Source organism: Streptomyces sp. NPDC059582, assembly GCF_042735715.1.
GTDB lineage: Bacteria > Actinomycetota > Actinomycetes > Streptomycetales > Streptomycetaceae > Streptomyces.
In genome coordinates this window covers 56,529-111,897 of record NZ_JBHWCC010000001.1, presented here as the reverse complement: position 1 = coordinate 111,897, position 55,369 = coordinate 56,529, and the positions used below count along the sequence as shown (strand labels likewise).

The 55,369-nt window shown below is 72.3% G+C and carries 54 protein-coding genes and 1 pseudogene (2 of these 55 only partly in view); 29 read left to right on the top strand and 26 right to left on the bottom strand.

The annotated features are described in order from the left end of the window. Positions 1–417 carry the 3' portion of a hypothetical protein gene (locus ACFV0T_RS00535; protein ID WP_385772838.1) on the top strand. The gene continues 168 nt to the left of window position 1, outside the view, so only the last 417 of its 585 coding nucleotides appear in the window; its start codon lies beyond the left edge, outside the window; it ends in the stop codon at positions 415–417. Between the two features lie 154 nt (positions 418–571). On the opposite strand, the gene ACFV0T_RS00530 is transcribed toward ACFV0T_RS00535, so the two are convergent. Then, positions 572–2,317, bottom strand: a complete 1,746-nt coding sequence (locus ACFV0T_RS00530) for a DNA alkylation response protein (protein WP_385772836.1) — start codon at positions 2,315–2,317, stop codon at positions 572–574. A gap of 72 nt (positions 2,318–2,389) precedes the next feature. On the opposite strand from ACFV0T_RS00530, the gene ACFV0T_RS00525 reads away from it, so the two are divergent. Beyond that, positions 2,390–3,157, top strand: coding sequence for a PaaX family transcriptional regulator C-terminal domain-containing protein (locus tag ACFV0T_RS00525; RefSeq protein WP_385772834.1), 768 nt, complete (start codon positions 2,390–2,392; stop codon positions 3,155–3,157). Between the two features lie 58 nt (positions 3,158–3,215). On the opposite strand, the pseudogene ACFV0T_RS00520 reads toward ACFV0T_RS00525, so the two are convergent. The 3 genes and pseudogenes from ACFV0T_RS00520 to ACFV0T_RS00510 form a co-directional block, all read right to left on the bottom strand. Continuing rightward, positions 3,216–3,581, bottom strand: a pseudogene (locus ACFV0T_RS00520) (pectate lyase); the annotation flags it as partial. A 20-nt stretch (positions 3,582–3,601) separates the two neighbouring features. Then, complete coding sequence (locus ACFV0T_RS00515; RefSeq protein WP_385772832.1) at positions 3,602–5,071, bottom strand: nucleobase:cation symporter-2 family protein; 1,470 nt, start codon at positions 5,069–5,071, stop codon at positions 3,602–3,604. Between the two features lie 132 nt (positions 5,072–5,203). Continuing rightward, the gene (locus ACFV0T_RS00510) at positions 5,204–6,631 is read right to left on the bottom strand and encodes an FAD-dependent oxidoreductase (protein WP_385772830.1); all 1,428 of its coding nucleotides are present in this window, start codon (positions 6,629–6,631) and stop codon (positions 5,204–5,206) included. Between the two features lie 210 nt (positions 6,632–6,841). On the opposite strand from ACFV0T_RS00510, the gene ACFV0T_RS00505 reads away from it, so the two are divergent. Next, complete coding sequence (locus ACFV0T_RS00505; RefSeq protein ID WP_385773413.1) at positions 6,842–7,360, top strand: DUF6214 family protein; 519 nt, start codon at positions 6,842–6,844, stop codon at positions 7,358–7,360. 128 nt (positions 7,361–7,488) lie between these two features. Here ACFV0T_RS00505 and ACFV0T_RS00500 read toward each other — a convergent pair whose 3' ends face one another. Then, entirely contained in the window at positions 7,489–8,148 is a 660-nt protein-coding gene (locus tag ACFV0T_RS00500) for a DUF305 domain-containing protein (protein ID WP_385772828.1), read from the bottom strand. Positions 8,149–8,359: 211 nt separating this feature from the next. Here ACFV0T_RS00500 and ACFV0T_RS00495 point away from each other — a divergent pair, with 211 nt between their 5' ends. Beyond that, positions 8,360–9,859 (top strand): LVIVD repeat-containing protein, encoded by a 1,500-nt coding sequence (locus tag ACFV0T_RS00495; protein ID WP_385772826.1) that lies wholly within the window; start codon positions 8,360–8,362, stop codon positions 9,857–9,859. Between the two features lie 10 nt (positions 9,860–9,869). On the opposite strand, the gene ACFV0T_RS00490 is transcribed toward ACFV0T_RS00495, so the two are convergent. The 5 genes from ACFV0T_RS00490 to ACFV0T_RS00470 all read right to left on the bottom strand — a co-directional run bounded on the left by ACFV0T_RS00490 (position 9,870) and on the right by ACFV0T_RS00470 (position 14,005). After that, positions 9,870–10,640 (bottom strand): TetR/AcrR family transcriptional regulator, encoded by a 771-nt coding sequence (locus tag ACFV0T_RS00490; RefSeq protein ID WP_385772824.1) that lies wholly within the window; start codon positions 10,638–10,640, stop codon positions 9,870–9,872. Between the two features lie 203 nt (positions 10,641–10,843). Further along, the gene (locus ACFV0T_RS00485; protein ID WP_385772822.1) at positions 10,844–11,533 is read right to left on the bottom strand and encodes an HAD family hydrolase; all 690 of its coding nucleotides are present in this window, start codon (positions 11,531–11,533) and stop codon (positions 10,844–10,846) included. A gap of 117 nt (positions 11,534–11,650) precedes the next feature. Next, complete coding sequence (locus ACFV0T_RS00480) at positions 11,651–12,343, bottom strand: phosphatase PAP2 family protein (protein ID WP_385772820.1); 693 nt, start codon at positions 12,341–12,343, stop codon at positions 11,651–11,653. Between the two features lie 116 nt (positions 12,344–12,459). Beyond that, entirely contained in the window at positions 12,460–13,395 is a 936-nt protein-coding gene (locus tag ACFV0T_RS00475; protein ID WP_385772818.1) for a M56 family metallopeptidase, read from the bottom strand. Between the two features lie 70 nt (positions 13,396–13,465). Further along, positions 13,466–14,005, bottom strand: coding sequence for a DUF5134 domain-containing protein (locus tag ACFV0T_RS00470; RefSeq protein WP_385772816.1), 540 nt, complete (start codon positions 14,003–14,005; stop codon positions 13,466–13,468). Positions 14,006–14,222: 217 nt separating this feature from the next. On the opposite strand from ACFV0T_RS00470, the gene ACFV0T_RS00465 reads away from it, so the two are divergent. Next, positions 14,223–15,902 carry an FUSC family protein gene (locus ACFV0T_RS00465; protein WP_385772814.1) on the top strand — a complete coding sequence of 560 codons (1,680 nt, stop codon included), beginning with the start codon at positions 14,223–14,225 and terminating at the stop codon, positions 15,900–15,902. Further along, positions 15,899–16,471: a MarR family winged helix-turn-helix transcriptional regulator gene (locus ACFV0T_RS00460; protein ID WP_385772812.1), complete on the top strand. Its 573-nt coding sequence runs from the start codon at positions 15,899–15,901 to the stop codon at positions 16,469–16,471. Before ACFV0T_RS00465 ends, ACFV0T_RS00460 begins: the two co-directional genes overlap by 4 nt. 274 nt (positions 16,472–16,745) lie before the next feature. Here the strand turns inward: ACFV0T_RS00460 and ACFV0T_RS00455 are convergent, their stop codons facing one another. Together ACFV0T_RS00455 and ACFV0T_RS00450 are read right to left on the bottom strand one after the other, a co-directional pair. Next, complete coding sequence (locus tag ACFV0T_RS00455; RefSeq protein WP_385772810.1) at positions 16,746–17,510, bottom strand: VOC family protein; 765 nt, start codon at positions 17,508–17,510, stop codon at positions 16,746–16,748. Between the two features lie 253 nt (positions 17,511–17,763). Beyond that, the gene (locus ACFV0T_RS00450) at positions 17,764–18,156 is read right to left on the bottom strand and encodes a VOC family protein (RefSeq protein WP_385772808.1); all 393 of its coding nucleotides are present in this window, start codon (positions 18,154–18,156) and stop codon (positions 17,764–17,766) included. Between the two features lie 70 nt (positions 18,157–18,226). On the opposite strand from ACFV0T_RS00450, the gene ACFV0T_RS00445 reads away from it, so the two are divergent. Beyond that, a complete protein-coding gene (locus tag ACFV0T_RS00445; RefSeq protein ID WP_385772806.1) occupies positions 18,227–18,763 on the top strand; it encodes a GNAT family N-acetyltransferase in 537 nt (178 codons plus the stop codon). Positions 18,764–18,899: 136 nt separating this feature from the next. Here the strand turns inward: ACFV0T_RS00445 and ACFV0T_RS00440 are convergent, their stop codons facing one another. After that, on the bottom strand, positions 18,900–19,583 hold the full coding sequence (locus tag ACFV0T_RS00440; RefSeq protein ID WP_385772804.1) for a glycerophosphodiester phosphodiesterase: 684 nt from the start codon (positions 19,581–19,583) through the stop codon (positions 18,900–18,902). 426 nt (positions 19,584–20,009) lie between these two features. Between ACFV0T_RS00440 and ACFV0T_RS00435 the strand changes: the two genes are divergently transcribed. The 5 genes from ACFV0T_RS00435 to ACFV0T_RS00415 all read left to right on the top strand — a co-directional run bounded on the left by ACFV0T_RS00435 (position 20,010) and on the right by ACFV0T_RS00415 (position 24,640). Beyond that, complete coding sequence (locus ACFV0T_RS00435; protein WP_385772802.1) at positions 20,010–21,407, top strand: DUF6421 family protein; 1,398 nt, start codon at positions 20,010–20,012, stop codon at positions 21,405–21,407. 41 nt (positions 21,408–21,448) lie between these two features. Then, positions 21,449–22,195 (top strand): SDR family NAD(P)-dependent oxidoreductase, encoded by a 747-nt coding sequence (locus ACFV0T_RS00430; RefSeq protein WP_385773411.1) that lies wholly within the window; start codon positions 21,449–21,451, stop codon positions 22,193–22,195. Beyond that, the gene (locus ACFV0T_RS00425; RefSeq protein WP_385772800.1) at positions 22,192–23,262 is read left to right on the top strand and encodes a threonine aldolase family protein; all 1,071 of its coding nucleotides are present in this window, start codon (positions 22,192–22,194) and stop codon (positions 23,260–23,262) included. The genes ACFV0T_RS00430 and ACFV0T_RS00425 overlap by 4 nt, the downstream gene beginning before the upstream one ends. Positions 23,263–23,345: 83 nt before the next feature. Continuing rightward, on the top strand, positions 23,346–23,936 hold the full coding sequence (locus ACFV0T_RS00420) for a transglutaminase domain-containing protein (protein WP_385772798.1): 591 nt from the start codon (positions 23,346–23,348) through the stop codon (positions 23,934–23,936). Positions 23,937–23,944: 8 nt separating this feature from the next. Then, entirely contained in the window at positions 23,945–24,640 is a 696-nt protein-coding gene (locus ACFV0T_RS00415; RefSeq protein ID WP_385772796.1) for a B3/4 domain-containing protein, read from the top strand. A 100-nt stretch (positions 24,641–24,740) separates the two neighbouring features. Here the strand turns inward: ACFV0T_RS00415 and ACFV0T_RS00410 are convergent, their stop codons facing one another. After that, positions 24,741–25,469, bottom strand: a complete 729-nt coding sequence (locus tag ACFV0T_RS00410; RefSeq protein WP_385772794.1) for a lysophospholipid acyltransferase family protein — start codon at positions 25,467–25,469, stop codon at positions 24,741–24,743. A 379-nt stretch (positions 25,470–25,848) separates the two neighbouring features. Between ACFV0T_RS00410 and ACFV0T_RS00405 the strand changes: the two genes are divergently transcribed. From ACFV0T_RS00405 to ACFV0T_RS00390, 4 genes are all read left to right on the top strand, one after another. Then, entirely contained in the window at positions 25,849–26,214 is a 366-nt protein-coding gene (locus ACFV0T_RS00405) for a thioredoxin family protein (protein ID WP_385772792.1), read from the top strand. Positions 26,215–26,416: 202 nt separating this feature from the next. After that, the gene (locus ACFV0T_RS00400) at positions 26,417–26,926 is read left to right on the top strand and encodes a flavin reductase family protein (RefSeq protein ID WP_385772790.1); all 510 of its coding nucleotides are present in this window, start codon (positions 26,417–26,419) and stop codon (positions 26,924–26,926) included. A 219-nt stretch (positions 26,927–27,145) separates the two neighbouring features. Next, complete coding sequence (locus tag ACFV0T_RS00395; protein ID WP_385772788.1) at positions 27,146–27,934, top strand: electron transfer flavoprotein subunit beta/FixA family protein; 789 nt, start codon at positions 27,146–27,148, stop codon at positions 27,932–27,934. A 52-nt stretch (positions 27,935–27,986) separates the two neighbouring features. Next, on the top strand, positions 27,987–28,949 hold the full coding sequence (locus ACFV0T_RS00390) for an electron transfer flavoprotein subunit alpha/FixB family protein (RefSeq protein WP_385772786.1): 963 nt from the start codon (positions 27,987–27,989) through the stop codon (positions 28,947–28,949). A 76-nt stretch (positions 28,950–29,025) separates the two neighbouring features. Here the strand turns inward: ACFV0T_RS00390 and ACFV0T_RS00385 are convergent, their stop codons facing one another. Next, positions 29,026–29,949: an endonuclease/exonuclease/phosphatase family protein gene (locus tag ACFV0T_RS00385; protein ID WP_385772784.1), complete on the bottom strand. Its 924-nt coding sequence runs from the start codon at positions 29,947–29,949 to the stop codon at positions 29,026–29,028. Between the two features lie 182 nt (positions 29,950–30,131). On the opposite strand from ACFV0T_RS00385, the gene ACFV0T_RS00380 reads away from it, so the two are divergent. After that, the gene (locus ACFV0T_RS00380) at positions 30,132–31,436 is read left to right on the top strand and encodes a DUF6986 family protein (RefSeq protein ID WP_385772782.1); all 1,305 of its coding nucleotides are present in this window, start codon (positions 30,132–30,134) and stop codon (positions 31,434–31,436) included. 121 nt (positions 31,437–31,557) lie between these two features. Here the strand turns inward: ACFV0T_RS00380 and ACFV0T_RS00375 are convergent, their stop codons facing one another. Both ACFV0T_RS00375 and ACFV0T_RS00370 read right to left on the bottom strand, forming a co-directional pair. After that, positions 31,558–32,349, bottom strand: coding sequence for a hypothetical protein (locus ACFV0T_RS00375; protein WP_385772780.1), 792 nt, complete (start codon positions 32,347–32,349; stop codon positions 31,558–31,560). Positions 32,350–32,356: 7 nt separating this feature from the next. Continuing rightward, the gene (locus ACFV0T_RS00370) at positions 32,357–33,421 is read right to left on the bottom strand and encodes a LacI family DNA-binding transcriptional regulator (RefSeq protein ID WP_385772778.1); all 1,065 of its coding nucleotides are present in this window, start codon (positions 33,419–33,421) and stop codon (positions 32,357–32,359) included. 170 nt (positions 33,422–33,591) lie between these two features. Here ACFV0T_RS00370 and ACFV0T_RS00365 point away from each other — a divergent pair, with 170 nt between their 5' ends. The 3 genes from ACFV0T_RS00365 to ACFV0T_RS00355 all read left to right on the top strand — a co-directional run bounded on the left by ACFV0T_RS00365 (position 33,592) and on the right by ACFV0T_RS00355 (position 36,313). After that, positions 33,592–34,548 carry an ROK family protein gene (locus ACFV0T_RS00365; RefSeq protein ID WP_385772776.1) on the top strand — a complete coding sequence of 319 codons (957 nt, stop codon included), beginning with the start codon at positions 33,592–33,594 and terminating at the stop codon, positions 34,546–34,548. A gap of 350 nt (positions 34,549–34,898) precedes the next feature. Further along, positions 34,899–35,093, top strand: a complete 195-nt coding sequence (locus ACFV0T_RS00360; protein ID WP_385772774.1) for a hypothetical protein — start codon at positions 34,899–34,901, stop codon at positions 35,091–35,093. 176 nt (positions 35,094–35,269) lie between these two features. After that, positions 35,270–36,313: an NUDIX domain-containing protein gene (locus ACFV0T_RS00355; protein WP_385772772.1), complete on the top strand. Its 1,044-nt coding sequence runs from the start codon at positions 35,270–35,272 to the stop codon at positions 36,311–36,313. A gap of 107 nt (positions 36,314–36,420) precedes the next feature. Here the strand turns inward: ACFV0T_RS00355 and ACFV0T_RS00350 are convergent, their stop codons facing one another. After that, on the bottom strand, positions 36,421–37,776 hold the full coding sequence (locus ACFV0T_RS00350) for a dipeptidase (protein WP_385772770.1): 1,356 nt from the start codon (positions 37,774–37,776) through the stop codon (positions 36,421–36,423). Positions 37,777–37,957: 181 nt separating this feature from the next. Between ACFV0T_RS00350 and ACFV0T_RS00345 the strand changes: the two genes are divergently transcribed. Further along, the gene (locus tag ACFV0T_RS00345) at positions 37,958–39,253 is read left to right on the top strand and encodes a geranylgeranyl reductase family protein (protein WP_385772768.1); all 1,296 of its coding nucleotides are present in this window, start codon (positions 37,958–37,960) and stop codon (positions 39,251–39,253) included. Between the two features lie 7 nt (positions 39,254–39,260). On the opposite strand, the gene ACFV0T_RS00340 is transcribed toward ACFV0T_RS00345, so the two are convergent. Then, positions 39,261–39,710 carry a nitroreductase family deazaflavin-dependent oxidoreductase gene (locus ACFV0T_RS00340; protein WP_385772766.1) on the bottom strand — a complete coding sequence of 150 codons (450 nt, stop codon included), beginning with the start codon at positions 39,708–39,710 and terminating at the stop codon, positions 39,261–39,263. Between the two features lie 252 nt (positions 39,711–39,962). Between ACFV0T_RS00340 and ACFV0T_RS00335 the strand changes: the two genes are divergently transcribed. From ACFV0T_RS00335 to ACFV0T_RS00325, 3 genes are all read left to right on the top strand, one after another. Further along, complete coding sequence (locus tag ACFV0T_RS00335) at positions 39,963–40,754, top strand: TetR/AcrR family transcriptional regulator (RefSeq protein ID WP_385772764.1); 792 nt, start codon at positions 39,963–39,965, stop codon at positions 40,752–40,754. A 168-nt stretch (positions 40,755–40,922) separates the two neighbouring features. Beyond that, the gene (locus tag ACFV0T_RS00330) at positions 40,923–42,149 is read left to right on the top strand and encodes a sensor histidine kinase (RefSeq protein WP_385772762.1); all 1,227 of its coding nucleotides are present in this window, start codon (positions 40,923–40,925) and stop codon (positions 42,147–42,149) included. Then, positions 42,146–42,811: a response regulator gene (locus tag ACFV0T_RS00325; RefSeq protein WP_385772760.1), complete on the top strand. Its 666-nt coding sequence runs from the start codon at positions 42,146–42,148 to the stop codon at positions 42,809–42,811. The genes ACFV0T_RS00330 and ACFV0T_RS00325 overlap by 4 nt, the downstream gene beginning before the upstream one ends. Before the next feature lie 5 nt (positions 42,812–42,816). On the opposite strand, the gene ACFV0T_RS00320 is transcribed toward ACFV0T_RS00325, so the two are convergent. Beyond that, positions 42,817–43,092 (bottom strand): DUF6332 family protein, encoded by a 276-nt coding sequence (locus ACFV0T_RS00320; protein ID WP_385772758.1) that lies wholly within the window; start codon positions 43,090–43,092, stop codon positions 42,817–42,819. 266 nt (positions 43,093–43,358) lie between these two features. Next, positions 43,359–44,846: an MFS transporter gene (locus ACFV0T_RS00315; RefSeq protein ID WP_385772756.1), complete on the bottom strand. Its 1,488-nt coding sequence runs from the start codon at positions 44,844–44,846 to the stop codon at positions 43,359–43,361. An 85-nt stretch (positions 44,847–44,931) separates the two neighbouring features. On the opposite strand from ACFV0T_RS00315, the gene ACFV0T_RS00310 reads away from it, so the two are divergent. Continuing rightward, positions 44,932–45,336: a MarR family winged helix-turn-helix transcriptional regulator gene (locus ACFV0T_RS00310; protein ID WP_385772754.1), complete on the top strand. Its 405-nt coding sequence runs from the start codon at positions 44,932–44,934 to the stop codon at positions 45,334–45,336. A gap of 256 nt (positions 45,337–45,592) precedes the next feature. Here ACFV0T_RS00310 and ACFV0T_RS00305 read toward each other — a convergent pair whose 3' ends face one another. From ACFV0T_RS00305 to ACFV0T_RS00290, 4 genes are all read right to left on the bottom strand, one after another. After that, positions 45,593–46,384 carry a maleylpyruvate isomerase family mycothiol-dependent enzyme gene (locus tag ACFV0T_RS00305; protein ID WP_385772752.1) on the bottom strand — a complete coding sequence of 264 codons (792 nt, stop codon included), beginning with the start codon at positions 46,382–46,384 and terminating at the stop codon, positions 45,593–45,595. A gap of 78 nt (positions 46,385–46,462) precedes the next feature. Beyond that, entirely contained in the window at positions 46,463–47,635 is a 1,173-nt protein-coding gene (locus tag ACFV0T_RS00300) for an MFS transporter (RefSeq protein WP_385773409.1), read from the bottom strand. Positions 47,636–47,803: 168 nt separating this feature from the next. Next, the gene (locus ACFV0T_RS00295; protein ID WP_385772750.1) at positions 47,804–49,642 is read right to left on the bottom strand and encodes a glycoside hydrolase family 15 protein; all 1,839 of its coding nucleotides are present in this window, start codon (positions 49,640–49,642) and stop codon (positions 47,804–47,806) included. A gap of 177 nt (positions 49,643–49,819) precedes the next feature. Next, positions 49,820–50,599, bottom strand: coding sequence for a DeoR/GlpR family DNA-binding transcription regulator (locus ACFV0T_RS00290; RefSeq protein ID WP_385772748.1), 780 nt, complete (start codon positions 50,597–50,599; stop codon positions 49,820–49,822). A gap of 229 nt (positions 50,600–50,828) precedes the next feature. Between ACFV0T_RS00290 and ACFV0T_RS00285 the strand changes: the two genes are divergently transcribed. Together ACFV0T_RS00285 and ACFV0T_RS00280 are read left to right on the top strand one after the other, a co-directional pair. Next, entirely contained in the window at positions 50,829–51,710 is an 882-nt protein-coding gene (locus ACFV0T_RS00285) for an SIS domain-containing protein (RefSeq protein ID WP_385772746.1), read from the top strand. A gap of 64 nt (positions 51,711–51,774) precedes the next feature. Then, positions 51,775–52,623, top strand: coding sequence for a ketose-bisphosphate aldolase (locus tag ACFV0T_RS00280; RefSeq protein ID WP_385772744.1), 849 nt, complete (start codon positions 51,775–51,777; stop codon positions 52,621–52,623). A 130-nt stretch (positions 52,624–52,753) separates the two neighbouring features. Here the strand turns inward: ACFV0T_RS00280 and ACFV0T_RS00275 are convergent, their stop codons facing one another. Then, complete coding sequence (locus ACFV0T_RS00275; RefSeq protein WP_385773407.1) at positions 52,754–53,890, bottom strand: methyltransferase; 1,137 nt, start codon at positions 53,888–53,890, stop codon at positions 52,754–52,756. Positions 53,891–53,958: 68 nt separating this feature from the next. Here ACFV0T_RS00275 and ACFV0T_RS00270 point away from each other — a divergent pair, with 68 nt between their 5' ends. Together ACFV0T_RS00270 and ACFV0T_RS00265 are read left to right on the top strand one after the other, a co-directional pair. Next, complete coding sequence (locus ACFV0T_RS00270) at positions 53,959–54,612, top strand: alpha-ketoglutarate-dependent dioxygenase AlkB family protein (protein ID WP_385772742.1); 654 nt, start codon at positions 53,959–53,961, stop codon at positions 54,610–54,612. Between the two features lie 195 nt (positions 54,613–54,807). Next, positions 54,808–55,369 carry the beginning of an ROK family protein gene (locus ACFV0T_RS00265; RefSeq protein WP_385772740.1) on the top strand. Its footprint extends 686 nt past the window's final position, so only the first 562 of its 1,248 coding nucleotides appear in the window; its start codon is at positions 54,808–54,810; the stop codon falls past the right edge of the window.

Below are 55,369 nucleotides of genomic sequence, written 5' to 3'. Positions count from 1 at the left end.
GCCCGCGAACGTGAGGAGTGGCGCCCCGCGGTGGCGCACCTCACGGAGAAGGCGCCCGGAACGGCCCGCGTGCAGACCGGCACCGCCAGCGGGGACCGGGTGTGGGGGAAGGCGGACTGGACCGCGGCGGACGGCACCGCGCACTCCGGGCTGGTCCGGGTCCGCCCCGGCAGCACGGCCGGCACACCGGTGATGATCTGGACGGACCGTCAGGGAAGCATGGTGACCAGACCCGCCACCCCCGCCGAGGCCCAGGTGCGTTCATCCCTGGTCGGCGGCCTGGCGGGGGTCAGCACCGCGGCCGTCCCCTTCATCGCCGGCCGCGCCCTGCGCGCCCGTCTGGAACGCCGTCGCATGGACCGGTGGGACGCGGACTGGGCTCGGTTCGACCCACTCTGGGGACGCCAGACGGGCTGAGGCCCGCGATCACGCGGTCACATGGGACGCGGCGATCACGCGGTCACATGGCGGCGATCACGCGGTCACATGGCACGCGGCCATCCGCGCTCACGCGCTCGCGCGGGCCTCAGCTCGGGGCAGCCGAGCGGCGGACTCCAGGCAGGCCGCCGGCTCACTCCCCGCCCGGCAGCGCCCGGTTCAGGATCCCGTCGAGGTCCGCCGTGTCGGGCAGCGTGCCGAAGGCGTACCCCCAGTCGCCGCCGAGCCGGGTCGCGCAGAAGGCGTCGGCGACCGCGGGCGGGGCGTGCCGGACCAGCAGGGAGGCCTGGAGGGTGAGGGCCATGAGCTCCACCAGCCGGCGGGCACCGGACGGCGTCGCGTCGGTCAGCCTGTCCTTGAGCCGGCTGACCGCCGCGTCCAGCCGGGCGTCCGCGCCCTGGGCCAGGGCGAGTTCGGCGAACAGGGCGTCCGCGACACCGGGCTCCCGCACGAGTGCCCGCAGCACGTCGAGGGCGTTGACGTTCCCCGAGCCCTCCCAGATCGACAGCAGGGGCGCCTCGCGGTAGTGCCGGGGCATGCCCGAGTCCTCCACGTAGCCGTTGCCGCCCAGGCATTCCAGCGCCTCCGCAGTGAAGGCGGGGCCTCGCTTGGTGACCCAGTACTTGCCGACGGCCGTGGCGATCCGGCGGAACGTCCGCTCACCGGCGTCCCCCCGCACCGCCCGGTCGGCCGCGCCCGCCAGCCGCAGGGTGAGCGTCGTCGCGGCCTCCGACTCCAGCGCGAGGTCGGCCAGTACGTTGCGCATCAACGGCTGGTCCACCAGCCGTGCGCCGAACGCGCTGCGGTGCCGCACATGGTGTCCCGCCTCGACGAGCGTCTTGCGCATCAGCGTCGCCGACATCATCACGCAGTCCAGCCGCGTGCAGTTGACCATCTCGATGATGGTCTTGACGCCCTGCCCCTCGGGCCCGACCAGCCAGGCCACCGTCCCGTCGAACTCCGGCTCCGAGGAGGCGTTGGACCGGTTGCCGAGCTTGTCCTTCAGCCGCTGGATGCGGAACGTGTTGCGGCTGCCGTCGGGCAGCACACGCGGCACCAGGAAGCAGGACAGGCCGTCCGGGGCCTGCGCCAGCACCAGGAACACATCGCACATCGGCGCCGAGGTGAACCACTTGTGCCCGCGCAGGGTGTACAGGCCGGGCTCGGCAGTGGGCGTCGCGACGGTCGTGTTCGTACGGACGTCCGAACCGCCCTGCTTCTCGGTCATCCCCATGCCGGCGAGCAGCCCGCGCTTCTGCGTCGGCACCCGGAGCCCGGGCTCGTACTCCCTGCTGGTCAGCAGGGGTTCGTAGACCTTCGCCAGCTCCGGCTGGCGGCGCAGCGCGGGAACGGCGGCGTACGTCATCGAGGTGGGACAGCCGTGCCCGGCCTCGGTGTGCCCCCACACCAGGCCGCTCGCCGTCCGGACCACGTGGGCGCCGGGCCGCTCGTCCGCCCAGGGCGTGCCCGCGAGGCCCTCGGCGACCGCCGCCCCCATCAGATGGTGCCAGCTGGGGTGGAAGTCGACCTCGTCGACGCGGTTGCCGTAGCGGTCATGGGTGCGCAGCTCGGGCTCGTGGCGGTTGGCCAGCTCGCTCCACTCCTGCGCCTCGGCGCCGCCGGCCCGCAGCCCGAGCCGCCGGACGTCGTCCTCGGCCCACCCGGCGCCCTCCCGGCGCAGCCCCTCCAGCAGGGCCGTGTCGTCGGAGGCGTCGTACGGGGCCAGGGGAGGGGCCTGATTGGTGACGTCGTGCGTGACGTTCTGCGTGACATCGTGCGTGATGCCGGACCCGGCGCCGAACTTGGCGTCGTCCGGCTGCGACTGGGGCTGCGACGGAGGCTGGGGCTGCGACTGGGCGTGCGCGAGTATCGAGGCCATGCCCCCCATGTTGCACCTCTGCTGCGACCGCAGCAATATTGCAACAAGAAGTCGCACGTACAGTACGTGTCCATGCGGATCAACGTGTCGGCGCAGCCCGGCGAGGTCGACCTGCGGCCACTGTCCGCGCGCTCGGTCGTGCTGAGCCTGCTGCTCGGCGCCCACCCGCCCGAGCTGCCGGTACGGGACCTCGTCCGCGCCGTGGAACCCTTCGGTGTCGGCGGGTCCACCCTGCGTGCCGCGCTGAGCAGGATGGTGGCCGCGGGCGATCTGCGCCGCACGGACGCCGTCTACGGTCTCAGTGACCGTCTGCTGTCCCGCCAGCGCCGTCAGGACGACGCCGTGCGTCCCCGCACGCGCGCGTGGAACGGTGACTGGGAGATGGTGGTCGTCACGGCGACCGGGCGTGGCCCCGCCGAACGCGCCGACCTGCGCGCCCGGTTGACCGCCCTGCGGCTGGCCGAGCTGCGCGAGGGTGTCTGGCTCCGGCCCGCCAATCTTCGGCGGTCCCTGCCGGGTGACCTCACGCAGGTGGCCCAGCACTACACCGCGCGCCCCGAGCTGTCCGCGACCGAACTGGCAGCGAACCTGTGGCCGTTGGAGGCCTGGGCCGCCTCGGCCCGGTCCCTGCTCTCCCACGTGGACCGGGTGACCCGCACGGGTCACCCGGCCGACCGGCTCACCGCGTTCGCCGCCCTGGTGCGACACCTGCTCGCCGATCCCGTGCTGCCCGCCGAACTCCTCCCGGGCGACTGGCCGGGCGCGGCCCTGCGGTCCGCGTACACGGGCTATCAGGGGGAGTTGGCGGACACGGTGCCTCAGCACGGCCGCCCGGAATGAGGTGCGGCGGCCGTACGACGCCCGGTGGCTCCGGTGCCTTACGGCCGCCGCTCGCCGATCACTTGTAGGTGATGTCCGAGGTCGCGTACTTGCGGTAGGTGCCGTCGGGGCCGGTGCCGTTCGTGGTGGGCTCGGCGCCCGTGGTGTTGCCGATGTACTTCTGACAGGGAATGATCTTCTTGCTGCTGTCGCCGACGATCGTGATGGCCCTGAGGGTCGCGCTGTCGCCGTAGTCGGTGTTGATGCCGACGGGCCGGCTGCCCTTGCAGGTCGCCTCGATGGTGTTGAGATTGATCGTCCGCTTGTACTGCGTCTTGCAGTTTCCGCAGGACCGTACGAAGGTGCCGAAGGTCCGCACCGCGAAGGTGGAGACGTTCAGCGTTCCGGCGCCGTTGAACTGGAACACCTTGTCGCCGGCCGGTCGCCACGCGGGGGCGGCACCGCCTAGGCGGTGCCCTCCGGCGCCTGGCCGGCTCCCCTCGGAGCCTTGTCGCCGCCCTTGCCGACGTTCTGCTCGCCGCTGCTGCTGCTGCCGCTGCCGCCGTCGATGTGGCCGTCCGCCGGGCCGGCCACGGCGACGGCGGCCGAACCGGCCTTGCTCGGTGTGTGGTTGAAGAGCAGGTTCAGCACGATCGCCGTCAGACAGCCCGCGCTGATGCCGCTGTTCATCACCGTCTGGAACCAGTCGGGGAACTTCCCGTAGACCGTCGGCACACCGACCGGCAGCACGCCCACGGCCAGCGAGACCGCCACGACCGTCAGGTTGTGGTTGTCCTTGAAGTCGACCTGGGCCAGGGTCCGCAGCCCGCTCGCGGCGACCGTCCCGAACATCACCAGGCCCGCGCCGCCCAGGACCGGCGCCGGTATCGCCGCGACCACCGCGCCCAGCTTGGGCAGCAGCCCGAGCAGGACGAGGATGCCGCCCGCCGCGGCGACGACCCAGCGGCTGCGCACCCGGGTCATGCCCACCAGGCCCACGTTCTGCGCGTACGCCGTGTAGGGGAACGTGTTGAAGACGCCGCCGAGTACGGTCGACAGGCCGTCGGCGCGCAGGCCGTCGGACAGGGAGCGCGGCTCGACCCCGCGCCCGGTCAGCTCGCCGACCGCGATCAGGTCACCGGTGGTCTCCGTCATCGTCACCAGCGCCACGACCAGCATCGAGATGATCGCCGAGGCCTCGAAGGCGGGCGCGCCGAAGTGGAACGGTGTGCTGATCCCGACCCAGTCGGCGTCCCCGACCCCGCCGAAGTCCGTGAAACCGCACGGCACCGCGACCGCGAGCCCCACGGCGATGCCGATCAGCACCGCGATCCGGCTCAGGAACACCGGTGCGAACCGCTGCACGCCCAGCACCACCGCGAGCACGAATCCGGCGAGCGCCAGGTTCTTCGGCTCCCCGAAGTCCTTCGAACCGGCGCCGCCCGCGGCCCAGTTGCCCGCCACCGGCAACAGTGAGACGCCGATGACCAGGATGACGGTGCCCGTGACGACCGGTGGGAAGAAGCGCAACAGCCTCCCGAAGACCGGTGCCAGCAGTACGATCGCGAGTCCCGCGACGATCACCGAGCCGTAGATCGCGGGCAGCCCGCCGCCCGTCGTGCCGATCAGCACCATCGGCGACACGGCGGCGAACGTACAGCCCTGCATGACCGGCAGCCGGACACCGAAGCGCCAGAAGCCCACGCACTGGATGAGCGTGGCGATCCCGCACACCAGCAGGTCGGCGGTGATCAGATACGCCAGGTCGGCCGGCGACAGCTTCATCGCGCCGCCCACGATCAGCGGAACGGCCACCGCGCCCGCGTACATCGCGAGCACGTGCTGGAGCCCGAAGGCGGTCAGTTGGCGTACGGGTGGGACCTCGTCCACGGGATGTACGGGTGGTGCGGGACGTGCCGATGTGGGCGTGGGCATGGGCAACTCCAGAGCGGCGGCGAGGGGGTGGCGACATCCGGACAGCACGAGACCGTAGGCGGCTTGAACAGTTTGTTGATTTCCGGGCTGTTGCCGCCGTGTGTCCTGCTCTCCCGACCGCACCCCGCTCCGCTAGCGAAGGTCCCGCGGAAGGGCCGGTGGGAGATCAGGTGGGAGGTCCGGCTTGAGGTTCGGTGGGAAGTCCGGCACGAGGTCCGGTGGGAGGGCCGAACCCGCCGCGGCCCGCAGCGACGCCCAGTCCGGCAGCTTGACGACACCCCGTCCCAGGGTGGCCCCGAGTTCGGCCTCGGCGCGTTCGATGGCCTGCCAGCCCGCCCATTCGACCGGTTCGATCCCCTGCGCGCGCAGCGCCGTGAGGGGGTCCTCGGGCAGCTCCCGGCCCAGGAGCGCGGGGGCGTCCTCCAGCAGAGACGTCACCGTCTCCTTCGCGCACGGCCGGTTGGTGCCGATGACTCCCGTCGGGCCGCGCTTGATCCAGCCCGCCACGTACTCGCCCGGCGCCACGGCCCCCGCCCGCAGGACGCGTCCGGCCAGATTCGGTACCGTGCCGCGTTCCGCGTCGAACGGCAGCCCCGCCAGCGGCACCCCGCGATAGCCCACCGACCGCAGCACCAGCTGCGCCTCGATGTCCTCGTACCGTCCGGTGCCCGTGACGCCGCCTTGCCCGTCGGGCTCCGTGCGCTCGAAGCGCACCGCGCCCACGTGCCCGTCGTCGTCGAGTACCTCGACCGGCCGCAGGAAGAAGCGCAGCCGGATCCGGCGCGCGGTCCGCCGGGGCGGCTGTTCCGCCCAGGCGCGCAGCACCTCCACGTTGCGGCGCTGGGCGGCCGGCAGCGCGGAGGGGTCGGTGTACGCCGGGTCCGCGGCCAGCTCTGCGGGGTCCACCACGACCTCCGTGTCCGGCAGGGACCCCAGCTCGCGCAGCTCCTTGGTGGTGAAGCGGGCCTGGGAGGGTCCGCGCCGGCCCACCAGATGGATGTCGGCCACCCTGCTGTCGGCCAGGGCGGTCAGCGCGGCCTGCGGCATGTCGGTGGGGCTGAGTTCGGCCACGCCTCTGGCGAGCATCCGCGCGACGTCGACGGCGACGTTTCCCATGCCGACGACCACGGCCGAACGGGCGTCCGCCACGAAGGCGGCGTCCGCGGCGTCCGGGTGGGCGCTGTACCAGGACACGAACTCCGTCGCCGACCAGCTGCCCGGAAGGTCCTCGCCCGGGATGCCCAGATGCCGGTCGGTGGCGGCGCCCACGCAGTACACGACCGCGTGATAGAGCTCCCGCAGCCGCTCGGCCGGGATGCCGTCGGCGCCCACCCGCACCCCGCCCAGGAAGCGCACCCGTTCGTGCTCCAGGACCGTGCGCAGATTGTTCTGGAGTGACTTGATCTTCTCGTGGTCGGGTGCCACGCCGTAGCGAACCAGGCCGTACGGGCACGGCAGCCGGTCCAGGACGTCGACGCACACCCCGGGGTCCTCCTGGACGAGGCTCTGGGCGGTGTAGCACCCGCTCGGCCCGGAGCCGACGACGGCGACACGCAGCACGGCGGTTACTCCTTCTCCGAGGGCAGTGGGGGATCGGAGGAGATCGCTGACGTCTTCAGCATCGCACCGTGAGGGCTCCGCTGACAGGGTGCTGTGGCGTTCGGGGGCGTGCGTGTCCATTCGTATGGAATGTGATCATGCGGTTACGTTGCGTGTGTGCTAGAAGCATCCTTTCTTAATCTTTCCGGTCGTTCCGCCTCGGACGGCGCGGTGTCCGTGTGGCCCGCGTGGGAGGTGCAGGAGGGGGAAAGTGCGACCACGTGGCTCAACGTCCGGTTGGCCTTCGCCGACGGGGCCCGGGTGGACACACTCGCCGTGGTGTCCGACGGCTGTGTCTCGGTCGAGGACGTCCGGGCCCAGCCCGCGCTCTCCTTCGGTGACCTGACGGTGCTCGCGGACTGGATCGAGGGACCGTTGTTCGAGGCCTGCGGGCTCGACGCCGACCCGGAGCTCGACGCCGGCCCGGTGGAGGGGCCGGCGAACGGGATCGGCGAGACCGTGTTCGGGCCCGACGACGCGGCCGGCGGACGCCGGGCCCGCCCCGCGTGGCCGCGCGGGATCGAGGGGCGGTGGCTGGTCGCGCAGGAGTACCGGGCCGCCCAGGACGAGGGTGTCGATCCCGTCCACGCGGTGATGTGCGCGACCGGGCACAGCCGCCGGCGGTCCCTCAGGCTGATCGCGCAGGCCCGGGACGCCGGTTATCTGACACCGCGCCACGCCAGGCGCTGACCACGTCGGTCGCCGCCTCTCGCGCGTTCGCGCGGCCGGTCGCCGCCTCTCGCGCGTTCGCGCCGTCGTCACGCATCGCACGCGTCCGCGTGGGGGCGGTCACCGCACCTTGTGTATCCGCGTGATCGTCACCCCATCTCACGCATCCGTGTGATCTCGCTCGTCTGCTGGGCGATCACGTCGTCCGCCATCTCCTCGATCCGGACGTTGTTGCCCTGCGCCTTCACGTCCGTGGCCATGCTGATCGCGCCCTCGTGGTGGGTGATCATCAGGGTGAGGAACAGTTCGTCGAAGGCCTTGCCCCGGGCCGCGCGCAGCTTCGCCAGTTGGGCCTCGGTCGCCATGCCGGGCATCGCGGTGTGCTCGTGTCCGGCTGTGCCGCCGTCCTTGACGTAGGGCTTCAGCCAGCTCTCCATGACACTGATCTCCGGCCCCTGCGCGGCGGAGATCCGCTCGGCGAGCCGCTTGACGTTCGTCGACTCGGCGCGTCCGGGGACGAGTTCGGTCATCTCCAGGGCCTGGGTGTGGTGCTCGATCATCCGGTGGGCGTAGGCGATGTCCGCCGCGTTCGGGGTGTCGTCGTCGGCGCGCTGCTGCGCCGCGTCCGCGGCGGACAGGGTCCGGTTCGCCTCGCCCGGCGCACCCGGCACGATGACCGACGGCCCGTCCGCCCCGGCCGACCTGGGCTCGGCGGCCGAGCCCGAGTCGCAGCCCCCGAGCGCGAGTACGGCCAGCGCGGTCAGTGCGGCCGTGGTGAGGGACGTACGGGACGCGCGGCGGAAGAGCACAAGGACCTCCAGTGGCAGGCGGGTTGACGGGAGCCCGGCGATCATCCGGGCGTCGGTGACGAATTCCGGCGGGTTCGCGCACGCCAGGGCACATGACGTGGCATGGCGAACGCATTGCCCTCTGTTGATGTGAGCATGGTAAAGACGATACTTCGGTGGAGCATGAACCGTTCCTGTGTGAACGGCGGCTACGGCGACTAGGGAGGAAGCAGTGACCCTGTTGAACCATTCCCGGACGCGGCACAGACGACTCGGAATCGCCGCGGTGGCGACCGGACTCCTGGCCGCGCTGCTGACCGCGGCCCCGGCGGCCGCCACCCCCGACCCGGGGGACGGTCCGGCGGCGCGGACGGAACTGTCCGCGAACGCGCAGGCCCGGGCGGCGCGGGCGATCGCCGACGGTGAGATACCCGGCCAGGACGAGATCGTCCACTCCGCCAACATCGAACACCTCGCCAACGTCCCCAAGGAGGCCTTCACCGGCCTCAACTCGGACCTCGCCTTCCAGGGCAGGTACGCCTTCGCCGGCAACTACGACGGCTTCCGCATCTTCGACCTCCGCAACCCGAAGGCGCCCAGGACGGTCGCCCAGGTGCTCTGCCCCGGCTCGCAGAACGACGTCTCCGTCTCCGGCGACCTGCTGTTCCTGTCCACCGACTCCTCCCGCAGCGACAGCAGTTGCAACAGCACGACGCAGCCCGCGACCGAGAAGTCGTCGTGGGAGGGCATGAAGATCTTCGACATCAGCGACAAGACGAACCCGAAGTACGTCGCCGCCGTCGAGACCGCGTGCGGCTCGCACACCCACTCGCTGGTGCCGGAGCGCAGGAACGTCTTTATCTACGTCTCCTCGTACTCGCCGAGCGCCACCTACCCCGACTGCCAGCCGCCGCACGACGGCATCTCGGTCATCAAGGTGCCGCGCAACGCCCCCGAGAAGGCCGCGGTGGTGAGCTTCCCCGTCCTCTTCCCCGGCGACGGGCCGGACGGCGGCGGCAACCCGGGCTCGCCGACGAACCCCGGTGTCTCCAAGACGACCGGCTGCCACGACATCACCGTGCTGGCCGACAAGGACCTGGCCGCGGGCGCGTGCATGGGTGACGGCATCCTGTTCTCCATCAAGGACCCCGAGCACCCGAAGGTCATCGACCGGGTCCAGGACAACGTCAACTTCGCGTTCTGGCACTCGGCGACCTTCAACCAGAAGGCGAACAAGGTCGTGTTCACCGACGAACTCGGCGGCGGCGGCGCGGCCACCTGCAACGCGACCGTCGGTCCGGACCGCGGCGCCGACGGCATCTACGACATCGTCGGCAAGGGCGACCACCGCAAGCTCGTCTTCCGCGGCTACTACAAGATCCCCCGCCACCAGGCGGACTCCGAGAACTGCGTGGCCCACAACGGCTCGCTGATCCCGGTCAAGGGCAGGGACATCATGGTCCAGGCCTGGTACCAGGGCGGCGTCTCGGTCTGGGACTTCACCGACTCCGCCCGCCCCAAGGAGATCGCCTACTTCGAGCGCGGGCCGCTGTCCACCACGCTCGCCATCGGCGGTTCGTGGTCGGCGTACTACTACAACGGCTACATCTACTCGAACGACATCGCCAAGGGCTTCGACGTGCTGAAGCTGAGCGACCGTCGCACGGATCCGGCGAAGCGCGTCCGGCTGGACGAGCTCAACGTCCAGACGCAGCCGGACTACTTCGACTGACGACCGCTCGCTACCTCGACCGATCGGCCGGTGGCTGAGGCGACTCGTCGACCGGTCGTCGACGCGGCCGGCCGGCCGGTTGCGGATGGGGCTGATCCACGGCCTGCTGATGCGGCTGGTCGACCGGTTGCTGCTCCGTCGCGAAGAAGCGTGACAGATCCGTCTCGACCGTCCCGCCGGACGCCTCGGTGTCCGGCGGGACGCCCATGTCCCAGTCCAGTCCGTAGCGCTTGAACAGCTCGGCGCGCAGCGGGGTGATGGGCAGCGGCACGTTCGGCAGGACCATCGCGTAGACGGCGCCCATGAGCAGGGAGCGCAGCAGCGGGTAGTCGGCGTCCACGTCCTGCGAGCCGTGCCGGACCATGGTGTCCCGCAGCAGCTCGGCCAGCCGCTTCTGTTCCGGGCACTGCACGAAGCCCTCGGCCTGCAACAGTCCCGCCATGTGCTGGCGCATCAACACCGGCTGGTCCCGGGCCAGTCCCAGGACGGCGTCCACGGCGCGCGCCGTCCTCTCCCGGCCGTCCTCGGAGTGCGGCTCCCGCTCCAGTGCCTCCTCCAGCGTGCGGTGCATCAGCCGGTGCACGGCCGACTGCACCAACTGGCGCTTGCCGGGGAAGTAGTACGAGACCAGGCCCCGCGCGGAACCCGCCCGGTCGGCTATGTCGCCGAGTGTCGTCGCCTCGTACCCGCGCTCCCGGACGAGTTCGACGGCCGCCTGCAGCAGACGTTCCCGGGAACGCCGCCGCAATTCTTCATTGACCGAGGCGCTGCGCGGGGACATGCTGGAACTCCTGCGTTGACTGGTTGGCAGCCAACTATACTCAGCGCGTCCTGGCCGACCCCTGTGCGGGGTCCGGCCGGGCTGTCGTCCGCCTCGGGCGACGCGGGGGATCGTCCGAGGCGGACGCTTTCTCCGCACCGGTAGTTGCCTGAGGCGATTTGCTCGGGATTCGTATGTCCCGGGTGGCCGGCCCGGGGACGAGGTCAGCCCACCAGGTCCAGTACCGGACGCAGGCCGTCCGGACGCTCGGTCACCGGCAGATGGTCCACGAAGTGGACGCCGCAGCCCAGGGCCGCCGCACCGCCGTCCGCGTGGCGGTCGTCGCCCACCATGAGCGTGTCCCGCGGATCGGCGCCGAGCAACTCGCAGGCGGCGCCGAACAGTCGTGGGTCCGGCTTCTGGACGCCGTGTTCGTACGACAGGGCGTAGGTGTCGACGTACGGGTCGAGGCCGTGCTCGCGGAACACCGGGCGAAGGTCCCAGCCGATGTTGCTCACCACCCCCACGCCGATCCCGCGCTCGCGCAGTGCCCGCAGTACCTCGGCGGCGTCCGGATACGGCGCCCACGCGGCCGGAACCATGTGCCGGTCGTACAGCGCGTCGTGCAACCCCGCCCCGGGCAGGGTGACTTGGCGGAACACGCCGGTGTACGCGGCCCGGTGCAGCGCGGCGCTGACGTCCCTCGTCGCCCATGCCTCGGCGAGGTCCGCCGGGACGCACGGCGGAAGGTCCCCGCCGGGCAGCGCTCCGACCGCTTCGAGTGCCTGGACCGTCTTGGTCAACTCCGCTTCGGAAAGGGCGAGATCCTCCTCGGCGAGCACCGCGCGCAGCCAGGACTCGGTGGACTCGGCGCGGAAGAGGGTTCCGGAGAAGTCGAACAGTACGGCGGCCATGCCCGGACCCTACCGGGGCCGCATCCTGGCGGGGGCGCCGGCGGCGGTGGCCGGTTCAGGGGCGCGGTCAGCGGTGTGCCGGAGGCCGTGCCGGCCGGTGCGGGCGCGTGCGCTCGTTCAGCGCGGGTGTGCAGGGCCGTCGTGCCACCGCTCGTACACCCACACCGCCAGCGCCACCACGAGCGCCCCGAGCAGCCAGCCGCCGACGACGTCCGACGCCCAGTGCACGCCCAGCCACACCCGGGTGAGGCCGACGCCGATCACACTGATCAGGGCCAGGGTGAGGGCCGTACGCCACAGGGCGCGCCCGGCGCCCCGCTCGTGGAGCAGCCACAGGAGGAGGCCGCAGACCACCGTGGCGGTCATGGCGTGTCCCGACGGAAAGGCCGCGTAGTGGGCGGAGACGACAGGGTCGGGCCACACGGGACGCGGCCGGTCCAGCGCCGCCTTGAGGGACTGCTGCACCGACACGCTCACCGCGCACGTGATCACCAGCCACGCGGCCGTCCACCACGCCGAGTGCCGCCACCCCAGCCACACCGCGACGGCCGCGGCCAGCAGACGCATCGTCAGCGGGTCCCACACCCAGTCACTCAGGACGCGCATCGTGTGCGTGAGACCGGGTGCGTCGATCGCCCAGCGGTGGGTGGTGCGGGCGATGTCGTCGTCGAGGGCGAGCAGCGGGGGCCATCGCGTCGCCACCAGCGTGCTCAGCAGCGCCGAGCACAGGGCCAGGACCAATGCCGTCCCGGCGGGGGTGACGCGGTGCTCCGGTGGTCGGGGCGGGGCGGGCGCGTGCGGGGTGGGCATGGAGAGATCCTCGCCGACCCGTGGGGCGCGGGGCCAACTCCGCGGCCTGGAGTGTCGGCCACGACCCGTCCGGCCGACGCGCGTACCGAGTCCGCGTGTCCGCGATCGGACCGGCCCTAGCCCAGCACTCGCAGTGCGGGTACGAACGTCACCAGGACCGGGACCACCGGTATCAGCGCGGCCGCCGCCGTCAGGCGCAGTCGGTGGATCGCGGTGAGCCGGTCCGGGGGAGTCAGGAGTCGGTCGACCCGTTGCGGGACGTGGGCCTGCGGGGTCGGTGAGGGGCCGAACACGCCCCGGTCCTCGTTGAGGTCGACCAGGGCGAGGGCGGTCGTCAGCCGGCCGAAGCGGCGCGAGGCCATGTCGTCGGCGGCAAGTTCGACCAGCCGGTGCATCTCGGCGCGGAAGGCGGCGAACACCGGCACCTGCGGAAACCCCTCGGCCAACGCGGCCGAGCAGTGCAGCAGCCAGTCGTGCCGGGCCTGCGCATGGCCCTGCTCGTGGGCCAGCAGGGCGTCCAGCCGGCGCCCCTTGAGCCGGCGCAGCGCGGCCGTGGTGACGACGAGCCGGGGTGCCGCGCCGGGCAGCCACCACGCCTCGGGCCGCTCGCCCTCCAATACCACCAGCCGCTCGCCCGTCGTCTCCTCACCGGGCAACAGCGGGGCGCGTACGAGGAGTTCGGCCTTGCGGTGGCGTCGCCGCAGGCGGGCCCGCGAGACCTCGCGGACCAGCATCGCGGCGCTCCACAGCCCGCCGCACGCCAGCACCACCGCGGTCGCGGCCGCCCAGTGGCCCGCCGCGCCGAGCGCGTACGCCTCCACCACCGCGCGGGGCGCGGACCCGAAGACATGACCCCGCACCGCCTGCCAGGCCGCCGCGGCACTGAGCGTCATCGACAGCGCGCAGCACAGCAGGACGGCCGCCACCACGCACTGCCACACCCACAGGGCGACCACCGGTTCTCGGTCCGCCCAGTCCGCGCGGGCGAGCAGCCGGGGGGCGAGGACGGCGGTCAGGGCGCCGAGCAGCAACAGTGCCGCGGGGACCATCATGGGAGCACCCTATGAGCGCCGTGCGGTCAGGGGTACGGGATGCGACGGCAAAGTGACGCAGGCAACGATCTCAGAGGGTCAGCAGCATCGCGACCATCCCGATCCCCATCGACAGCCGGCAGGCCCGGGCCAGCTCCGGCCGGTCGCCCCACCTCCCGGTCGTGGTGCCGGCCCCGGCGGGCAGCAGCCGGGCCCCCGAGAGGAGCACGTAGCCCGCGAAGTAGAGCAGCAGCGCACCCGTCACCAGCGGGAGTCCGGACCCGCCGGTTCCGTGGTGGTGCCCGGGGGAGGCCGCCATCGCGACCGCCATGTAGACCATGGCCGATGTCCCCACCAGGTGGTGGAGATGGTGTGCGTCGGCCCGTGCCGCCCACAGGGCGTGCAGGGCCGCCGCGCCGAAGACCACCGCGTAGCCGGGCCAGGCCCACGACGGCGGGGTGAACACCGTCGCGGGTACGGCCATCGCGGCCATGCCGAAGCCCATGAGCGCCTCACCGCCCGCGGCCCGGCGCTGTTCCTCGACCCTGCTGCGCATCCGCAGCAGGCAGTAGGCCCCGGTCGCCGCGCACAGCGCGACCAGCAGCCAACCGGGCGAAGCCGGTCCGTGCACACGTGCCTCCCCGCTCGTACGGCTCGGACGTCCGGACGGTCGGGCGGCTCCCGAGCCGGTTCCGACGGTCGGTCAAGGGATGCCCGGGTCACGCGGAGCTCAAGCGAGCGCAAGGTTGTACACGGGGAGCACTCGGCGGAGCACAGCAGGTCACCGGTGAGGCGGCCGGTCGTAAAAAAAATCCTTTACGAATAAAACACCTGCTAATCTTGTGGGTATGAGCAGTGCGACCCCCACCTCCGCCACCGCACGCGTCCGGCGTCTCCCGCTGGCCGGTGTGCTGCGACTCGGCCGGCCCTCGGACATCTGGTTCAAGCCCGCCCTGAGCGTGGTCGCCGCGGTCGCCCCGCCCAACCTGATCCTGCTCGCGCTCGGCCGGCTCGACCTGGCCATGTACACGATGGCCGGATCCCTGTGCGCGCTGTACGCCCACAACCGCCCCTACGCCGCCCGGGCCCGCGTCCTGGCCCGGGTGGTGCTCGGCATGACCGGCGGCCTCGCCGTCGCCCTGGTCACCGCCGCGCTGACCACGAACGCCGTCGTCCTCGTCTCCGTCGGCGCGCTCCTGGCCGCCGTACAGAAGGCCCTGTGCGACGCCACCCGGGTCGGCCCGCCGGGCAACGTGGTCCTCAGCTTCATCAGCTCCGCCTCCCTCTTCGTCCCGGGCACCCTCGGCCAGGTGCCCGGCCATCTCGCCCTGGCCCTCGCGGCGGGCGCCTGGGCCTGGCTCGTGGGCATGGCCCCCGGACTCCTCCGCCCGCACGGCCCGGAGCGCCGCGCCACCGCGCGGGCCCTCGACGCCGCCGCCGCGTACGCCGCGACCGGCGGCACCGGCACCGCTCACGTCAAGGCCCGGGCCGCGACGGCGGCGGCCGTGCACGCCGCCTGGCAGTCACTGCTCGCCGCCGGAGCCCGCTCCGAGACCCGGCGCGCGCTCGAACGGCTCGTGGTCCGCGCCGAGGTCGCGCTCGCCGCACCCGGCGACACCGACCCCGAGCCGCTGCGCGACTGGGCCCGCTCCCTGCGCGGGCGCGGCCCCGTACCGCGGGCCGACGACCCGGCCGGAGCCGTCGACGAGATCCTCGGCGTCGACGCCGAACTCGCCTCAGGGACCCAGTCGTTGTGGACCAGGCTCGGCCCGCTGACCCCGCTCGCCGTACGCACCGCCGTCGGCTGCGCCCTCGCCGGATACGCCTCCCTCGCCCTCGGTGTCGGCCGCCCGTACTGGGCCCTGGTCACCGCGGCCTCCCTCTACCAGGCCAACCTCACCCTCACCTGGTGCCGGGGTGTCCAGCGCGTCGTCGGCAACCTCGTCGGCGTCCTCGTCTTCGCCGCGCTCGTCCCGCTGGCCCACCTCCACCAGGCGGTGCTGGTGCTGTGCTGCGTCGCCCTCAACTTCGGCGCGGAGGCACTGATCGGCCGGAACTACTGGCTCGGCAGCATCTGTGTGACCCCGATGGCGCTGCTCATCACGGAGTTCGCCCGGTTCCAGGACTCCGGCGAGCTGATCACCGAGCGGGTCCTGGACACCGTGGTCGGCGCGCTGGTCGGATTCGTCGCCGCGGTCGCCGTCACCGACCGGCGCTCGGGAGACCGCCTCCAACAGGCGCTGACCGCCGCCGAACGTGCCCGCGAACACACCGCCCGGCTGCTCGCCGAGCCGCACTCCGTCCCCGGCGCCCTGGAGTCCGCCCGCCGCGCCCTGGCCGGCGCTCTGGTGGACCTGCGTGCCACCGCGGACGCCGCGGCCGGCGAGTGGCGGCAGCGCGCACTGCCCCAGGAGCGGGTCGTGTTCGCCGAGCAGGCCGGACACCGTACGCTCGCGGCGACGGTCCGGCGCCAGGGACTGCTCCTGGACGGGCGCACGAGCGGCAGAGCGGAGGACGTACGGCCATGACGCCGACGCAGGGACGACCGACGGACGGGCCCGGCACGACCGAAGGCGATGTCATGGGGGCATCGCACGGGGACACCGTCGCAGCCGTCGTGGGGCAGTGGCGGACCGTGCACCCCGAGCTCGACACCGGGCCCATGGAGATCATCGGCCGGGTCAACCGCTGCGCGGCCCTGCTCCAGCAGGCCGAGGACGCTCCGCTGCGCCGGGCCGGGCTGAGCCGCCCCGAGTTCGACCTGCTCGGCGCGCTGCGCCGCACCGGGCACGAGCTGACCCCGAGCGAGCTGGCCCGCGAGACCTTCTCCTCCGGCGCCGCCGTGACCAAACGCCTCAAGCAGCTGACCGAGCGCGGCTTGGTGGAGCGCCGCGGCGACACCCGGGACCGGCGGGTCGCCCATGTCCGCCTCACGGACAGCGGCCGCGCCCTCGTCGACGTGATCCTGCCCGAACAACTCGCCTACGAGTCCGCCGTGCTGGAGGTGCTGGATCCGCCGAGTCAGGGCGAACTCGCGACACTGCTCGCCGAGTTGCTGGGCCGGCTGGAGGGCCGGATGGGGGCGCTGCGCGCCTGACGGCCGCCTCGACCTGTCCCCGCGCGACGACCAGGTCACCGCACCCGCGTTCCACGACGCCGAGTACGCGGCCCGGGCGGTGGTGACCGCTCAGCCACGCCGAGCGCGGCGCCTCGGCCCCCGGCGCCGCCGCCCCGCCAGGGGAGGCACCGTCACCTTCCGGGTGCCCGGTGATCGAGACCGGGTGACGTTGGCACCGCTCGTCCGACGCCGGGGCCTCCGGGGTGCCCCGGGCCGCTCAGGACGGCGGGGCCGCCGGGTTCCCCAGGGCGGCTCAGCCCTCCGCGCCCGCCAGGTGGACGCCGAAGACCGCGCCCTGCGGATCCCGCAGCACCGCGATCCGCGGTCCCTCGGGCACGGAGGTGGGTTCCATGAGGACGGTGCCGCCCGCGGCCGTCGCCGTGGCCGCCGTCGCGTCCACGTCCCGCACCGCGAAGTACGGCAGCCAGTGCGGCGGCACCTCGGGCGGGAACTTGTCGTCCATCGTGATCATTCCGCCGAAGTCGGCGCCGTCGAGACCCCACTGCGTGTAGTGCTCGGAGGCGTTCACGCTCCAGCCGAACACCGTGGTGTAGAAGTTCTCGGCCCTCTCCGGGGAGCGGGTCAGCAGTTCCACCCAGCCGAGCGCGCCGGGCTCGTTGAACAGCCCCGCTCCGGGGAAGGCCCGCGCCTGCCACAGCTGGAAGGGCGCGCCGCCCGGGTCGAGGGCCACCGTGAAGCGGCCCGCGTCCAGCACGTCCATGGGCCCGACCAGGACCTTTCCGCCGGCCTCCACCACCAGCCGCGCGGCGACGTCCGCGTCCGTCACGGCGAACGACACGTTCCACGCGACGGGCTGCGACTCCTGGTAGAGGGGTGACAGGGCGGCGACCGCCCTGTCACCGAGGTGCGCCACCGTGTAGCAGCCCGCCTCCTGCCGCGGATCCGTCTCCGGCCGCCAGCCGAACACCTCGGCGTAGAACCGCTTCGCGCCCTCCAGGTCGCTGGTCCCCAGTTCGGTCCAGCAGGGCCCGCCGGGCACCGGCTTGTCGAGCTTCATGGTGTTCCTTCCGAAGGGAGACCCCTCCAGCACGCTAGCCCCGGCCCCGCACGGCGGCCATCCGGACCTGGCCTCCCCGGACAGCACACCTAGTGCCGCAGCAGGCGACGTGCGCCCCGTCGCGACGCCCGGCACGCCCTCCCGCCGCACCGGCCGAAAGCCCGCGTGCGACCAGTACGAGGACGTCCGGCCGGCCCGCCGGGAGCGCGCACCGGACGCCGCTCCTTCACGGGCGAACGTCGCCTGCCACGGACTAGATGCCCGGCCGGTACCGCAGCGGATGGTCGGCCGGCACCTCCACCAGCACGATCCGGGTACCGTCCGGATCCGCGATCCACATCTCGACCAGCCCCCACGGTTCCCGCACCGGCGGACGTACGATCCCGACGCCCCGGGCCAGCAGCTCGTCGTGCGCCGCGGCCACGTCCGCGACCTGGAGCCACAGCCGCGGCGGCGGCGACGCCGGGGTGTCCGACCGCCCGGAGAGCTCCAGGAAGCCGCCACCGAGGAAGTAGACGGTGCCGCGCTCCGGGCCCGTACCGAACTCGCGGTAGACGGCGAGGCCCAACTGCTCGCCGTAGAAGGCCCGGGAGCGTTCGGGGTCGGTGGGGCTCAGGAGGGTCCGGCTGCTGAGTACTTGCACCATGCAACCGGAGCCTAGTGGCAGCGATACCCTCGTCCCTGCGAGCCGCGCCACAGATCGGAGACACCCGCCCATGGACACCGCCGCCGGACTGACCTTCCGCGACGCCACCGAGACCGACGTGGACGCGCTGGTCGCGCTCGTCGAGTCGGCGTACCGAGGCGACGCCAGCCGGGCCGGCTGGACCACCGAGGCGGACATCCTCGAAGGCCAGCGGACCGACCCGGAGGGCGTGCTGGAGGTCGTCAAGGCGCCCGACAGCCGGCTGCTGACGGTGGAGCGCGACGGCCGGATGGTCGCCTGCTGCCAGCTCGAGCACCGCGGCGACCACGCCTACTTCGGCATGTTCGCGGTCAGCCCCACCCAGCAGGGCGGCGGCCTCGGCAAGGCGGTCATCGCGGAGGCGGAGCGGCTGGCCCGTGAGACCTGGGGCGTCACGGAGATGCACATGACCGTCATCTCCGTGCGCGACGACCTCATCGCCTGGTACGAGCGCCGCGGCTACCGCCGTACGGGAAAGACCAGCCCGTTCCCTTACGGCGACGAGCGCTTCGGCGTCCCGCAGCGCGACGACCTGGAGTTCGAACTGCTGGTGAAGGAGCTCGCCTAGGACCTGTCCGGCCGCAGGCAGCGCCGGCCCGGCGGTCGTGCGGCGCCTGTCCGGCCGTCAGGCAGCGCGTGCCCCTCCCGCGGCGCCCGTCCGGCCCTCGGGCAGTGCCGTCGGGCCGGCGGACGGTCGGCCCCCGTCAGGCCGTGAAGCGGCCCGTGCGTTTGATGTCCGGATGGTCGGTGGTGGCACCGTCCAGTTGCAGGGCGCGTACGAGCCGCAGGTGGTCCTGTGTGTTCACCACCCAGCCGATGACCTTCAGGTTCGCCTCCCGCGCCTGCTCCACGATCTCCAGAGTGAGGCGGCGGATGTTGAGGCAGACGGTCGAGGCTCCGACGTCGACGGCCCGGCGCACGATGTCGGTGCCGTAGCGGCCGCCGATGAGCGCGGTCCGTACGCCCGGGACCAGACGGGAGATCTCCGCGATCGCCTCGTCGTGGAACGAGGACACCTCCACGCGTCCCAGCAGGTCCCGTCCGGTCATCACCTCGGCCAGCGCCCGGGCCGCAGCCACGTCCTTGATCTCGGCCTGGAGGGGTGACCGCACCGCGTCCAGGACCTCCTCGAAGACCGGGATCCGCTCACCGAGACCCGCGTCCAGAGCGCGCAGTTCGGCGAGGGTCTTCTCGGCGATCGGGCCTGAGCCGTCGGTCGTGCGGTCCACGTCCGCGTCGTGCATGACGACGAGGGCACCGTCCTTGCTCAGGTGCAGATCGAGTTCGATGACGTCGAGGCCGGCCTGCTGGGCGGCGACGAAGGAACGGAGGGTGTTCTCGGGCTCGGCACCCATGACCCCGCGGTGACCGATGGTAAGGAAGTTCAAGGTTCAACTCGCTTCCGTCGACGGCGGCTCGGCGCGCGCGCGGACCTGGGCGGACCGGAGCGGACGGCATTGTCCACGCGACAGAGCCGCAGCCTAGTGGCCCGGCCCCGTGATGTACCCGCTCGTACACAGGGCATTGGTGTGGCACGCGGGTCGGAACCTGCGTGGAGCGCCGTGGGCGCTCACCCGGGCGTGGGCGAGTCCTTCGGCCGTTGACCCCGTGCGATGGCCGGATCTCGCCCTTCGGGCCCAGGTGTGCCCGGATCGGTAAGGGGTAGCGGAAGCGTGTGCCGTCCTCGTGTCCGACAGGAAAAAGTGCGGTGACCTATGGAGCGCGCAGGATAATTTCCCGAGTACCCCCTTGCTGGGAGAAACCTCGTATGTATACGGTCTTCATACGCGAGGTTCTCCCGTGGAGGATGGGACATGACGGAAATTCTTGTGCAGGTGGGTACGGAGGAGCGGGTTCCTCCCGTGAGCAGGGTGGTTGAGCACCCGGCGTGGCCCGTGCTCAAGGATGCCGTGGAGCAGATCCGGCCATGGCAGTCGAAGGACGGATCGATCGATTTCGACGCCGAGGGCGCCCCCGGCCAGACGGTCGTGGAACTCGCCGTCCGGCGTGTCGTCGACGCCGTCGAGGAGCTCTCGCCGCTGCTGCCGCACGACGTGGCGTACCACGAGGCGCTCGCCAAGGACCTGCGTCGCTGGGCGGACGGCGGCTTCCGGGTGCCGGACTTCCTCGACTCGCTGCTGGCCTTCCAGCCGGCCGCGCACCGCGAGGACGGCCTCCAGCACCTGGTCGTCTTCCCGATGTACACCCAGAACGGCAACCCCGACCGCAACCTCGAGGCCGTCGTGCTGCGCATGGTCTGGCCCGACTGGCTGGCCGAGCTGGAACGCACCCGCTACGACAACCCGCTCTTCTGCGGCATCACGTTCGAGGACTTCACGGCCGGCTACGACACCAACTCCGCCGTCCTCTTCCCCGAGACGATCGCCGTACGCGAGGCGCCCGAGCGCTTCAGCTGGGGCGGTATCTTCTGCGACCGCGAGGCCGCCCGCTTCCGCCGGGTCACCGACGCCGCCGTCGGCATACTCGGCTTGGAGCTGCCCGCGGACATCGCCGCGATGGTCCACGACCAGAAGCGCTCCGAGGAGGCCTTCGTCCTGTGGGACATGGTCCACGACCGCACCCACAGCCACGGCGACCTGCCCTTCGACCCGTTCATGATCAAGCAGCGCCAGCCGTTCTGGATGTACGGCCTGGAGGAGCTGCGCTGCGACCTCACCGCCTTCAAGGAGGCCGTGAAGCTGGAGGCCGACGGCGTCCCGCAGGCCCGTGACGTGCAGTACGCGGTGCTGTTCGACCGGATGTTCCGCTTCCCGGTCACCGGCGAGCGCGTGCGCAACTACGACGGCCTCGGCGGCCAGCTGCTCTTCGCCTACCTGCACAAGCACGACGTCGTCCGCTGGACCGACAACAAGCTGCACATCGACTGGCAGCGCGCCCCGCAGGTCACCAACCAGCTGTGCGCCGACATCGAGCAGCTGTACCGCGACGGCATCGACCGCCCGAAGCTGGTGCACTGGTTCGCCGGCTACGAGCTGGTCTCCACCTACCTCGCCCCGCACCCGGGGTCCAAGTGGGCCAAGGGTCCGGACGCCCTGGATCTGTCCCAGCCGCCGCGCCGGCTCGTGGACGACGTGCTTCCGGACGAGTTTCCGCTGAGCATGTTCTATGAGGCACTGTCCAAGAAGCTGAAGAACGTGATCGCCTCCACCAGGGGCATCACGGCGGACGGCGCCGACCGGGCCGCCGCGTGAGCGACCGCGATACCGAGAACACTGCTCAGGAGGCGCACATGGTGGGGAACGGGGTTCTCAGCGGAGCTGTGATCGCGGTGGCCGGAGCGGGCGGACCGGCCGGACGGGCCGCCATGGTCCGACTCGCCGACGCGGGTGCGACCGTCATCGGCGCGGACAACGACCCCGAGCGCCTGGCGGAGGCCGTGGACGAGGCCCGCTACGGGCACGGCGGGGCCACCGTCGTCGGTGAGACGGTCGACCTGCTCGACCTCGAGTCGACCCGTGACTGGGCCCTGCACGTCGAGAAGGACTTCGGGCGCGTCGACGGCGTGGTCCACCTCGTCGGCGGCTGGCGCGGCAGCGAGACCTTCGCCAAGACGAATCTCCACGACTGGGACCTGCTGGAGATGCTGCTCATCCGTACCGTGCAGCACACCTCCCTCGCCTTCCACGAGGCGTTGCAGCGCAGCGAGCGCGGCCGGTACGTCCTGATCAGCGCGGCGGGCGCGAGCAACCCGACCGCGGGCAACGCCGCCTACGCCGCCGCCAAGGCCGCCGCCGAGGCGTGGACACTCGCGCTGGCCGACTACTTCCACAAGGCGGGGGGCGAGAGCGGGCCGACGTCCGCTGCTGCCATCCTGGTCGTGAAGGCACTGGTGCACGACGCGATGCGCGCCGAGCGACCCAACGCGAAGTTCGCGGGCTTCACGGACGTCAAGGACCTGGCCGAGGCCATCGTCGACGTCTGGAGCAAGCCCGCCGCCGAAGTGAACGGACAACGTCTGTGGCTGACCGAGAAGCCGTGAACCCTCCGAAGACCGACGCACGCCGCCATCACGACCCGGAGATCCGCGGTTTCGCCAGTGACAACTACGCCGGAGCCCACCCGGAGGTGATGGCCGCCCTGGCCGTGGCCAACGGCGGCCACCAGGTCGCGTACGGCGAGGACGACTACACCGAGAACCTCCAGCGGATCATCCGCAGCCACTTCGGGGCCTCGGCGGAGGCGTTCCCCGTCTTCAACGGAACCGGCGCGAACGTCGTCGCGCTCCAGGCGGTCACCGACCGCTGGGGAGCGGTGATCTGCGCCGAGAGCGCGCACATCAACGTCGACGAGGGCGGCGCCCCGGAGCGGATGGGCGGCCTGAAGCTGCTCACCGTGCCGACGCCGGACGGCAAGCTCACGCCCGAGCTGATCGACCGGCAGGCGTACGGCTGGGACGACGAGCACCGGGCGATGCCGCAGGTCGTGTCGATCACCCAGAGTACCGAGCTGGGCACCCTCTACACCCCCGACGAGATCCGCGCGATCTGCGACCACGCGCACGCGCACGGCATGCGGGTCCACCTGGACGGCTCCCGGATAGCCAACGCGGCCGCGTCGCTCGACGTGCCCATGCGGACGTTCACCAACGCGGTCGGCGTCGACATCCTGTCCCTGGGCGGGACGAAGAACGGCGCCCTGTTCGGCGAGGCGGTGGTCGTCCTCGCCCCGGACGCCGTCAGCCACATGAAGCACCTGCGCAAGCTGTCCATGCAGCTCGCGTCCAAGATGCGTTTCGTGTCGGTGCAGTTGGAGGCCCTGCTCGCCAAGGACCTGTGGCTGCGCAACGCCCGCCACGCCAACGAGATGGCCCAGCGGCTGGCCGAGGGCGTCCGCGCCGTGCACGGTGTGGAGATCCTTCACCCGGTGCAGGCCAACGGCGTCTTCGCCCGGCTGCCGCACGACGTGAGCGAGCGCCTCCAGAAGCGCTTCCGCTTCTACTTCTGGGACGAGGCGGCCGGCGACGTGCGCTGGATGTGCGCGTTCGACACGACCGAGGAGGACGTGGACGCGTTCGTCGCGGCCCTGAAGGAGGAGATGGCGCGCTAGCTCAGCACGCCATCTCGCATAGATATGCGATCATCTGGAAAGTCATTGACGCCCGGGTGGTCGCATTCCTATGCTCTGCCGTCATGGAGCTGATCCAGGAAACCCCCGACCTTGCCGCGTACTTGGCCGCCGACGAGGTCATCGATCATCACCATCCGCGCGTACGGGCGACAGTCGGCCGCCTCGCCCGCGCTGTCGCGGACCCGTATGGCTATGCGCGGGCCGCGTTCGAGTTCGTCCGCGACACCGTCCCGCACTCGCAGGATTCCGGCGATCCGCGGGTCACCTGGCGTGCCTCCGACGTCCTGGAGCAGGGCACCGGCATCTGCTACGCCAAGGCCCACGCGCTGGCCGCGCTGCTGCGGGCCGAGGGCATCCCGACGGCGCTCTGCTACCAGCGGCTGGCGGACGACGACGGCGGGTACGTGGTGCACGGACTGGTCGCCGTACGGTTCGGCGGGACCTGGCACCGGCAGGACCCGCGCGGCAACAAGCCGGGTGTGGACGCCCGGTTCTCCCTCCATGGCGAGCGCCTGGCCTTCACAGCCGATCGGGAGTCCAATGAGGTGGACTATCCGGTCCTGTACGCTGAACCCCACCCGGTCGTGCTGAGCGCCCTGCGGGCCGCCCCCGACCGGCCGCATCTCTGGAAGACGCTCCCCACCGCACTCTGAGGCAGGCGATGACCCTCTCCCTGACCGTGTCCGACGAGGTGCGCGCCCTCGCGCCCGGCTTCACGCCCCTCGCCGTCGAGGCCCACGGACTTCTCAACGGGCCCAGTACGGACGGCAGTGCGGCACTCCTCGACGACGCGGCCCGTCGGCTCGCCGCCCGGCTGGAGGGACGCGCGCCGCACGAGGACCCGCACATGGTCGCCTGGCGGGAGGTCTACACGGCGTTCGGGTCGAAGCCGTCCCGCACCCGCAACTCGGCGGAGGCGCTGGCCAGAAGGGCGCTATCGGAAGCGGGGCTGCCGCGTATCAACCTGCTCGTCGACCTCTACAACGCTGTCAGCGTCGCCCACCTCATCCCCGTCGGGGGCGAGGACATCGACCACGTCCAGGGCGGGATGCGCCTCGTGCGCGCCGTCGGTGACGAGGACTTCGTGACCGTCGCCGGCGGTGCGCAGGCCGTGGAACACCCCGACGCCGGCGAGGTGGTGTGGTGTGACGAGGCGGGGGTGACCTGCCGGCGCTGGAACTGGCGCCAGGGCCCGCGCACGCGGCTCACCGGGACGACGACCTCGGGCATCTTCCTGCTGGAGGGCATGGCCCCGATGCCGTTCCCCGGCGTGGAGGCCGCCGCGGCCGAACTCGTCGAACTGCTGGAGAAGTTCAGCCCGGGGGCGCGGATCGCCGTCCGTCGGGCGGGTGAGTGAGCACGGCCGTCCCGACGACGGCCGCCCCGCCGTATGGCGTACCCGGCAAGGAACTCGACCCCGCACCGCCCGAGCCCGTGGGACCCGGGCCGGCCGGGCCTCAGCGGGCCTCGGCCGCCTTGACCTCTTCCGGTGTCGGCGCCGTGCCGCCCAGGTGCGCCGGCATCCACCAGGTGTCCTCGGGGCCCTTGGGGCGTACCGGATAGGCGCGCTGGGCGGCCTCCAGCAGCTCCTGGACCCGCTCGCGCAGCCGACGGGTGATGGCGCCCGCGTACTGGTCGCGGGGAGCCTCCACCGGCTCGCCGACGCGGATGGTGATCGGGGTGTGGCTGCGCTTGAAGTTGCGCGGCTGGCCCTTGGTCCACAGCCGCTGCGTGCCCCACACCGCCATCGGGATCAGCGGGACGCCCGCCTCCTGAGCCAGCCGGGCGGCACCCGACTTGAAGCTCTTGAGGGTGAACGACTGTGAGATCGTGGCCTCCGGGAAGACCCCCACGATCTCACCGGACTTCAGCGAGTCCAGGGCGTGCGCGTACGCCGCGTCACCCTGCTTGCGGTCCACCGGAATGTGCTTCATGCCGCGCATCAACGGACCGGAGATCTTGTGCCGGAAGACCGCCTCCTTCGCCATGAAGCGAACGAGACGTTTCTGCGGGAGCGCGGCCAGACCGTCGAAGATGAAGTCCAGATAGCTGATGTGATTGCTCACCAGCACGGCGCCGCCCGAGCGCGGGATGTTCTCCGACCCCTTGCAGTCGATCTTGAGGTCCCACGCCTTGAACAGGGTGCGCGCGAGACCGACGACGGGACGGTAGACCAGTTCAGCCATGGACGGAGTGGACCCTTCCTTCTCTGTCTGGGAAGGGATCTCCCAGCGGCAAACTTACGCAGCCGTAGGTTTACGGCATCCCGCAGATCGTGCCCGAAGAACGGCCGGGGAGCCAGTCCTGGTGCCCGGGTCCGGCGAGATCCTCGTCACGTCGGCCGCATGATCCACCTGCGCTTTTAATCTGCCTTTACTACACGTGGATCGTGACGTGTCGGACGAGAAGGTACAACTCGCAAGCCGGGCGGTACCCCAACGGCGCGCGGAAGAAGGCGGCCTGTGGGTCTCCTCGACCTGCCGTACCCGCCTGGCCGCCGGCTCCCGGGAATCTTCGCGGCCGCACGGGTGCTGTGCGAAGGAGGACCGGATATGTGGAGTACGAGTGCCGCGTCGGCGGCGGGGTGAGGGAGTGTGCGTGCGCGGGCGTGACGACGAAAGGCGGCTCGGCGCCGACCGGTTGGGCGGTGAACTCGGTGAGCGTGCCACGCTCGTGCAGTTCTCCAGCGCCTTCTGCGCGCCCTGCCGGGCCACCCGACGGGTCCTCGACGAGGTCGCCCGACTGGTCCCGGGCGTGGCCCACGTCGAGATCGACGCGGAGGCCCACCTGGACCTCGTCCGTGAACTCGACATCCTCAAGACCCCGACCGTACTGGTCCTCGACGCGGCCGGTCGGGTCGTGCGGCGGGCCGCCGGCCAACCGCGCAAAGCGGACGTCATCGCGGCGCTCGGGGCGGCGGTCGCCGGGTGAGGCGGCGTACGGTGAGGCATCTCCCATATGCCGGGACGCACTTGACTGCGCGTACCACCTATCGTCAGCCTGACCGTATGCCTACGGAACTCCTTCTCTTCGGGCGGGTCCACGTCGACCTCGCCCGCACCGCGAGCGCGCGCTGTCCGGGCGGTTGAGCAGTCACGGCCCCGCTCGTCCCCGCCCGCAGAAGGACATCCCCATGAAGGCCATGCCCGGTGTCGGTACCCCCCGGATCGCCTCGCCCGACCTGCTGCGCTCCGTCTTCCGGCGGCACGCGGCGGGTGTGGCCGTGATCACCGCCCGCGGCGACGCCGGTCCGGTCGGCTTCACCGCCACCTCCCTCACCTCGGTCTCCGCCGAACCCCCGCTGCTCTCCTTCGGCATCAACACCGGCGCCTCCAGTTGGCCGGCGATATCCGCGGCCGCCCACGTCGGCGTGCACATACTCGGGGAGCACCAGCAGGAGCTGGCCGCCACCTTCGCGCGCAGCGGCGCCGACCGGTTCGGTCCCCCGACGACCTGGCGAGACGGGCCCGAAGGCATCCCCGTCCTCGACGACGTCTCCGCGTGGCTGGTGTGCCGGGTCGTCACCCGGGTGCCCGCGGGCGACCACCGCATCGTCCTGGGCGAGGTCGTCCTCGGTGATTCCACGGGGCCCGGCCGTCCGCTCGTCTATCACCAGGGCCGGTTCAACGCACTGCGTGACTGATCACGTGGGGGTGCCCCTGCGGAGCCGTCGAATTCCGATTACGCTGCGTTGCACAGGTCACAGTTCAAAGCGCTTGCTTAGCGGGAATGAACTGGGTGTACTGACGAGTAATATTTCGCTCGGAGCGCGGGCCGCTCCGACCGGGATCGGCCGCTTGGGGCGCCTATGCTGCCTGCAAGTAGGCAGCCGAAAAAGAGACGATGCAGTAGGAGAGCCGGCGTGAGCTTGAGGATCGTTGTCACTGTGAAGTACGTGCCCGACGCCACTGGCGACCGGCACTTCGCCGATGACCTGACCGTCGACCGGGACGACGTGGACGGTCTGCTCTCCGAGCTCGACGAGTACGCGGTCGAGCAGGCGCTGCAGATCTCCGAGAACTCGGACGACGACGTGGAGATCACCGTTCTGACGGTGGGCCCGGAGGACGCCAAGGACGCGCTGCGCAAGGCGCTGTCGATGGGCGCCGACAAGGCGATCCACGTCGAGGACGACGACCTGCACGGCACGGACGTCATCGGCACCTCCCTGGTGCTGGCCAAGGCCATCGAGAAGGCCGGCTTCGACCTGGTCATCTCCGGCATGGCCTCCACCGACGGCACCGCCGGTGTGGTCCCGGCGCTGCTGGCCGAGCGTCTGGGTGTCCCGCAGGTCACCCTGCTGTCCGAGGTGTCGGTCGAGGACGGCACCGTCAAGGGCCGCCGGGACGGAGACGCCGCCTCCGAGCAGCTCGAGGCCGCCCTGCCGGCCGTCGTGTCGGTCACCGACCAGTCGGGTGAGGCGCGTTACCCGTCCTTCAAGGGCATCATGGCGGCCAAGAAGAAGCCGGTGGAGGCCTGGGACCTGTCCGACCTGGAGATCGAGGCCGACGAGGTCGGTCTCGACGGTGCCTGGACGAAGGTCGACGCCGCGGCCGCGCGCCCCGCGCGCACCGCCGGCACGATCGTCAAGGACGAGGGCGAGGGCGGCAAGCAGCTCGCCGAGTTCCTCGCGGGCCAGAAGTTCATCTGAGGCCCGCAGTCGCTGACCGCCCCTCAACTCATCCACGCAGGAGAGCAATCCCATGGCTGAAGTCCTCGTCTACGTCGACCACGTGGACGGTGCCGTCCGCAAGCCCACCCTGGAGCTGCTGACGCTCGCCCGCCGCATCGGCGAGCCCGTCGCCGTCGCCCTGGGCGCCGGTGCCGAGAACACCGCCGCCGCGCTCGCCGAGCACGGCGCGGTGAAGGTCCTCACGCACGACGCCGCCGAGTACGCCGACTACCTCGTCGTACCGAAGGTGGAGGCGCTCCAGGCCGCCTACGAGGCCGTCTCCCCGGCCGCCGTCCTGGTGCCGTCCTCCGCCGAGGGCAAGGAGATCGCCGCCCGTCTGGCGCTGCGCATCGGTTCCGGCATCATCACCGACGCCGTCGACCTGGAGGCCGGCGACGAGGGCCCGGTGGCCACGCAGTCGGTGTTCGCCGCGTCCTTCACCACCAAGACCCGGGTCGCCACGGGCACCCCGGTCATCACGGTCAAGCCGAACTCGGCCGCCGTCGAGGCCGCCCCGGCCGCCGGCACGGTCGAGGCGCTGTCCGTCTCCTTCTCCGACAAGGCCACCGGCACCAAGGTCACCGGCCGCACGCCGCGTGAGTCGACGGGCCGCCCGGAGCTGACCGAGGCCGCGATCGTGGTCTCCGGCGGCCGTGGCGTGAACGGCGCCGAGAACTTCTCGATCATCGAGGCGCTCGCCGACTCGCTCGGTGCCGCCGTCGGCGCCTCGCGTGCCGCGGTGGACGCGGGCTGGTACCCGCACACCAACCAGGTCGGCCAGACCGGCAAGTCCGTCTCGCCGCAGCTGTACATCGCCAACGGCATCTCCGGCGCGATCCAGCACCGCGCCGGTATGCAGACCTCGAAGACGATCGTGGCCATCAACAAGGACCCCGAGGCCCCGATCTTCGACCTGGTCGACTACGGCGTCGTCGGCGATCTGTTCGACGTCGTCCCGCAGCTCACCGACGAGGTCAAGACCCGCAAGGGCTGATCACCGTCCGGCTGTACGAGGCCCTCGTGACCGCACCGGTCACGGGGGCCTCCGCCCGTTCCGGGCCGGGCCGGGCTCAGCCCAGGCTCAGCGAGGCCAGCACCGGCAGGTGGTCGCTCGGGTACTGGCCGTCGACCCAGAACGTGTCGACCGACGCCTGGTGGACCGTCACATCCGGTGTCGCCAGGATCCAGTCGATGCGGTCGCCGTCCGGCGTCAGCGCGCCGTACGCGTGGAACGTCCCGTAGGCGGGGCCGTTCCACCGCGCGGTGTCCCAGGTGTCGACGAGGCCGGCGCCCAGCAGGGTGTCGTAGGCCGTGCTGTCGTGGGCGACGGCGTTGAAGTCGCCGGTGAGCAGGACCGGCAGGGAGCGGCCGAGGGCGGTGACACGCTCGGCGATGAGCGCGGCGCCACGCGCGCGTGCGTACTCGCTCCGGTGGTCGAGGTGGGTGTTGAGCACGTGGAACTGCCGCCCCGCGGCCAGCAGGTCGCGGAAGCGGACCCGCGTGACCAGGCGCGGGTAGGCGGCGCCCCAGGTGTCGGAGCCGGGCACGTCGGGGGTGTCGGACAGCCGGAAGGTGGCGTGCTCGACCGGGGCGAGCCGACGGGTGTCGTAGAAGACGGCCACCGACTCCTCGCGGCCGCCTCCGGGGGTGCCGAGCCAGGCGTAGTGCGGCCCGAGGTCCGCACCGATGTCGCTCAACTGGGGGAGCTGTCCCTCCTGGGTGCCGATGATGTGCGGGGCCGCCTTGCCCAGCAGCGCGCGCATCACCGGGCGCCGGTCCGCCCAGCTGTTGGGCTCGCCGGTGCCGGCGACGCGGAGGTTGAAGGTCATGACGTCCAGCGGGGGGACGGGCGGCGGCTGCGGCACGGGCGCGGGGCTCTCGTCCTCGTCCCGCGCCTCGGAGGCCCGTACCGTCCCGAGCAGCGGCACGGCGGCCACGGCGGCCACGATGGTTCTCAGCCCCGCCCGCCGCGTGGGCCCTTTGGTGCTCGCCATGTGATCCCCTCCCCTTGGGAGTCAGGATGAAGGGGAGATCGCCTGTGCGGAAGAGGGGCGCAGGGGCGCGGTGATTCGCGAGGGGCCAGGCCATGGACAGGGTGTTGACCCGCGGCAAGAACGACGGATAGCTTCATTCAACGGATTGTTGATTCCGTAGTGCGGAAAATGGAGGCTGTGGGATGGGTCAGGGCCGGCAGGAGCAGGTGACGACGAGCCTCGCGGGCGCGGTCAGCGAGGAGATCAGTGCCTCCCTCGCGCCGGTCGACGCCGAGCTGGAACGCAGCTACCCGGGGGACCCCGGCACCCGGCGGCCCGTGCACACGGTCTACGTCCCCGGTGACGTCTTCGCGGCCGACACGATCCGCTCCTGGGGCGACCGGGCGCTGGCCGCCCTCGACGAACACGCTCCCGACGCGGCCTCCCTCGCCGCCGTCCTCGGCCTCGGCGACGACCTCGCCGAGCCCGTGTACACGCGCGTACGAGCCAAGCTGGAGCGCGAGCCGATCGAGGACCTGCGCGTCGACTTCGAGGACGGCTACGGCCCCCGCCCGGACGCGGAGGAGGACGAGACGGCCGCCCGCGCGGCCCGGCTGGTCGCCGCGGCGTACGCCGACGGCACGGCCGCCCCGTACATGGGCATCCGCATGAAGTGCCTGGAGGCCGCCGTGCGCGACCGGGGCATCCGCACCCTCGACATCTTCCTCACCGGCCTGGCGGAGGCCGGGGGACTGCCCGACGGGCTCGTGCTGACCCTGCCCAAGGTCACGTACCCCGAGCAGGTCACCGCCATGGTGCGGCTCCTGGAGGCCTTCGAGAAGGCGCGCGGCGTCGAGCCCGGCCGGATCGGCTTCGAGATCCAGATCGAGACGAGCCAGTCCATCCTCGCCGCCGACGGCACCGCCACCGTCGCCCGCATGATCCGGGCGGCCGAGGGCCGCGCCACCGGCCTGCACTACGGCACCTTCGACTACAGCGCCTGTCTCGGCGTCTCCGCCGCGTACCAGGCGAGCGACCACCCGGCCGCCGACCACGCCAAGGCGGTCATGCAGGTCGCTGCGGCGGGCACGGGCGTCCGCGTCTCGGACGGCTCCACCAACGTGCTCCCGGTCGGGCCGACCGAGCAGGTCCACGACGCCTGGCGGCTGCATTACGGCCTCACCCGGCGTGCCCTGGCCCGCGCCTACTACCAGGGCTGGGACATGCACCCCGGGCACCTCCCCACCCGCTACGCGGCCGTCTTCGCCTTCTACCGGGAGGGTCTCGCGCAGGCGGCGGCCCGGCTCGCCCGCTACGCCAACCGGGCCGGCGGCGACGTGATGGACGAGCCCGCGACCGCCAAGGCCCTCAGCGGCTACCTGCTGCGCGGCCTCGACTGCGGCGCGCTGGACCTCGCCGAGGTGACCGGCGCGACCGGGCTCACCCGGGCCGAGCTGGACGGCTTCGCGGCACCGGGGCGGGGCGACCTGACGGCGTCCGCCAAGTAGGCAAGCGGCGGGGGACCGGTCGCGGCACCGGCGCTCGGGCCCGCAGGCGACCGCTACGACGCGGTCGTGCGGGTCCGTCGACGACGTCCGCGACAAGGTCGCGCGGGCCGGCGGACGGCCTCTACGACGAGGGCAGCGGTGACGCGCCGGTTCCCGGCCGGCCGTCCTGCCGCGCGCCTACGAACCTCTCCAGACCCGACGCGGTCACCCGCCGCTCCTTCGCGAGCAGCCAGGTGCCCCGCGCGCACAGCCCGGCGTCGGCGCGGGCCCGCGCGCAGAAGTCCTCGGCCGTGCCGCCGAACAGTTCGCGCAACCGGGCCGACTCCAGCAGGAGTTCGTTGATCAGCGCCCGCTGGCCGGGGTGCTCGCGAGGGGCGCCGGCGCCGTCGTGCAGGACGCCGTGACGGTTGACGTAGACGTGGGCGCCGGGCAGCGACTCGCCCGTCTCCAGCTCGATGCGCACCTCGGCCCGGGGCAGCCACGCGCGGTCGTAGTTGCCGCCCGGCACCGGCACCCCCTCGCTCGCGTCGACGACGGCCAGCTGCTCGGCGTCCAGCCAGATGACGAACAACTCCCGTACGGCACCCGGCGCGTCGAACGGCGACGCGGAGACGTACCCCATGCGGCTGACATGCGCGGACACGCCCACGCCGACACCCGTGACCCGCGTGCGCACCATCGGGACGGGCGAGGTGATGCCGAACTCCGCCATCTTGTGGCGGAGTTGCGCCGGGCAGGCGTTGGAGCCGACGGACAGCACCGGGGTGCGGTCGTCGTGGGTGAGCCGGTCCAGGGGCAGCAGACGGTCACCGTCAAGGAGCCCCGAGGCCGCGGGCCACGCACCGGGATAGGCCAGCGGATGGTCGCGCGGCGCCTCGGCCAGTCCCAGGGCCTCGAGCGTACGGTCGTCCACGGGCCGCTCAGTCCGACGGCGGCAGCTCGCCCGAGCCGCGGGCGATCAGCCGGGTCGGCAGCTCGATCCGGTCCGGGACGATCAGGGAGCCGTCCAGCTGGCGGAAGAGGCGCTCGGCGGCCGTACGGCCGAGCGCGGCCGCGTCCTGGGCGACCACGGTGAGGCCGGGGTGGAGCAGGTCGGCGAGCTCGATGTCGTCGAACCCGACGAGGGCCACCTGGCGCGTCTGCTCGGCGAGCACCCGGATCACGGTGACGGTCACCCGGTTGTTGCCCGTGAGGACCGCGGTGACGGCGGAGGGGCCGCGCAGCATCTCCTCGGCCGCCTTGCGCACCCGCAGCGGGTCGGTGATGCCCAGGGACATCCAGGAGTCCTCGACCGGTATGCCGGCGTCCTCCATGGCGGCCCGGTAGCCGCGCAGCCGCTCGGCGGCCGTGTGGATGCGGGGCATGTCGCCGATGAAGCCGATCCGGCGGTGTCCGTGGGCGATCAGGTGGGCGACGCCGTCGCGGGCACCGCCGAAGTTGTCGGACAGCACGACGTCGGCGTCGATCTTCCCGGCCGGGCGGTCCACGAAGACCAGGGCGACACCCGCCCGGATCTCCTGCTCCAGATAACGGTGGTCGTCGCCCGCCGGAATGACGACCAGCCCGTCCACCCGGCGCGCGCACAGCGCCAGCGCGAGTTCCTGCTCGCGGTCGGGGTCCTCCGCGCTGGAGCCGTTGATCAGCAGGGCGCCGTGCGCACGGGCCACCTCCTCCACCGCGCGGCTGAGCGGGCCGTAGAACGGGTCGGCGAGATCCTCCAGGACCAGGCCGATGCTCGCGGTGCGCCCCTTGCGCAGCACCCGCGCGCTGTCGTTGCGCCGGAAGCCCAGGGAGTCGATCGCCTCCTGGACCCGGCGTTCCGTCTCCGGGGTGACGCCCTGCTCGCCGTTGACGACACGGGAGACCGTCTTGAGCCCGACCCCCGCTCGTGCGGCCACGTCCTTCATGGTGGGACGATTGCCGTAGCGGTTCTCGGATCGGCGGGGCGTGTCGGGCACGGTGCGATGTCCTGTCCTGTCGGCCACGGGGGAATGCGTCGGTCCATGGGCATGTATGAGGATGTGGCGTCGAGCATAGGGCCTGGACAACGTTGTCAGGTGCGGGAGAGACTGTCCACCGCAATCTCCGGCCCACGTCCCCCAACCGTTGGACCGGCGAGCCCTTTTCCCATGGTTGACGGGGAGATCCCACACTGATGCACACCGACCTCGTGGCCGCGCTCGACATCGGCGGCACCAAGATCGCCGGAGCTCTGGTCGACGGCCACGGCGCGATCCTGGTGCGCGCGCAGCGCCCGACGCCCTCGCAGGAGGACGGCGACACCGTGATGCGGGCCGTCGAGGAGGTGCTCGGCGAGCTGAGGGCGGCGCCGCTGTGGGAGCGCGCGCACGCCATCGGCATCGGCAGCGCGGGCCCGGTGGACGCCTCGACCGGCACGGTCAGCCCGGTGAACGTACCCGGTTGGCGCGACTTCCCGCTCGTGGAGCGGGTCCGGGCGAAGGCCGGGGACCACCTGCCCGTCGAGCTCATCGGCGACGGCGTGGCGATCACGGCGGCCGAGCACTGGCAGGGCGCGGCCCGCGGTCACGCCAACGCGCTGTGCATGGTGGTCTCCACCGGTGTCGGCGGCGGTCTGGTCCTCAACGGCCAGCTCCACTCCGGCCCTACCGGCAACGCGGGCCACATCGGTCACATCAGCGTGGACCTCGACGGCGACGCGTGCCCGTGCGGTGCGCGCGGGTGCGTCGAGCGCATCGCCAGCGGGCCCAACATCGCCCGCCGCGCCCTGGAGAACGGCTGGTGCCCGGGGCCCGACGGTGACACCTCCGCCGCCGCGGTGGCCGCCGCGGCCCGGGCCGGGGACCCCGTCGCCATCGCCTCCTTCGCACGGGCCGCGCAGGCGCTGGCCGCCGGGATCGCGGCCACCGCCACGCTTGTCGAGATCGACATCGCCGTCGTGGGCGGGGGCGTGGGCAAGGCGGGGGACGTGCTCTTCGCACCGCTGCGCAAGGCCCTCGGCGACTACGCGACCCTCTCCTTCGTCCAGCGCCTGACCGTGGCCCCGGCCCAGATGGGCACGGACGCGGGCCTGGTCGGCGCGGCCGCGGCGGCGCTCGCGGGGATGGCGGGCACGGCGGCGGCGGGCGTCTGAAGGCCCCGGCCGACCGCAGGAACGTTCACGCGGGGACGGGCGGGTCGGTCCTCGTGGGGTGCCCGGGCGTGCCCGAGGTGCGCCCGAGGTGTCCGGGTGGCAGTCGTGAGGTGCGCTCGTGGGGTCCCCGGCGGCGTCCCTGAGCTGCGCCGCGCTCGTGGCGTCCCGGAGGGTGAGGCCGTGCGGTTGCAGTGGTGTCCCGAGGGTGAGGCCGTGCGGTTCCCGTGGCGTCCGAGGGTCAGCCCGTGCCGTTCTCGTCGTGGCCCCGGGACGCGAGCATGGCATCCCCGGAGTGCGCCCGTCCGGGGTGCGGGCGTGACCCCGTACCCCCTTGCCTAGTTGAGCCGGGCATGAAGAAGCGCAGCATGCTTGCCATCGCCTCCCTCGCCACCGGGTTCGTCGTCGCCGCGATCACCCCGTCCCACGGGGCGGGCGCCGACGACCTGGGGGACCTGAACGTGGGGGACTCCGTCAGCACCCTCGATCACACCATCGCCGGTGACAGCCTGGAGGCCGGCGAGAACGCCCTCGGCCACAACGACTGACGGCCGCGGCGGGCGGCCGGGGGGCCGCTCCTGCGGATCGGCCCCGCTGCGGCACACGGTGCCGGAGCCCCCGCACCGGGGCTCCGGGCCTCCGCACGCGCACCCTCAACTGGAGCTGGTTTCCGTGGCAGGGTGGAGCGGGCAAGCCACAGGGGGCCAACAGAAGAGGGGGAACCGTGATCGTCTGGATCAACGGTGCGTTCGGTGCGGGGAAGACCACAACCGCACGGGAACTGATCGAACTGATCCCGAACAGCACGCTCTTCGACCCCGAGGTCATCGGCGCGGCACTCACGCACCTGCTGCCGACCAAACACCTCGCCGAGGTCGGCGACTTCCAGGACCTGCCGATCTGGCGACGGCTCGTGATCGACACCGCGGCCGCAATGCTCGCCGAGCTCGGCGGCACCCTGGTGGTCCCGACGACCCTGCTGCGCCAGGAGTACCGCGACGAGATCTTCGGCGGCCTCGCCGCTCGCCGGATCGCCGTACGCCATGTCCTCCTGGCCCCGGCGGAAACGATCCTGCGCGACCGCATCGCCGCCCGGGAGGTCCCGCCTGACCTTCCCGACGGGGAGATGCGGGTACGCCAGTGGTCCTACGACCACATCGAGCCCTACCGCATCGCCCTCGCCGGCTGGCTCACCGCCGACGCCCACCTCGTCGACACCAGTGCCCTCACCCCGTACGAGACGGCCGCCCGGATCGCCGAGGCCGTCGGCAGCGGTGCCGTTGCCACCTGCGACATCGTGCAGACACCGGAACCCACGGCCGAGACGGTCGCCGCCGGGGTGCTGCTCTTCGACGAGGAGGACCGGGTGCTGCTCGTCGACCCGACCTACAAGGCCGGCTGGGAGTTCCCCGGCGGTGTCGTCGAACCCGGCGAGGCACCCGCGCGGGCGGGGGTGCGCGAGGTGGCGGAGGAGACCGGGATACGGCTCGACGACCTGCCCCGCCTCCTCGTCGTCGACTGGGAGCGGCCGGTACCGCCCGGCTTCGGCGGCCTGCGCCTCCTCTTCGACGGCGGCCGTCTCGACGCGGACCGGGCCGCGGGGCTGCTGCTGCCCGGACCCGAACTGCGCGATTGGCGTTTCGTCACCGAACAGGAGGCCGCCGACCTGCTTCCGCCCGTCCGACACGAACGGCTGCGCTGGGCCCTGCGCGCGAAGGAACGCGGGGCGGCGCTGTATCTGGAGGCGGGGACACCCGTCGGCGGCTGAGACCTCACGGGGCTCGTACGTTCGTCGCCGAGGCGAACCGTACGAGCCCCCGTGCTCAGTGCTCAGTGCGTTGTGTCCCGTGGCGCCTGCGCTGCGGGCGAAACGGTTCAGCCGGCCGCGTAGTTGCGCAGGAACAGGGCCTCCGCCACCGACAGCCGCTCCAGTTCCTCGGGGGACACGCTCTCGTTCACGGCGTGGATCTGCGCCTCCGGCTCGCTCAGGCCGATGAGGAGGATCTCCGCGCTCGGGTAGAGGGACGCCAGCGTGTTGCACAGGGGGATGGAGCCGCCCTGGCCGGCGTACTGCATCTCCTGCCCCGGGTACGCCACCGCCATCGCCTCGGCCATCGCCGCGTACGCCGGGCTCGTCGTGTCGGCGCTGAACGCCTGCCCCTGACCGATCTGTTCCGTGCGCACCCGCGCACCCCACGGCGTGTGCGCCTCCAGGTGGGCCTGGAGCAGCTTCGTCGCCTCGACCGCGTCGACGCCCGGCGGCACCCGAAGGCTCACCAGCGCCCGGGCGCCCGCCTGGACCGACGGGGTCGCGCCGACGACCGGCGGGCAGTCGATGCCCAGGACCGTGACGGCCGGGCGGGCCCAGATGCGGTCGGCCACCGTGCCGGTGCCGATGAGGCCGACGCCGTCGAGCACCTTGGCGTCCTTGCGGAACTGCTCCTCGTCGTACTGGAGCCCGTCCCACCGGGACGCGGGGGCGAGCCCGTCGACGGTCGTCGAACCGTCCTCGGCGCGCAACGAGTCCAGTACGCGGATCAGCGCGGCCAGCGCGTCGGGCGCGGCCCCGCCGAACTGGCCGGAGTGCAGGTTGCCCGCGAGCGTGTCGACCTGTACCCGGACCAGGGTCATGCCGCGCAGGGTGGAGGTGACGGTCGGCAGGCCGACGCGGAAGTTGCCCGCGTCGCCGATCACGACGGTGTCCGCCGCCAGCAGATCCGGGTGCTCCTCGGCGTACCGCTCCAGGCCGCCCGTGCCCATCTCCTCGGAGCCCTCGGCGATCACCTTGACGTGTACCGGGACGCCGCCGTTCGCCTTCAGCGCGCGCAGCGCGAGCAGGTGCATGATCACGCCGCCCTTGCAGTCGGCGGCACCGCGGCCGTACCAGCGGCCGTCGCGCTCGGTCAGCTCGAACGGCGGGGTGGTCCACGCGGCCTCGTCCAGCGGCGGCTGCACGTCGTAGTGGGCGTAGAGGAGGACGGTCTTGGCGCCCTCCGGGCCGGGCAAGTACCCGTACACCGACTGCGTCCCGTCGGGGGTGTCGAGCAGGGCCACGTCCGTGAAGCCCTCGGCGCGCAGGGCCTCGGCGACCCAGTTCGCGGCACCCTCGCTCTCGCTCCTGGGGAACTGGTCGAAGTCCGCCACCGACTTGAAGGCCACCAGCTCGGTGAGCTCCGCCTTCGCCCTGGGCATCAGCGAGGCGACGGTCTCGGCGACCGGATTCGACGACATGGGCACGCTCCTCGTGGGTGCGACGTTGTACGTGTGAGTACGGATGATCGTGTCAGCGTAGGCGCACCTGGTGAGCAGGACGCATACGCTGCTGATCCTCCCACAGCGGCCTGCGGCGACAGCCGCCGTAGGATGCGGGGGACAGGTGCGGTAGCGGCTGGATCGGGAGCAGTAGACCATCGTGAGCAGCGAGAACTCTTCGGCGGACGACGTACGGCAGGTGTGGGACGTCGTCGTGGTGGGCGCGGGACCCGCGGGGGCCTCGGCCGCCTATGCGGCGGCGGTCGCGGGGCGGCACGTCCTGTTGCTGGAGAAAGCGGAGCTGCCCCGCTACAAAACGTGCGGCGGCGGCATCATCGGCCCGTCCCGCGACTCCCTGCCGCCGGGCTTCGAACTGCCGCTGCGGGACCGTGTGCACGCGGTGACGTTCTCCAACAACGGCCGGTTCACCCGTACCCGCCGCTCCAAGCAGATGCTGTTCGGGTTGATCAACCGGCCCGAGTTCGACCAGCAGCTCGTCGAGCACGCGCAGAAGGCGGGCGCCGAGTTGCGGACGGGCGTCACCGTGCAGCGGGTCGAACAGCACGGGTCTACCGTTCCGGACCGGCGTACGGTCGCCGTCGTACTCCAGGGCGGCGAGACGGTGTTCGCGCGGGCGGTGGTGGGCGCCGACGGCAGCGCCAGCAGGATAGGAGCGCACGTCGGGGTGAAGCTGGACCAGGTGGACCTCGGCCTGGAGGCGGAGATCCCGGTTCCGGACACGGTCGCCGAGGACTGGCAGGGCCGGGTCCTCATCGACTGGGGTCCGATGCCCGGGAGCTACGGCTGGGTGTTCCCCAAGGGCGACACACTGACGGTCGGCGTGATCTCGGCCCGTGGCGAAGGCGCGGCGACCAAGCGTTACCTGGAGGACTTCGTCGCCCGGCTCGGCCTCGCGGGGTTCGAACCGAGCATCTCCTCCGGCCACTTGACCCGCTGCCGGGCCGACGACTCGCCGCTGTCGCGCGGGCGGGTGCTGGTGTGCGGGGACGCGGCGGGGCTCCTGGAGCCGTGGACGCGCGAGGGCATCTCGTTCGCCCTGCGCTCGGGACGGCTCGCGGGTGAGTGGGCGGTCCGGATCGCCGAGGCGCACGACGCCGTGGACGCGCGCCGGCAGGCCCTGAACTACGCGTTCGCGATCAAGGCCGGGCTCGGTGTGGAGATGAGCGTCGGCAAGCGGATGCTGGCGGCGTTCGAGCGGCGGCCCGGTGTGTTCCACGCCGCGCTGACGGGGTTCCGGCCCGCCTGGCGGGCGTTCACGGACATCACTCGGGGGGCGACCTCGTTGGGTGAGCTCATGCGCGGCCACCCCTTCGCCCAGCGCGCCCTGACCGCGCTGGACCGCCGGCCCGTCCCGGGTGCCGGGGCCACGAACACGGCGACTGTCGCGGACGGCGGGGTCGCCGAGGTGCGCGAGCCTGACGAGGCCGGGTCCTGATGCTGGTTCAGCTCTTGACGCTGATGCGGAAGACCGGGTGGTCCGGGGCGATCCGGCGCAGGTCGGCGTCGGGGGAGTCGGGGCCGATCCCGTTGAAGAACACGCCGACCTCGGCCTTCCAGCGCTTGAGGTAGGCGCGCAGCAGCGGGACCTTGTCGTCGTCGGCGACCTCGGTCGCGGTGAACTCGTCCACGCTCTTGCCGAGGCGCAGTTCACCGCCGCCCGCCGCGCGCATGTTGTGCGTCCACTGGACGTGACCGCGGGGGGCGACGAGGTACTGGAGGCCGTCCACGGTCAGCAGGTTCACGGGGGTGGTCCGCCACGTGCCGCTCTTGCGGCCGCGGACCGCCAGCACCCGGGAACCCCAGAAGCTGATGCCGCGGCGGGTCATCCAGGCGACGACACGGTTGAGGACGTTGACGGTGAACCAGCCGGGCTTCTTGACGTGCGTGGACATGTCGACTTCCTCCTGGAAGTTCTCGGGAGCGGCGCGGAGCGCGGAACACGCACGGTGTGAGCTTGTTGTGAGCAGTGCTCTCGCTTGAGAGCAGTCTGCTGGAGATCGGTGATCCAAGGCAAGAGCACTGCTCTCTTTTTTGTTCGGCGCTCTCTTTTGCGTACGCCGCTCTCAAAAGAGTGCGCCGCTCTGGCTTGCGTGCACCGCTCTCGATTGTGTGCACCGCTCCGAAAACGTGGGACACTCGCTCTCATGAGCAACACGGCACGCAGCACCCCGCACGGAGCAGGAACAGGAGCCGATGCCGGAACCGACGCCGACGCCGATACCGACGTCGGCGCCACCCGCGGCGCCCGAGCCCGTGCCCGGATCGAAGTGACCGCGGCCATCAAGGACGAGGCACGCAGACAGCTCGCCGCGGAGGGAGCCGCCAAGCTCTCGCTGCGGGCCGTCGCCCGGGAGCTCGGGATGGTCTCCTCCGCGCTGTACCGCTACTTCCCCAGCCGTGACGACCTGCTCACCGCGCTCATCATCGACGCCTACAACTCCCTGGGCGAGAGTGCGGAGACGGCGGCGGCCGCGGTGGCCGAGGCGGGGCCGGCACAGCGCTGGACCGTGGTCTGCGAGGCCGTACGCGAATGGGCGCTCGCGCATCCGCACGAGTACGCGCTGATCTACGGATCGCCGGTGCCCGGATACTCCGCCCCCCAGACGACCGTCCCCGCCGCCGCCCGGGTCGGCATCGTCCTCATCGACATCGTGCGGGACGCGCACCAGGGGCTCGGTCTGGCCAAGACGCCGCTGCCGGCCGAACTGCGCGTCGAGGCCCGGCGGATGGCGGCCGACCTCGCGCCCGACCTTCCCCCGGAGGCGGCCGCGGCACTCGTGGCGGCCTGGGCGCAGCTGTTCGGGCTGATCGGGTTCGAGCTGTTCGGCCAGTTCCACCGGGTCGTGGAGGACCGCGCGCCGTTCTTCCGGCACGCGGTGACCCAGCTCGCCCACGGTGTGGGGCTGGTGTACCCGCAGCGGGGGCGGGCCGAGTAGGGCTCAGCTCCCGGAGGGCTCAGAGGGCTCAGAGGGCTCAGAGGGCTCAGGGCGCTCGGGCCCTGGTGGGTTCAGGGTGCCGGACGTACGTGTACTCCCCCGGGAGTACACGTGATCGCCCCGCCCGGCGGACGCCCGCCGCGACCCGTGGCGTCTAGCGTGGCGGACATGGACGAGCAGCGTGGACCCGGCGGCGGCCCGCCGCGGTGGTGGCGGCACGGGCCGCCGTGGGGGCACCTCCGGGACGCTGCCGAGCGCGGCACCCGCCGGCCGTGGCGCTCCACGCTGCTGCTCACCGTGTTCGTCCTGGGCGGGTCGAACTTCGCGGCCCAGGCGCAGGAGGGCCAGCGGGCGTCGCTCGACGTCTTCGCGCGGGTGCTGCTGCTCGTGGGCTCCGGCCTGCTGCTGTGGCGGAAGCGGTATCCGGTGGCCGTCGCGTTCGGCACGGCCGTGGCCGCCATGGTCTATCTGGGCGCCGGATACGCGTACGGGCCGGTCTTCCTGACCGTCGCCGTCGCCTGCTTCAGCGCGATCGTCGCGGGGCACCGCCGGGCGGCCTGGTCGGCCGTGGGGATGCTCTGGGCCGGGCATGTGCTCGTCGCCCACTGGCTCTACCGGTGGCTGCCGCCGACCGGTGACACGGCCGCCTCCTGGTGGCAGGAGGTCGCCGTCGCCACCTGGGTGGTGGCGATCGTCGCGGTGGCCGAACTGGCCCGGGTACGGCGTGAGCAGTGGGCCGGGGAGCGGGCCGAACGCGCCCAGGCGGCCCGGCGAAGGGCAGACGAGGAGCGGCTGCGGATCGCCCGAGAACTGCACGACGTCCTCGCGCACAGCATCTCCGTGATCAACGTGCAGGCGGGCGTCGGCCTGGCGCTCCTGGACACCGACCCGGAGCAGGCGCGTACGGCGCTCACCACCATCAAGGAGGCGAGCAAGGAGGCGCTCGGCGAGGTGCGTCAGGTGCTCGACACGCTGCGTACGCCGGGTGACGCCCCGCGCGCTCCCGCGCCCGGCCTCGACAGGCTGCCCGAACTGGTGGAACAGGCGGCGGGCGCGGGCCTCGCCGTCGAGGTCGAGGGGGAGCCGCCCCGCCTGCCGCCCGGTGCGGACCTCGCCGCGTTCCGCATTGTCCAGGAGGCGCTCACCAACGTCGTACGGCACTCCGGTTCACGGCACGCGCGTGTGCGTGTCGAGCACGGGGGTGGCGCGCTGCGGTTGTGCGTCGACGACGACGGGCCCGCGACCGGCGCCGACGCGGGCGGCAGCGGCAACGGGCTGGCCGGGATGCGGGAGCGGGCCGCGGCGCTCGGTGGCACGATCGAGGCGGGACCGCGCGCCGACGGCGGCTTCCGGGTGCTCGCCGTACTGCCGTTGAAGGTCAAGGAGGACCGGTGATCCGTGTACTGCTCGCCGACGACCAGTCCCTGGTCCGGGCGGGGTTCCGGGCGTTGCTCGACGCGCAGTCAGACATCGAGGTCGCCGGGGAGGCCGCCGACGGCGAGGAGGCGTTGCGCGCGGTGCGCGAACTGCGCCCCGACGTCGTCCTGATGGACATCCGCATGCCCCGACTGGACGGCCTTGCCGCGACCCGCGGCATCACCGGCGACCCCGCCCTGGCGGACGTCAGGGTGGTCATGCTGACCACCTTCGAGCTCGACGAGTACGTCTTCGAGGCGATCCGCTCCGGCGCCTCGGGCTTTCTGGTCAAGGACACCGAGCCGGAGGAACTCCTGCGCGCGGTCCGGGCGGTGGTCGAGGGTGACGCCCTGCTGTCGCCGGGCGTGACACGTCGGCTGATCGCCGAGTTCGCGGCCCGCTCCAAGGAACCCGCGGCGGCCGACGCCCTGGCCCGGCTCACCGAGCGGGAACGGGAGGTGATGGCCCTGGTCGGTATCGGCCTGTCCAACGAGGAGATCGCCCGTCGGCTGGTCGTCAGCCCGCTGACCGCGAAGACCCACGTGAGCCGCACGATGGTGAAGCTGGGTGCCCGCGACCGGGCCCAACTGGTCGTGCTGGCCTACGAGTCGGGGCTGGTGCGGCCGGGCTGGCTGGGCTGAGACGCCTACCGGACGTCGTCACCGGCCCCGGCGGCGGGGCGGCCCCGGAAACGGAACAGCACGCTGACCACACGCGCGGTGAACAGCACGGGCGCGAGCACGAGCCCCGCGCGCGGCAGCAACCACTCCATCGTGCCCGGCAGTTCGAACAGCAACGCGGGACCGGCGACCGCGCCGAACAGGAGCGCCGCCGCGAAGGCCGCGCTGCACAGCGCGTACCCGATCTCGACGGTGATCGCGTCCCGTTCGGCCTGTGTACGTCGTCCCCCGTGACCAGTCATGCCGCGAGTGAAACAGGCGTGTGCCCGGCGGGCCACGGCCCCCCCCCGGCCCCCCCGGGCACACGCTGGAGGCGTCCCCCCAGGACTTCTCCGGCGGATCATGCCGGAGACGCGGGGGCTCGGCACGGCCGCCGGCGGCGTTGTCGTCGGTGGCGGACGCTCCGCGTCGACGCCGTCCTGCGCCTTGCGGTCGGACGCGCCGAGCCCCGTCGCCCGCGCTGATCAGGCACCGCGAACGTCCTTCGGCCCGATCCGGCGGACACGTCCTAGTCGCGGACCGCGACGCGACGCTCCGCGTCCGTCTCCCTCGGGGTGGACTTGGCGACCACGACGGTCTGCTGGGCGGGCCTGCGGGTGCGCAGTCCGGTGAGGCTGACGAGCAGTCCGACGAGGGCGATACCGGCGACCACCACGAGCCCGGGGCGGTAGCTGTCGAGCACCGCCTGCGGAGTGGCGTCGGCGGAGGTGTTCGCGGTCACCACGGCCGTCACGACGGCCAGGAAGATCGCGCCGCCCACCTGGACCGAGGTGTTGAGCAGGCCGGAGACCATGCCCTGCTCGTGGTCCTCGACGCCGTTGGTGGCCTGGATGTTGAGCGAGGGGAAGACCAGCGCGCAGGCCGCGCCGATGAGCAGCATGCTCGGCAGGATCACGGACGCGTACACCGGGTCGAGGTCGACCCGCAGGAACAGCCCGTACCCGACGACCATGAGCGCGAAGCCCGCGGCGATCAGCCGCTGGGTGCCGAACCGGTCGACGATCGCGCCCACCTTCGTCGACGACACCGCCACCAGCGCGCCGGCCGGCAGGAACGCGAGCGCGGTGTGCAGTGCCGACCAGCCGAGCAGTGACTGCATGTACAGCGTGACCAGGAACTGGAAGCCGACGTACGACCCGAAGAAGGCCATCGCGCCGAGCTGGGCGCGGATCTGGTTGCCGGAGCGCAGGACACCGAGCCGGACCAGCGGTCCCGGCGAGCGGCGCTCGACCAGCACGAAGGCGGTCAGCAGGGCGGCGACGGCGAGGAAGGACAGCAGGGTGCGGGTCGATGCCCAGCCGGCCTCCGGTGCCTGGACCACGGTGAAGACCAGCAGCAGCATCGAGGCGGTGCCGAGGACGGCGCCGGGGATGTCGTAGCCCTGGTGGTCCTTCTCGCGTTCGCTGCGCGGCAGCAGCTTCAGCCCCGCCACCAGCGCGGCCAGGGCGATGGGTGCGGGCAGCAGCATGGTCAGGCGCCAGCTGGCCTCGGTGAGCAGGCCGGACAGCACCAGGCCCATGGAGAAGCCGGTGGCGGCGCAGGTGGTGTAGATGGACAGCGCGCGGTTGCGCAGCGGGCCCTCGGGGAACGTCGTGGTGATGATCGACAGGCCGGCCGGCGCTGTGAACGCGGCGCTCAGGCCCTTGATGAAGCGGCTGGCGATCAGCAGCGGGCCCGAGTCGACGAGGCCGCCGAGCAGGGACGCCAGCGCGAACACACCCAGGGCCACCAGGAAGACCTGGCGCCGGCCCAGCAGGTCGGCGGTACGGCCGCCGAGGAGCAGCAGGCCGCCGTAGCCGAGGATGTAGCCGCTGACGATCCATTGCAGCGTCGAGGTCGACAGGTGGAGGTCGGAACCGATGGACGGCAGGGCGACGCCGACCATCGACACGTCCAGCGCGTCGAGGAACATGGCGGCGCAGAGCACCAGCAGGGTGCCCCACAGCCGCGGGGTCCAGCGTCCGTCGGACGCCGGGGCGGTGAGCGGAGAGGTCATGTCGCGACACTACATGCGTATGCATCGAATGCAAATGCATTTAATTCCGATGCAACAATCTCGATCCTCTGCTACGGTGCCGAACATGGCGGCGAAGAAGGCCGAGCAGGAGCTCGTGGACGAGTGGCGGGACATCCTCGCGCTGCACGCGCGCACCCAGTGCGAACTCGACCGGGTTCTGCACCGGCACGGCTTGTGCGCCAGCGACTTCGAGGTGCTGGACGTGCTGTCCGAAGGCGCGGCGGCCGACGGCTCCCGCGCCTACCGCGTCCAGGAGATCGCCGAGCGGGTCCATCTCAGCCAGAGTGCGCTGTCGCGGCTGATCGCCCGCTTGGAGAAGGACGACCTCGTCGAGCGGGCCATGTGCCCGGAGGACCGGCGAGGTGTGCGTGTGGCCCTCACCGACCAGGGACGCGAACTGCACGGTGAGGTGCGGCCGGTGCAGCGCGCGGTGCTGACCCGGATGCTGACGGACGGCCCCGCCGACTGACGACCGCGGCCCTTCGGTCGACGGACTGACGACCGCGGTGGTTCGGCCGACGGACTGACGACGGCGGTGGTGCGGCCGACGGACTGACGACGGCGGTGGTGCGGCCGACGGACTGACGACCGCGGTGGTGCGGCCGACGTTCTGGCGACCGCGGCCCTTCGGTCGAGGGACCGGCTATCGCGGCCCTTCGGCCGACGACTGGAGACGCGCGGCCGTTCGGCGGTCGGCTGCACGGTGTGACGGTGTGCCGTCCGGGTCAGCCGATCGCCGACTTCTCCCGCCACAGTGCGGCAAGCGACGCGTCCCCCGTCACGTTCGGCACCGGACGGCGGTTCCACAGTGCCAGGTACAACTGCTCGGCCGTACCGGCGAGTTCGCAGTCGGCGTCCCCTGCCTCGTCCCGTGTGGTCACGGGCGGCTCAGGCGACAGGCGTACGGTCCACACCGCTTCGGGGTCCGCGGCCCGGGTCGCTCCCGGGTCCAGGTCCAGGTCCGCTTCGGGGGCCGCGTCGAACACGCGCACCCGCAGGACGCGCGGCGCCTCGGTGCGGACCCGGCTCCTGGAGCGGGCGTGGAACCCGCGCAGGAGCTCGTCGATGCCGTCCGCCGCGAAGCGCGCGGTGACCGGACCCGGGGTGCCGCCGAGCGCCGACTCCACGTCGTAGCGGTGGACGGCCGTCTCGTGGGCCTGCCGCCTGGCCCAGAAGAACAGGGGTGAGGGCGCGGGCGCGGGGTGGAACGTCCAGGCCGCGGTGTCGGCCGGCGCCGCGGCCAGGGTGTCGACGAGGAGACGGTGGCTGTCCCGGTACCAGGCGAGAAGCTCGGCGCCGTCGAGGTCCGGAGGGTCGCCGATGGGCCGGGGCGAGGTGTGTTCCTCGGCGACGAAGGAAGCGGCCCAGCGATGGACCGCGCCCGTGTGCCGCAGCAGGTTCCGCACCTGCCACCCCGGGCAGGTCGGCACCGAGGCGTCGACCCCCGCCGCCTCGGCGGCCGCGGCGAGCGCCCGGCCCTCGTGATCCACGAACTTGACGAACTCGGCAGTTTCCATGGGGCGAGTGTGCCGGATGGAGCGGGGCCGGCGAGGGGAGTGGGAGTGACGGGCACCGCCGCGGTGGCTCTCCCGTGGTCACTCGGTCGCGGTTGCCCGGCGGGTGGCGAACCCGATGAAGGCGGCCACCCCGGCCAGCAGTGCGACGCTGGTGAGCGCGAGGGGCAGGGAGAACCAGTCGGCCATGAATCCGATGGCGGGCGGGCCGAGGAGCATGCCGCTGTAGCCGAGCGTGGAGACCGTCGCGACGCCGGTCGGTCCCGCGAGGCTGCCCGCGTGTTCGACCGCGACCGGGAAGAGGTTGGCGAGACCGAGCCCCGTGACGGCGAACCCGATCAGGGCCGCCCACGCGGAAAGGGCGAGGGCGCCGACCAGCATGCCGACGGCGGCGACGGTACCGCCCGCGACCACGGTGCGGGTACGGCCGAGCCGCTGGAGCAGCGCCGTACCCGACAGTCGCCCGGCCGTCATCGCCAGAGCGAAGCAGGAGTAGCCCGCCGCCGCGATCCCCGGTGAGGTGTCCAGGTCCTGTTCGAGGTGCAGGGCGCCCCAGTCGGCCATGGCTCCCTCGCCGTACGCCGTGCAGAGGGCGATCAGACCGAGGACGACGACCAGCCTCCGGGTGCGGGTGTCCGGTCGGTGGGAGCGGTCGCGGCCGGGGCGCGCATCGGCCGGCGGTGCCGGGGGCTCGTGGCGCAGGAGCGTGCGCCCGGCGATCGCGGTCACGAGCAGGCCGATCAGGGTGAGGCCGAGAAGGTGGCCGGCGGGCGAGAGCGAGCCCGCGACCAGTCCGCCCAGCCCCGCGCCGACCATGCCGCCGAGGCTGAAGGCCGAGTGGAAACTGGGCATCACGGGCCGGCGCAGCGCGGCGACCAGATCGACGGCGGCACTGTTGAAGGCGACGTTGATACCGCCGTACGCGGCGCCGAAGAGCAGCAGTGCGGCGCCGAGCGTGGTCGCGGAGTGGGCGAGCGGGGGCAGGGCGACGCTGAGGGAGAGCAGCACGGCGCAGACGACGGTGACGCGGTGATTGCCGTAGCGGTGGCACAGTCGGCCGGTGAGCGTCATGGTCACGACGGCTCCGGCGGAGACACAGAGCAGGGCGAGGCCGAGGGTGCTGGCGGAGGCGCCCGTCTGGTGCTTGATGGCGGGGATACGGACGACCCAGCCCGCGAAGACGAAGCCGTCGAGGGCGAAGAACGTGGTGAGCGCGACGCGTAGGCGGGAGAGGTCGCTGCCCATGCCCGGCACGGCGCTGTGCGTTCGGGGTTTGTTTATTAGCGGCACAAACTCAGGCTAGGGGGCGGGACAGGTCCGGGCAAGAGGGCGCCTGGGCGCCTGGGCGCCGCCGGTCCGCCCGGCCCGCCGGATGCGCGGTGGATCCGGACCGGTCGCCTCGGTCGGTGAGGACGGTCCCGGTCAGCCCAGGGCCCGGTCCAGGTTGAAGGCCGCGCTGATCAGCGCCAGGTGGGTGAACGCCTGTGGGAAGTTGCCCTGTTGTTCGCCGGTGTGGCTGATCTCCTCGGCGTACAGGCCGAGATGGTTGGCGTACGTCAGCATCTTCTCGAAGGCGAGTCGTGCCTCGTCGACCCGGCCCGCGTGGACCATGGCCTCGACGTACCAGAAGGAGCAGATGGAGAACGTGCCTTCGTCGCCTTGCAGGCCGTCGGGGCTGGCCTGGGGGTCGTAGCGGTAGACCAGCGAGTCGGATACCAGGTCCTGGGTCAGGGCGTCGAGGGTGGACAGCCACTTGGGGTCGGTGGGGGCGATGAACTTGCTGAGCGGCATCATCAGCACGGCCGCGTCCAGGACCTCACTGCCCTCGTGCTGCACGAAGGCCTGGCGGGTCTCCGACCAGCCCCGGTTGTGGATGCGCCGGTAGATGCTGTCGCGGGACTTCTGCCAGTGGATCAGGTCGGCGGGCAGGCCGCGCCGGCGGGCCATCCGGATGGCCCGTTCGATCGCCACCCAGCACATCAGCTGCGAGTACAGGAAGTTCTTACGGCCGCCGCGGGTCTCCCAGATGCCCTCGTCGGGCTGGTCCCAGTGCTCGCAGACCCAGTGGACGAGCGCGCACACGTCGTCCCACTGTTCGCTGGAGATGGGCTCCGCCCACTTGTCGTAGAGGTAGATGGAGTCGATCAGCGCGCCGTAGATGTCGAGTTGGAGCTGATCGGCCGCCGCGTTGCCGATGCGCACCGGCGCGGAGCCCTCGTAGCCCTCCAGATGGGGCAGCTCACGCTCCGCCAGGTCGGTGCGCCCGTCGATGCCGTACATGATCTGGAGCGGGCCGGAGGGTTTGCCGTCGCCCGGACTGATGTGCCGGGTCACGAACTTCATGAACGCCTCGGCCTCGCCCGAGAAGCCCAGCCGCAGCAGGGCGTAGACGCCGAAGGCCGCGTCGCGCACCCATACGTAGCGGTAGTCCCAGTTGCGTCCACCACCCAGTTGCTCGGGCAGGCTCGTGGTCGGCGCGGCCACGATCGCGCCGGTGGGGGCGTAGGTGAGCAGCTTCAGGGTGAGCGCGGAGCGGTGCACCATCTCCCGCCAGCGGCCCCGGTACTTGGAGGCCGACAGCCAGCGTCGCCAGTACGCCACCGTGGCGGCGAACTGCTCCTCCGCCTCCAAATGGGCACACCGGCGTGGCGTCACCCGGCTGCCGAGCTGGTCGAGGGCGAACACCGCCGACTCGCCCTCGGCGAGTTTGAACTCCGCCTGCGCGTCCTGTCCGTGGGCCTCCAGGGGGACGGTGGCGGTCAGTCCGAGCGAGAGCTTGGCGGACTCGAAGACGGCCATGTCCTCGGTCAGGCGGAGGGTGTGCGGCGCGGCGCCGTAGTCGAAGCGGGGTGCCACCCGGGTGCGGAAGGGGATGGAGCCGCGCACGCACAGCACACGCCGGATCAGCCGGTGACGTTCGGCCTCGGCACCCGGCTCACCGGTGACCGGCATGAAGTCCTGCACCTCGCCGACGCCGTCCTCGGTGAAGAACCGGGTGATCAGCACGTTGGTGTCGGGGAAGTAGAACTGCTTGGTCCGGGCCGGCACGGTCGCCGCCAGTTCGAAGGATCCGCCCCGGTCGGCGTCCAGGATGCTGCCGAAGACGCTGGGGGCGTCGAAGGAGGGGCAGCAATACCAGTCGATCGTCCCGTTCGACCCGACCAGGGCCACGCTGCGCAGGTCGCCGATCAGCCCGTGTTCGGAGATCGGCAGGTATCGCGCGCCATCCGGCGCGTCTCTGTCGAACGACGTCTCCGTCATCGCAGCCTCCTTCGGCCGGCCCGCATCACGCGGATTCCAGCTTAGGACGATCCCGTCCGGGGAGCGCCGGGAAGCCGCTCGGCTGGGCGTACCGTCGGGCGGCCCTGGCGGGCCTGGCGGCCCTGTCAGCCCTTGACGGCCGTCGGCGACCTAGACGTCTCGCACGCCTCGCACGTCTCATACGACGAGGACGCGGACCCCCGCCTCCTCGAACCGTCGCACCGTCTCGGCGTCGGCCGCGGTGTCCGTGACCAGCGTGTCCACCGACTCGGCCGGGCAGATCCGGGCGAAGGCGCGCCGGCCCAGTTTGCTGGAGTCCGCGGCGACGACCACCCGCTCGGCCCGCTCGCACAGCGTCCGGTTGATCGCGGCCTCGGCCTCGTCGTGGGCGGCGGCGCCGTGGGTGACGTCGAGGGAGACGACACCGAGGACCGCGACATCCAGCGTGATCTGTCCCAGCACGCCGTCGGCGAGCGGTCCGACCAGTTCGTACGACTGCGCCCGCGCGACCCCGCCGGTCACCACGATCTTGAACTGCGGCCGTACGGCGAGCTCGTTGGCGATGTTGAGCGCGTTCGTCACCACGGTCAGCGCGGGTGAGCCGGTGGCGAGGTCGCCTCGTACGGCCAAGGCCCGCGCCACCTCGGTCGTGGTCGTACCGCCGGTCAGCCCGACCGCCTCGCCGGGGGCGATCAGCTCGGCCACGGCCTTGGCGATGCGCTGCTTCTCGGAGGCGCGGCGGGCCGTCTTGTAGCGCAGCGGCAGTTCGTACGACACCCCGTGCACGACCGCCCCGCCCCGGGTGCGGACGAGCATCTGCTGCTCGGCGAGCTGGTCGAAGTCACGGCGGATCGTGGCGGACGAGACGTCCAGGTCGGCGGCGGCCTCCTCGACGTCCAGCCGGCCGCGCTCGACGAGCAGCTCCAGCAGCGCCTGCCAACGGGCGTCGCGCGACATCCGCATCTCTCCGTTCGTCCACGGCACTCGATCCACCGGCGACCTTAGCGCACCCCATTTCGTCCGGATGCTTGAAGATGCTCGGAAGCTGGCACTATCTTGCATGAATAATCACCGCAACGTCGTCCGGACAGTCGTCAAACGCTTGCTTGGACGACGGTCCGAACGCCCGTCTGGGCAGCTGTCCGAACGAACCACCTGAACACTCGTCTCCGGGGAGGGGCACGGCATGACCCATGTCGAGGAGGAGCTGGTCAGCCAGCCGGAGTGCTGGACACGTGCCGCCGCGGAGGCGGCGGGACATCGTGCGCTACTCCCGGCGCCGGGGGAGCGGGTCGCGGTCGTCGGCTGCGGCACCTCGTACTTCATGGCGCAGGCGGCGGCGGGCCTGCGGGAGGAGGCGGGACTGGGGGAGACGGACGCCTTCGCGGCCTCGGAGTTCCCCTACGGGCGGACCTACGACCGGGTCGTCGCCCTCACCCGCTCGGGCACCACCACGGAGGTGCTGGAGCTGCTGGCGCGACTGCGGGGCCGTACCCGCACGGCCGCGATCACCGCCGACCCGGACACACCCGTCATGGCCGCGGCCGACGACCTGGTGGTGCTCGACTACGCCGACGAGCGCTCCGTGGTCCAGACCCGCTTCGCCACCACGGCCCTGACCCTGCTGCGTGCCCATTTCGGACGGCACGGCGACGCCGTCGTCGCCGACGCCCGTACGGCGCTCACCGCCGACCTGCCCCACGAGCTGGTCGCCTGTGCCCAGTTCACCTTCCTCGGCCGCGGCTGGACCGTCGGTCTGGCCAACGAGGCCGGGCTGAAGATGCGCGAGGCCTCGCTGTCCTGGACCGAGGCCTACCCCGCCATGGAATACCGGCACGGCCCTATCAGCGTCACCACTCGGGGAACGGCCACCTGGATGTTCGGTGAGGCGCCCGCGGGGCTGGCCGGACAGGTGGGTGCCACCGGCGGCCTGTGGGTCGAGGGGCGCCTCGACCCGCTCGCCGAGCTGGTCCGCGCCCAACGGCTCGCCGTCGCGGTCGCGGCGGCCCGCGGCCTCGACCCGGACAGCCCGCGCCACCTCACCCGCTCGGTGATCCTCGCGTCCTGAGATCCCGGAGGTCTCAGCTCTCAGGAGTTGATCCCGGGCCCTCCCGCACCGGAAAGGAACGGCCGTGTCCCTCACGACCACCGGCGAGCTCGTCACCCGCGCCGCCGCGACCCGCTCCGCCGTCACCGCCTTCAACATCATCACGCTGGAACACGTCGAGGCCGTCATCGCCGGCGCCGAGGCGGCCGAGTCGCCCGTCGTCCTCCAAGTCAGCGAGAACGCCGTGAGGTTCCGCCACGGCCGGCTGCTCCCGCTCGCCCGCGCCGCGGCCGCCGCCGCCGAACGCGCCACCGTCCCCGTCGCGTTGCACCTCGACCACGTCCACAGCGACGCTCTGTTGCGGCAGGCGCCGGCCGCCGGTTTCAGCTCCGTGATGTACGACGCCGCCCGCCTGCCGTACGCGGAGAACCTCGCCGCGACCCGGGCCGCCGCCGACTGGGCGCACTCCCAAGGGCTGTGGATCGAGGCGGAGTTGGGTCAGGTCGGCGGCAAGGACGGAGCACCGCCGCTCGACCCCCACGCGCCGGGCGCGCGCACCGACCCCGCCGCTGCGCGAGCCTTCGTGGCGGACGCCGGCGTCGACGCGCTGGCCGTCGCGATCGGCAGCTCCCATGCCATGACCACCCGCACCGCGACCCTCGACCACGCCCTGCTGAAGGGCCTCTCCGACTCCGTCGACGTCCCGCTCGTCCTGCACGGCTCCTCCGGCGTCCCGGACGACGAACTGACCGCGGCGGTCTCCGGCGGCATCACCAAGGTCAACGTCGGCACCGCCCTCAACATCGCCATGACCGCGGCCATCAGGGACTTCCTCGCCGCGCACCCGGAGGCGGTCGACTCCCGCAAGTACCTCGGTGTGGGCAGGGAAGCGATGGCGGGGGCGGTGACCCGGATCATCGGAGTAGTGGGCTGACCCGCACCGACGCCCGAGGCTTCCACCGGACGCCGGACGCCGGACGCCGGACGCCGGACGCCGGACGCTGGGCGCCGGGCGCCGACGGCTTTACGGCGAGCGCCCCATGTGATCGTCCTTGCCGCCCCGCTCAGCCCCGTCTGACCGCCTTCAGCACCACGAACTTCGGGTCGCCCGCGACCAGTTGGCTGTTGCCGAACAGGCGTCGCAGTTTGACGTGGTAGCCCAGGTGCCGGTTGCCGATCACCCACAGCTCGCCGCCCGGCCGCAGCGCGCGCCGGGCTCCGGTGAACATCCGCCAGGCCGTCGCGTCGGTGGTCGCCTGGTGGGAGTGGAACGGCGGGTTGTTGAGGACGACGTCCACGCTGCCGGCCGGTACTCCGGCGAGACCGTCCCCGACCCGGAATTCGGCGTGCCCCGGCACCCCGTTCGCCTTGTACGTCGCCTCCGCCGACGCCACGGCCTGGAACGACTCGTCGACGAACAGCACCTCGGCGTCCGGGTTCGCCAGGGCCACCGCCGTACCGACGACACCGTTGCCGCAGCCCAGGTCCACCACCCGCCGGGTGCCACTGCTCTCGGGCAGGTGCTGGAGGAAGAACCGGGTGCCGATGTCGAGGCGGTCGGCGCAGAAGACGCCCGCGTGGTTGACGACGGTGCGACCGGATGCCGGACCGATGTCTCCGGGGAGCGGATAGGCGTACGGCCACGGATTCGCGGGCCGCTCCAGCGCGGGGTCCGGGGTGCAGAGGATCAGGCGCGCCTTCTGCTCGGCCAGCGAGGTGCGGGTCGGGCCGAGGACCCGGTCGAACAGCTGAAGCGTCGAGGAGTGGATCTCCTTCACCATACCGGTGCCGACCACGACCGTGCCCTCGTGTACCGCGGGCGCCAGCCGCAGCAACTGGTCCTCCAGGAGCGCCAGGCTCTTCGGCACCCGCACCAGGAGGACGTCGACGCGCTCGGGCGGGGGATCCTGGGTGGTGAGCAGGCGCACTGCCCCGGTCCCGACGCCGTTGCGGGCGAGGTTGGCCCGCGTCGCCTCCTGCGCGAGGAACGAGTCGGTGATCTGCGTCGGCCCGTGTGCCGCGAGCGCCGTGACCAGGGCGCCCCAGCGGTCGCCGACCACCACGACCGTGCCGGACAGCGGGATGCGCTGCTCGGCCAGGTACCGCAGGAGATACGCGTCGGAGGCGTCCCAGGCCCGCAGCCGTTCGCGCGGGTCCTCGGGGAACCGGGCCAGCGCGAGCTCGCCCCAGGGAGTTGTCATACGGTCGTTCATCGTGTGTCAAGGCTAGCCGAGCCGCAGCTCAGGACCGGTGGGGGAGGATGGTGGCCATGGACGCCGAACTGTTCCCCCGGGAGCGTACGGACGTCGCGCCGGGCGCGGTGCACCTGCCGGACTGGCTCGACGTCCCGGACCAGCGCGAACTGCTCGACGCCTGCCGCGCGTGGGCCCGCCCGCCCGCCGGGCTGCGCACCGTCGTCACTCCCGGCGGCGGCACCATGACAGCCCGGCAGGTCTGTCTGGGCTGGCACTGGTACCCCTACGCCTACGCCCGTACGGTCGCCGACGGCGACGGCTCCCCGGTCAAGCCCTTCCCCGCCTGGCTGGGCGACCTCGGCCGGCGCGCGGTGACCGACGCGCTCGGCCCGACGGCGGCCGCGTCGGCGGCGTACGACATCGCGCTGATCAACTTCTACGACGGTGACGCCCGCATGGGCATGCACCGCGACGCCGACGAGCGGTCCGACGCGCCGGTGGTGTCCCTGAGCCTCGGCGACACCTGCGTGTTCCGCTTCGGCAACACCGAGACGCGGACGCGCCCTTACACCGACGTCGAGCTGCGCAGCGGCGACCTGTTCGTGTTCGGCGGGCCGTCGCGGCTCGCCTATCACGGGGTGCCGCGGGTCCACCCCGGCACGGCTCCGGCCGTACTCGGACTGACCGGGCGGCTGAACGTCACCCTGCGGGTGAGCGGGTTGCGGTGAGCCGCTCCCGCGACGCCGGGTCCCGGCGGGGGCACCGGCCGGGCAGGCCGCCCGCGGCCACCCGGATCGCGGCCCCCGCGACCGTCCGGCCGCCACGTCCGGCACCCCCTTCGCCGTCGCGCTCCGACAGTCCTTCCTGGAGGTGACAGGGCCGCGGACGTCGGCACCCGAGCGGATCATGGGAGACTCCCCCTCATGAGCGGCAAGGCGGACCCCCGGCAGGCGGGGGAAGGGACCACCTCGAGGACGCGACTGGACCGGGGGCGCGGAGCGCTCGGGCCCGCGTTGGAGCTCGTGCACACCGGGCGCGCCCCGACCCGGGCGGTGCTCACCGCCGAACTGGGCGTCACCCGCGCCACGGCGGGTGCGGTCGCCGCGGAACTGGAGGCGCTCGGTCTGATCAGGGTCGACGCCCGGCCCGGCGCCGCCGCCGGCTCGCAGGGCCGCCCCTCGCACCGGCTCGACCTCGCCGAGGACGGCCCCGTGGCGCTCGCCGCCCAGGTGCACGCCGACGGGTTCCGCGCCGCGCTGGTGGCGCTCGGCGGCCGGATCGTCGCGACCGCCCCCGGCTGCGAGACCGTCGACGCCGACCCCGCGAAGGTGCTCGGATCCGTCGTGGAAGCGGGCGCCGAACTGCTGCGGCAGACCGGGCGGCGGTGCGTGGGCGCCGGGCTCGCCGTGCCGTCCGCGGTCGCCGAACCGGAGGGCCTGGCGCTGAACCCGCTGCACCTGGCCTGGCCGGCGGGGGCGCCCGTGC

Coding starts and splice junctions, on each gene's coding strand:
- ACFV0T_RS00530 (WP_385772836.1), bottom strand. CDS start 2,317: ATGGCCTCGATACTCGCGCACGCCCAGTCGCAGCCCCAGCCTCCGTCG.
- ACFV0T_RS00525 (WP_385772834.1), top strand. CDS start 2,390: ATGCGGATCAACGTGTCGGCGCAGCCCGGCGAGGTCGACCTGCGGCCA.
- ACFV0T_RS00515 (WP_385772832.1), bottom strand. CDS start 5,071: ATGCCCACGCCCACATCGGCACGTCCCGCACCACCCGTACATCCCGTG.
- ACFV0T_RS00490 (WP_385772824.1), bottom strand. CDS start 10,640: ATGTCCCCGCGCAGCGCCTCGGTCAATGAAGAATTGCGGCGGCGTTCC.
- ACFV0T_RS00485 (WP_385772822.1), bottom strand. CDS start 11,533: ATGGCCGCCGTACTGTTCGACTTCTCCGGAACCCTCTTCCGCGCCGAG.
- ACFV0T_RS00480 (WP_385772820.1), bottom strand. CDS start 12,343: ATGCCCACCCCGCACGCGCCCGCCCCGCCCCGACCACCGGAGCACCGC.
- ACFV0T_RS00475 (WP_385772818.1), bottom strand. CDS start 13,395: ATGATGGTCCCCGCGGCACTGTTGCTGCTCGGCGCCCTGACCGCCGTC.
- ACFV0T_RS00465 (WP_385772814.1), top strand. CDS start 14,223: ATGAGCAGTGCGACCCCCACCTCCGCCACCGCACGCGTCCGGCGTCTC.
- ACFV0T_RS00460 (WP_385772812.1), top strand. CDS start 15,899: ATGACGCCGACGCAGGGACGACCGACGGACGGGCCCGGCACGACCGAA.
- ACFV0T_RS00455 (WP_385772810.1), bottom strand. CDS start 17,510: ATGAAGCTCGACAAGCCGGTGCCCGGCGGGCCCTGCTGGACCGAACTG.
- ACFV0T_RS00450 (WP_385772808.1), bottom strand. CDS start 18,156: ATGGTGCAAGTACTCAGCAGCCGGACCCTCCTGAGCCCCACCGACCCC.
- ACFV0T_RS00445 (WP_385772806.1), top strand. CDS start 18,227: ATGGACACCGCCGCCGGACTGACCTTCCGCGACGCCACCGAGACCGAC.
- ACFV0T_RS00435 (WP_385772802.1), top strand. CDS start 20,010: ATGACGGAAATTCTTGTGCAGGTGGGTACGGAGGAGCGGGTTCCTCCC.
- ACFV0T_RS00420 (WP_385772798.1), top strand. CDS start 23,346: ATGGAGCTGATCCAGGAAACCCCCGACCTTGCCGCGTACTTGGCCGCC.
- ACFV0T_RS00415 (WP_385772796.1), top strand. CDS start 23,945: ATGACCCTCTCCCTGACCGTGTCCGACGAGGTGCGCGCCCTCGCGCCC.
- ACFV0T_RS00410 (WP_385772794.1), bottom strand. CDS start 25,469: ATGGCTGAACTGGTCTACCGTCCCGTCGTCGGTCTCGCGCGCACCCTG.
- ACFV0T_RS00400 (WP_385772790.1), top strand. CDS start 26,417: ATGAAGGCCATGCCCGGTGTCGGTACCCCCCGGATCGCCTCGCCCGAC.
- ACFV0T_RS00390 (WP_385772786.1), top strand. CDS start 27,987: ATGGCTGAAGTCCTCGTCTACGTCGACCACGTGGACGGTGCCGTCCGC.
- ACFV0T_RS00385 (WP_385772784.1), bottom strand. CDS start 29,949: ATGGCGAGCACCAAAGGGCCCACGCGGCGGGCGGGGCTGAGAACCATC.
- ACFV0T_RS00380 (WP_385772782.1), top strand. CDS start 30,132: ATGGGTCAGGGCCGGCAGGAGCAGGTGACGACGAGCCTCGCGGGCGCG.
- ACFV0T_RS00365 (WP_385772776.1), top strand. CDS start 33,592: ATGCACACCGACCTCGTGGCCGCGCTCGACATCGGCGGCACCAAGATC.
- ACFV0T_RS00360 (WP_385772774.1), top strand. CDS start 34,899: ATGAAGAAGCGCAGCATGCTTGCCATCGCCTCCCTCGCCACCGGGTTC.
- ACFV0T_RS00350 (WP_385772770.1), bottom strand. CDS start 37,776: ATGTCGTCGAATCCGGTCGCCGAGACCGTCGCCTCGCTGATGCCCAGG.
- ACFV0T_RS00340 (WP_385772766.1), bottom strand. CDS start 39,710: ATGTCCACGCACGTCAAGAAGCCCGGCTGGTTCACCGTCAACGTCCTC.
- ACFV0T_RS00335 (WP_385772764.1), top strand. CDS start 39,963: ATGAGCAACACGGCACGCAGCACCCCGCACGGAGCAGGAACAGGAGCC.
- ACFV0T_RS00330 (WP_385772762.1), top strand. CDS start 40,923: ATGGACGAGCAGCGTGGACCCGGCGGCGGCCCGCCGCGGTGGTGGCGG.
- ACFV0T_RS00320 (WP_385772758.1), bottom strand. CDS start 43,092: ATGACTGGTCACGGGGGACGACGTACACAGGCCGAACGGGACGCGATC.
- ACFV0T_RS00315 (WP_385772756.1), bottom strand. CDS start 44,846: ATGACCTCTCCGCTCACCGCCCCGGCGTCCGACGGACGCTGGACCCCG.
- ACFV0T_RS00310 (WP_385772754.1), top strand. CDS start 44,932: ATGGCGGCGAAGAAGGCCGAGCAGGAGCTCGTGGACGAGTGGCGGGAC.
- ACFV0T_RS00305 (WP_385772752.1), bottom strand. CDS start 46,384: ATGGAAACTGCCGAGTTCGTCAAGTTCGTGGATCACGAGGGCCGGGCG.
- ACFV0T_RS00295 (WP_385772750.1), bottom strand. CDS start 49,642: ATGACGGAGACGTCGTTCGACAGAGACGCGCCGGATGGCGCGCGATAC.
- ACFV0T_RS00290 (WP_385772748.1), bottom strand. CDS start 50,599: ATGTCGCGCGACGCCCGTTGGCAGGCGCTGCTGGAGCTGCTCGTCGAG.
- ACFV0T_RS00285 (WP_385772746.1), top strand. CDS start 50,829: ATGACCCATGTCGAGGAGGAGCTGGTCAGCCAGCCGGAGTGCTGGACA.
- ACFV0T_RS00275 (WP_385773407.1), bottom strand. CDS start 53,890: ATGACAACTCCCTGGGGCGAGCTCGCGCTGGCCCGGTTCCCCGAGGAC.
- ACFV0T_RS00270 (WP_385772742.1), top strand. CDS start 53,959: ATGGACGCCGAACTGTTCCCCCGGGAGCGTACGGACGTCGCGCCGGGC.